65 protein-coding genes and 1 tRNA gene are annotated in these 53,592 nt (G+C 63.3%); 21 read left to right on the top strand and 45 right to left on the bottom strand.

Going from position 1 to position 53,592, the window contains the following annotated elements:
• Positions 1 to 269: 269 nt before the first annotated feature.
• Positions 270 to 800 carry a lipocalin family protein gene (locus RT460_RS14030; RefSeq protein ID WP_313319537.1) on the top strand — a complete coding sequence of 177 codons (531 nt, stop codon included), beginning with the start codon at positions 270 to 272 and terminating at the stop codon, positions 798 to 800.
• A 208-nt stretch (positions 801 to 1,008) separates the two neighbouring features.
• Here the strand turns inward: RT460_RS14030 and RT460_RS14025 are convergent, their stop codons facing one another.
• Complete coding sequence (locus tag RT460_RS14025; RefSeq protein ID WP_313319536.1) at positions 1,009 to 1,275, bottom strand: DUF333 domain-containing protein; 267 nt, start codon at positions 1,273 to 1,275, stop codon at positions 1,009 to 1,011.
• 285 nt (positions 1,276 to 1,560) lie between these two features.
• On the opposite strand from RT460_RS14025, the gene RT460_RS14020 reads away from it, so the two are divergent.
• From RT460_RS14020 to RT460_RS14010, 3 genes are all read left to right on the top strand, one after another.
• A complete protein-coding gene (locus RT460_RS14020; protein WP_313319535.1) occupies positions 1,561 to 1,869 on the top strand; it encodes a hypothetical protein in 309 nt (102 codons plus the stop codon).
• A gap of 245 nt (positions 1,870 to 2,114) precedes the next feature.
• Entirely contained in the window at positions 2,115 to 2,345 is a 231-nt protein-coding gene (locus RT460_RS14015; protein ID WP_313319534.1) for a DUF1653 domain-containing protein, read from the top strand.
• A gap of 432 nt (positions 2,346 to 2,777) precedes the next feature.
• Positions 2,778 to 3,572 (top strand): undecaprenyl-diphosphate phosphatase, encoded by a 795-nt coding sequence (locus RT460_RS14010; RefSeq protein WP_313319533.1) that lies wholly within the window; start codon positions 2,778 to 2,780, stop codon positions 3,570 to 3,572.
• Positions 3,573 to 4,684: 1,112 nt separating this feature from the next.
• Here the strand turns inward: RT460_RS14010 and RT460_RS14005 are convergent.
• Positions 4,685 to 5,041 carry a YkgJ family cysteine cluster protein gene (locus RT460_RS14005; protein WP_313319532.1) on the bottom strand — a complete coding sequence of 119 codons (357 nt, stop codon included), beginning with the start codon at positions 5,039 to 5,041 and terminating at the stop codon, positions 4,685 to 4,687.
• 237 nt (positions 5,042 to 5,278) lie between these two features.
• Between RT460_RS14005 and RT460_RS14000 the strand changes: the two genes are divergently transcribed.
• On the top strand, positions 5,279 to 5,569 hold the full coding sequence (locus RT460_RS14000) for a hypothetical protein (protein WP_313319531.1): 291 nt from the start codon (positions 5,279 to 5,281) through the stop codon (positions 5,567 to 5,569).
• Between the two features lie 116 nt (positions 5,570 to 5,685).
• On the opposite strand, the gene RT460_RS13995 is transcribed toward RT460_RS14000, so the two are convergent.
• The 33 genes from RT460_RS13995 to RT460_RS13835 all read right to left on the bottom strand — a co-directional run bounded on the left by RT460_RS13995 (position 5,686) and on the right by RT460_RS13835 (position 34,508).
• Positions 5,686 to 5,898, bottom strand: coding sequence for a hypothetical protein (locus tag RT460_RS13995; protein ID WP_313319530.1), 213 nt, complete (start codon positions 5,896 to 5,898; stop codon positions 5,686 to 5,688).
• Between the two features lie 42 nt (positions 5,899 to 5,940).
• Positions 5,941 to 7,446, bottom strand: a complete 1,506-nt coding sequence (locus tag RT460_RS13990) for a tail fiber domain-containing protein (RefSeq protein WP_313319529.1) — start codon at positions 7,444 to 7,446, stop codon at positions 5,941 to 5,943.
• Positions 7,446 to 8,012: a hypothetical protein gene (locus tag RT460_RS13985; protein ID WP_313319528.1), complete on the bottom strand. Its 567-nt coding sequence runs from the start codon at positions 8,010 to 8,012 to the stop codon at positions 7,446 to 7,448. The genes RT460_RS13990 and RT460_RS13985 overlap by 1 nt, the downstream gene beginning before the upstream one ends.
• Positions 8,009 to 8,338 carry a hypothetical protein gene (locus tag RT460_RS13980; RefSeq protein ID WP_313319527.1) on the bottom strand — a complete coding sequence of 110 codons (330 nt, stop codon included), beginning with the start codon at positions 8,336 to 8,338 and terminating at the stop codon, positions 8,009 to 8,011. Before RT460_RS13980 ends, RT460_RS13985 begins: the two co-directional genes overlap by 4 nt.
• A gap of 2 nt (positions 8,339 to 8,340) precedes the next feature.
• On the bottom strand, positions 8,341 to 8,826 hold the full coding sequence (locus RT460_RS13975) for a glycoside hydrolase family 104 protein (RefSeq protein ID WP_313319526.1): 486 nt from the start codon (positions 8,824 to 8,826) through the stop codon (positions 8,341 to 8,343).
• A 105-nt stretch (positions 8,827 to 8,931) separates the two neighbouring features.
• The gene (locus RT460_RS13970; protein WP_313319525.1) at positions 8,932 to 9,375 is read right to left on the bottom strand and encodes a hypothetical protein; all 444 of its coding nucleotides are present in this window, start codon (positions 9,373 to 9,375) and stop codon (positions 8,932 to 8,934) included.
• A 6-nt stretch (positions 9,376 to 9,381) separates the two neighbouring features.
• Positions 9,382 to 10,137, bottom strand: a complete 756-nt coding sequence (locus tag RT460_RS13965; protein ID WP_313319524.1) for a hypothetical protein — start codon at positions 10,135 to 10,137, stop codon at positions 9,382 to 9,384.
• Between the two features lie 745 nt (positions 10,138 to 10,882).
• Positions 10,883 to 13,717, bottom strand: coding sequence for a hypothetical protein (locus RT460_RS13960; RefSeq protein ID WP_313319523.1), 2,835 nt, complete (start codon positions 13,715 to 13,717; stop codon positions 10,883 to 10,885).
• 3 nt (positions 13,718 to 13,720) lie between these two features.
• Positions 13,721 to 14,854, bottom strand: coding sequence for a hypothetical protein (locus RT460_RS13955; RefSeq protein ID WP_313319522.1), 1,134 nt, complete (start codon positions 14,852 to 14,854; stop codon positions 13,721 to 13,723).
• Positions 14,854 to 15,534, bottom strand: a complete 681-nt coding sequence (locus RT460_RS13950) for a hypothetical protein (protein ID WP_313319521.1) — start codon at positions 15,532 to 15,534, stop codon at positions 14,854 to 14,856. Before RT460_RS13950 ends, RT460_RS13955 begins: the two co-directional genes overlap by 1 nt.
• Entirely contained in the window at positions 15,534 to 16,145 is a 612-nt protein-coding gene (locus RT460_RS13945) for a hypothetical protein (RefSeq protein WP_313319520.1), read from the bottom strand. The genes RT460_RS13950 and RT460_RS13945 overlap by 1 nt, the downstream gene beginning before the upstream one ends.
• Complete coding sequence (locus tag RT460_RS13940) at positions 16,145 to 16,600, bottom strand: hypothetical protein (protein ID WP_313319519.1); 456 nt, start codon at positions 16,598 to 16,600, stop codon at positions 16,145 to 16,147. The genes RT460_RS13945 and RT460_RS13940 overlap by 1 nt, the downstream gene beginning before the upstream one ends.
• A 95-nt stretch (positions 16,601 to 16,695) precedes the next feature.
• A complete protein-coding gene (locus tag RT460_RS13935; protein WP_313319518.1) occupies positions 16,696 to 18,534 on the bottom strand; it encodes a hypothetical protein in 1,839 nt (612 codons plus the stop codon).
• Positions 18,534 to 19,307 (bottom strand): hypothetical protein, encoded by a 774-nt coding sequence (locus RT460_RS13930; RefSeq protein WP_313319517.1) that lies wholly within the window; start codon positions 19,305 to 19,307, stop codon positions 18,534 to 18,536. The genes RT460_RS13935 and RT460_RS13930 overlap by 1 nt, the downstream gene beginning before the upstream one ends.
• Before the next feature lie 2 nt (positions 19,308 to 19,309).
• Complete coding sequence (locus RT460_RS13925; RefSeq protein WP_313319516.1) at positions 19,310 to 20,467, bottom strand: hypothetical protein; 1,158 nt, start codon at positions 20,465 to 20,467, stop codon at positions 19,310 to 19,312.
• Positions 20,467 to 21,087 (bottom strand): glycosyltransferase, encoded by a 621-nt coding sequence (locus RT460_RS13920; RefSeq protein ID WP_313319515.1) that lies wholly within the window; start codon positions 21,085 to 21,087, stop codon positions 20,467 to 20,469. Before RT460_RS13920 ends, RT460_RS13925 begins: the two co-directional genes overlap by 1 nt.
• Before the next feature lie 75 nt (positions 21,088 to 21,162).
• Complete coding sequence (locus RT460_RS13915; RefSeq protein WP_313319514.1) at positions 21,163 to 21,738, bottom strand: hypothetical protein; 576 nt, start codon at positions 21,736 to 21,738, stop codon at positions 21,163 to 21,165.
• The gene (locus RT460_RS13910; protein ID WP_313319513.1) at positions 21,738 to 22,046 is read right to left on the bottom strand and encodes a hypothetical protein; all 309 of its coding nucleotides are present in this window, start codon (positions 22,044 to 22,046) and stop codon (positions 21,738 to 21,740) included. Before RT460_RS13910 ends, RT460_RS13915 begins: the two co-directional genes overlap by 1 nt.
• 49 nt (positions 22,047 to 22,095) lie before the next feature.
• Positions 22,096 to 23,157, bottom strand: a complete 1,062-nt coding sequence (locus RT460_RS13905) for a phage major capsid protein (protein ID WP_313319512.1) — start codon at positions 23,155 to 23,157, stop codon at positions 22,096 to 22,098.
• 171 nt (positions 23,158 to 23,328) lie between these two features.
• On the bottom strand, positions 23,329 to 23,460 hold the full coding sequence (locus RT460_RS13900; RefSeq protein ID WP_313319511.1) for a hypothetical protein: 132 nt from the start codon (positions 23,458 to 23,460) through the stop codon (positions 23,329 to 23,331).
• Positions 23,461 to 23,518: 58 nt separating this feature from the next.
• Positions 23,519 to 23,734 carry a hypothetical protein gene (locus RT460_RS13895; RefSeq protein WP_313319510.1) on the bottom strand — a complete coding sequence of 72 codons (216 nt, stop codon included), beginning with the start codon at positions 23,732 to 23,734 and terminating at the stop codon, positions 23,519 to 23,521.
• Complete coding sequence (locus tag RT460_RS13890; RefSeq protein WP_313319509.1) at positions 23,731 to 24,660, bottom strand: hypothetical protein; 930 nt, start codon at positions 24,658 to 24,660, stop codon at positions 23,731 to 23,733. Before RT460_RS13890 ends, RT460_RS13895 begins: the two co-directional genes overlap by 4 nt.
• Positions 24,661 to 24,689: 29 nt before the next feature.
• Entirely contained in the window at positions 24,690 to 26,711 is a 2,022-nt protein-coding gene (locus tag RT460_RS13885) for a hypothetical protein (RefSeq protein ID WP_313319508.1), read from the bottom strand.
• A complete protein-coding gene (locus RT460_RS13880; protein WP_313319507.1) occupies positions 26,708 to 28,063 on the bottom strand; it encodes a terminase family protein in 1,356 nt (451 codons plus the stop codon). Before RT460_RS13880 ends, RT460_RS13885 begins: the two co-directional genes overlap by 4 nt.
• Positions 28,047 to 28,562 carry a hypothetical protein gene (locus RT460_RS13875; protein ID WP_313319506.1) on the bottom strand — a complete coding sequence of 172 codons (516 nt, stop codon included), beginning with the start codon at positions 28,560 to 28,562 and terminating at the stop codon, positions 28,047 to 28,049. Before RT460_RS13875 ends, RT460_RS13880 begins: the two co-directional genes overlap by 17 nt.
• A 219-nt stretch (positions 28,563 to 28,781) precedes the next feature.
• On the bottom strand, positions 28,782 to 29,237 hold the full coding sequence (locus RT460_RS13870; protein WP_313319505.1) for a hypothetical protein: 456 nt from the start codon (positions 29,235 to 29,237) through the stop codon (positions 28,782 to 28,784).
• Positions 29,238 to 29,450: 213 nt separating this feature from the next.
• Complete coding sequence (locus RT460_RS13865) at positions 29,451 to 29,918, bottom strand: RusA family crossover junction endodeoxyribonuclease (protein WP_313319504.1); 468 nt, start codon at positions 29,916 to 29,918, stop codon at positions 29,451 to 29,453.
• On the bottom strand, positions 29,915 to 30,196 hold the full coding sequence (locus RT460_RS13860) for a hypothetical protein (RefSeq protein WP_313319503.1): 282 nt from the start codon (positions 30,194 to 30,196) through the stop codon (positions 29,915 to 29,917). The genes RT460_RS13865 and RT460_RS13860 overlap by 4 nt, the downstream gene beginning before the upstream one ends.
• 490 nt (positions 30,197 to 30,686) lie before the next feature.
• Positions 30,687 to 31,226, bottom strand: coding sequence for a hypothetical protein (locus tag RT460_RS13855; protein WP_313319502.1), 540 nt, complete (start codon positions 31,224 to 31,226; stop codon positions 30,687 to 30,689).
• Complete coding sequence (gene dnaB, locus RT460_RS13850; RefSeq protein ID WP_313319501.1) at positions 31,223 to 32,695, bottom strand: replicative DNA helicase; 1,473 nt, start codon at positions 32,693 to 32,695, stop codon at positions 31,223 to 31,225. Before dnaB ends, RT460_RS13855 begins: the two co-directional genes overlap by 4 nt.
• Positions 32,692 to 33,531: a hypothetical protein gene (locus tag RT460_RS13845; protein ID WP_313319500.1), complete on the bottom strand. Its 840-nt coding sequence runs from the start codon at positions 33,529 to 33,531 to the stop codon at positions 32,692 to 32,694. Before RT460_RS13845 ends, dnaB begins: the two co-directional genes overlap by 4 nt.
• Positions 33,532 to 33,628: 97 nt before the next feature.
• Entirely contained in the window at positions 33,629 to 33,994 is a 366-nt protein-coding gene (locus tag RT460_RS13840; protein ID WP_132862899.1) for a hypothetical protein, read from the bottom strand.
• Positions 33,995 to 34,280: 286 nt separating this feature from the next.
• Positions 34,281 to 34,508 carry a transcriptional regulator gene (locus tag RT460_RS13835; protein WP_313319499.1) on the bottom strand — a complete coding sequence of 76 codons (228 nt, stop codon included), beginning with the start codon at positions 34,506 to 34,508 and terminating at the stop codon, positions 34,281 to 34,283.
• A 116-nt stretch (positions 34,509 to 34,624) separates the two neighbouring features.
• Between RT460_RS13835 and RT460_RS13830 the strand changes: the two genes are divergently transcribed.
• The 12 genes from RT460_RS13830 (at position 34,625) to RT460_RS13775 (ending at position 41,606) form a co-directional block, all read left to right on the top strand.
• Entirely contained in the window at positions 34,625 to 35,086 is a 462-nt protein-coding gene (locus tag RT460_RS13830; RefSeq protein ID WP_313319498.1) for a hypothetical protein, read from the top strand.
• Between the two features lie 88 nt (positions 35,087 to 35,174).
• On the top strand, positions 35,175 to 35,408 hold the full coding sequence (locus RT460_RS13825) for a hypothetical protein (RefSeq protein ID WP_313319497.1): 234 nt from the start codon (positions 35,175 to 35,177) through the stop codon (positions 35,406 to 35,408).
• 155 nt (positions 35,409 to 35,563) lie between these two features.
• The gene (locus tag RT460_RS13820; RefSeq protein ID WP_313319496.1) at positions 35,564 to 35,950 is read left to right on the top strand and encodes a hypothetical protein; all 387 of its coding nucleotides are present in this window, start codon (positions 35,564 to 35,566) and stop codon (positions 35,948 to 35,950) included.
• A complete protein-coding gene (locus tag RT460_RS13815; RefSeq protein ID WP_313319495.1) occupies positions 35,947 to 36,162 on the top strand; it encodes a hypothetical protein in 216 nt (71 codons plus the stop codon). The genes RT460_RS13820 and RT460_RS13815 overlap by 4 nt, the downstream gene beginning before the upstream one ends.
• Before the next feature lie 100 nt (positions 36,163 to 36,262).
• Positions 36,263 to 36,496 (top strand): hypothetical protein, encoded by a 234-nt coding sequence (locus tag RT460_RS13810; RefSeq protein ID WP_313319494.1) that lies wholly within the window; start codon positions 36,263 to 36,265, stop codon positions 36,494 to 36,496.
• Between the two features lie 43 nt (positions 36,497 to 36,539).
• Positions 36,540 to 36,953 carry a hypothetical protein gene (locus RT460_RS13805; RefSeq protein ID WP_313319493.1) on the top strand — a complete coding sequence of 138 codons (414 nt, stop codon included), beginning with the start codon at positions 36,540 to 36,542 and terminating at the stop codon, positions 36,951 to 36,953.
• Positions 36,954 to 37,003: 50 nt separating this feature from the next.
• Positions 37,004 to 37,528 (top strand): hypothetical protein, encoded by a 525-nt coding sequence (locus RT460_RS13800; protein ID WP_313319492.1) that lies wholly within the window; start codon positions 37,004 to 37,006, stop codon positions 37,526 to 37,528.
• Between the two features lie 129 nt (positions 37,529 to 37,657).
• Complete coding sequence (locus RT460_RS13795; RefSeq protein ID WP_313319491.1) at positions 37,658 to 38,365, top strand: hypothetical protein; 708 nt, start codon at positions 37,658 to 37,660, stop codon at positions 38,363 to 38,365.
• Positions 38,362 to 39,213: a recombinase RecT gene (locus RT460_RS13790; RefSeq protein ID WP_313319490.1), complete on the top strand. Its 852-nt coding sequence runs from the start codon at positions 38,362 to 38,364 to the stop codon at positions 39,211 to 39,213. Before RT460_RS13795 ends, RT460_RS13790 begins: the two co-directional genes overlap by 4 nt.
• The gene (locus RT460_RS13785) at positions 39,210 to 41,015 is read left to right on the top strand and encodes a YqaJ viral recombinase family protein (RefSeq protein ID WP_313319489.1); all 1,806 of its coding nucleotides are present in this window, start codon (positions 39,210 to 39,212) and stop codon (positions 41,013 to 41,015) included. The genes RT460_RS13790 and RT460_RS13785 overlap by 4 nt, the downstream gene beginning before the upstream one ends.
• Positions 41,016 to 41,017: 2 nt before the next feature.
• Positions 41,018 to 41,350 carry a hypothetical protein gene (locus RT460_RS13780; protein ID WP_313319488.1) on the top strand — a complete coding sequence of 111 codons (333 nt, stop codon included), beginning with the start codon at positions 41,018 to 41,020 and terminating at the stop codon, positions 41,348 to 41,350.
• Positions 41,343 to 41,606 (top strand): hypothetical protein, encoded by a 264-nt coding sequence (locus RT460_RS13775; protein ID WP_313319487.1) that lies wholly within the window; start codon positions 41,343 to 41,345, stop codon positions 41,604 to 41,606. The genes RT460_RS13780 and RT460_RS13775 overlap by 8 nt, the downstream gene beginning before the upstream one ends.
• A gap of 5 nt (positions 41,607 to 41,611) precedes the next feature.
• On the opposite strand, the gene RT460_RS13770 is transcribed toward RT460_RS13775, so the two are convergent.
• A complete protein-coding gene (locus tag RT460_RS13770; protein ID WP_313319486.1) occupies positions 41,612 to 42,217 on the bottom strand; it encodes a hypothetical protein in 606 nt (201 codons plus the stop codon).
• A 277-nt stretch (positions 42,218 to 42,494) separates the two neighbouring features.
• Between RT460_RS13770 and RT460_RS13765 the strand changes: the two genes are divergently transcribed.
• From RT460_RS13765 to RT460_RS13750, 4 genes are all read left to right on the top strand, one after another.
• Positions 42,495 to 43,409, top strand: a complete 915-nt coding sequence (locus tag RT460_RS13765; RefSeq protein WP_313319485.1) for a DNA cytosine methyltransferase — start codon at positions 42,495 to 42,497, stop codon at positions 43,407 to 43,409.
• On the top strand, positions 43,406 to 43,606 hold the full coding sequence (locus RT460_RS13760; RefSeq protein WP_313319484.1) for a hypothetical protein: 201 nt from the start codon (positions 43,406 to 43,408) through the stop codon (positions 43,604 to 43,606). Before RT460_RS13765 ends, RT460_RS13760 begins: the two co-directional genes overlap by 4 nt.
• A 382-nt stretch (positions 43,607 to 43,988) precedes the next feature.
• Entirely contained in the window at positions 43,989 to 44,186 is a 198-nt protein-coding gene (locus RT460_RS13755; RefSeq protein WP_313319483.1) for a hypothetical protein, read from the top strand.
• A 6-nt stretch (positions 44,187 to 44,192) separates the two neighbouring features.
• Positions 44,193 to 45,290: a tyrosine-type recombinase/integrase gene (locus RT460_RS13750; RefSeq protein ID WP_313319482.1), complete on the top strand. Its 1,098-nt coding sequence runs from the start codon at positions 44,193 to 44,195 to the stop codon at positions 45,288 to 45,290.
• A gap of 83 nt (positions 45,291 to 45,373) precedes the next feature.
• Here RT460_RS13750 and RT460_RS13745 read toward each other — a convergent pair.
• From RT460_RS13745 to thrS, 9 genes are all read right to left on the bottom strand, one after another.
• Positions 45,374 to 45,450 (bottom strand) — tRNA-Pro (locus RT460_RS13745).
• A 61-nt stretch (positions 45,451 to 45,511) separates the two neighbouring features.
• Positions 45,512 to 45,868, bottom strand: coding sequence for a MerR family transcriptional regulator (locus tag RT460_RS13740; RefSeq protein WP_057629341.1), 357 nt, complete (start codon positions 45,866 to 45,868; stop codon positions 45,512 to 45,514).
• Complete coding sequence (locus RT460_RS13735) at positions 45,849 to 46,148, bottom strand: integration host factor subunit alpha (RefSeq protein WP_054657702.1); 300 nt, start codon at positions 46,146 to 46,148, stop codon at positions 45,849 to 45,851. The genes RT460_RS13740 and RT460_RS13735 overlap by 20 nt, the downstream gene beginning before the upstream one ends.
• Positions 46,149 to 46,169: 21 nt before the next feature.
• Positions 46,170 to 48,551 (bottom strand): phenylalanine--tRNA ligase subunit beta, encoded by a 2,382-nt coding sequence (gene pheT / locus RT460_RS13730; RefSeq protein WP_313319481.1) that lies wholly within the window; start codon positions 48,549 to 48,551, stop codon positions 46,170 to 46,172.
• Positions 48,552 to 48,672: 121 nt separating this feature from the next.
• Entirely contained in the window at positions 48,673 to 49,668 is a 996-nt protein-coding gene (gene pheS / locus RT460_RS13725) for a phenylalanine--tRNA ligase subunit alpha (RefSeq protein ID WP_313319480.1), read from the bottom strand.
• A gap of 200 nt (positions 49,669 to 49,868) precedes the next feature.
• On the bottom strand, positions 49,869 to 50,228 hold the full coding sequence (gene rplT, locus RT460_RS13720) for a 50S ribosomal protein L20 (RefSeq protein ID WP_054657697.1): 360 nt from the start codon (positions 50,226 to 50,228) through the stop codon (positions 49,869 to 49,871).
• 10 nt (positions 50,229 to 50,238) lie between these two features.
• Entirely contained in the window at positions 50,239 to 50,436 is a 198-nt protein-coding gene (gene rpmI, locus RT460_RS13715; protein ID WP_002811096.1) for a 50S ribosomal protein L35, read from the bottom strand.
• A gap of 281 nt (positions 50,437 to 50,717) precedes the next feature.
• Complete coding sequence (infC, locus tag RT460_RS13710; protein WP_313319538.1) at positions 50,718 to 51,242, bottom strand: translation initiation factor IF-3; 525 nt, start codon at positions 51,240 to 51,242, stop codon at positions 50,718 to 50,720.
• Positions 51,243 to 51,310: 68 nt separating this feature from the next.
• Entirely contained in the window at positions 51,311 to 53,215 is a 1,905-nt protein-coding gene (gene thrS, locus RT460_RS13705; RefSeq protein WP_313319479.1) for a threonine--tRNA ligase, read from the bottom strand.
• Between the last annotated feature and the right edge of the window lie 377 nt (positions 53,216 to 53,592).

Genomic DNA, 53,592 nt, shown 5'->3' with positions numbered 1-53,592 from the left:
GGTGTCTCCTTTGGGAAAACTAACACCTGAGCAGGTTTTCAGTGGGTCATTACAAAAGTGCAAATGTCTTATGCCCGGCATTTCCTGCCGAAGATGGCTCGGCACTGCGCTGTGCTCCACCACCCGCAAGCGAGTGAACACCACCTACAAGCAGTCACAATGCTGCGCGTCCGTCGCGGAGACGTCTCTACGCGCGCTCGACAAATCGTCACATGCGCCGGGCAGCAAACGGTGCATCCTGTGCGTGTTTCATCGACCAGGCGACCCAAATGCTGAAAAAATTCTTGTTAGTCGCACTATTGCTAATGTCTCCACTGATCGCCTACGGCGCCGAAGTGAAGTCTGTCGAAAACATCGACCTGCAACGCTATGCCGGCACCTGGTATGAGCAGGCCAACTTCCCGATGTACTTCCAACGCAAATGCGTTCGAAACACCACCGCAAACTACCGCCTGCTTGCCGATGGAAACATCGAGGTCATCAACCGCTGCGAAAAAGCTGACGGCAGCACGCTACAGGCAGAAGGCCTTGCCAAGCCCTCAGGCAATGGCCCTGCCGAACTGAAGGTGCGCTTTGCTCCCGCCTTCCTGTCGTTCCTGCCATTCGTATGGGCCGACTACTGGGTCATTGCGCTGGATCCCAACTATCAATGGGCGATTGTTGGCACACCCGACAAGGAATACCTGTGGATATTGAGCAGAGAAAAAGAGATTTCCGACAGCCTGCTCAAAGAACTCAGCGAAAAAGCAGAAACCCAGGGTTTCGATGTGTCGAAACTGCGCCTGACCGAGCAGCGCTAGAGCGCGCCCAGCTTCGATCATCAGCTGCAGTACCGGCTGATGGCGAAGCCAACGTTGACGCTCGACTTCGTTGGCCAAGCGAATCGGCGACTGCCGCTTCCCCTAACGCAATGAACCACGCGGCTGAATGGATCGTGCCCACTGCACGCTGAAGGACGGCGGGCAAAGGCAGCAACGGGCCCATCCAGCCCCAACGCCCCATCGCGCCCTAGTTGGAACTGGCCGCATTATCGCGCCGGAACAGCTCCCACTCTTCGATCTGGGTGCCATCCGCAAGATTGCAGATGCCGTACTCGCCACCCTCGCTGTTCTTCTTGATCTCGATCTTGCCGCCCTTCTTCACGCAATACTCGGAGGCGGGATTGGCAATGCCGACGCTCGGGGCAGCTTCGGCCTTCGCCTCGTTCTTCGGGGCACAGGCCGTCACTGCACCCAGCAAGGGAAGGACCGCAATACAATGAACAAGGAACTTCATGGGTGCACTCCGGGGCCATGGCCCATCGCTGTTTTCAGGCGCAGACTAGCAAAGGATTGTTACCCTCGCCCAACGCGTCAGATCGGTGAATTCGAAGGATTGCGTAGACGCTTTTCGCACGCGGGCCTCCCCGTCGTGAGGCAGCCAAGTTTCGCCCTCTGGTTATCACTGCACCCTCGGCCTGTCCGCAGCATCACCACTGCCGCGCCGGCCCCACTACCAATGCATAACAGCAGCGCCGATCTGAATACCAGTACGGCTCGCGCTTCGAACCAGGAAAGAGATATGCCAAAAGACGAGCTACTTCACGACATGTTGACCACCTTGGACAGGCTCATCAGCGTCTTCTCTTCCGCCACTCCGGATGAAAAAGCCTGGCGCGAGGCGATCACCGAGATGCGCGAGATCCGCGCCTCATTGCCCGCATCTGCAGTGTTGGAGAGATTCGTTGGCAAACGCATCAGGCAGTCTCTGGACATCCGCGGCCTGAGCCTTACCAACGGCCCCGCCACGCGAGCGTTGCTCGGCCCCACCATCGTGACCAACCTGACGCTTGCCCGACAAGTCCTGGAAGGCTACCTGGGCAAGCGCTGAGGATGGCATCGCGTCGCCACTCCCTGTCGGCGACCCCTGATCTGGGCAAGAAACAGGGACAGGATTGCATCACCCTCCGAAGGCGACACTTTCACTGTTCTTCGCGGTTCCATCTGGGCCAGCGAGCTTGAACCGATATTCGCCCATCGTCCTGGATGGACGCCGACCTCGCTTCCGATCCGCAGCGCAGCGCCTATTTTTCAGTTGCTACCTTCACTCGCCGTACCCGACAGAGAAAATCATCAATGTCCGATCTACCGCCCCTTCCCACTCTCGCGCTTGGACGCTATCGCCATTTCAAGGGCGGTGAGTACGAAGTCATCGGCCTCGCCCGCAGCAGCGAAACCTTGGAAGCACTGGTGCTCTACAAGCCCCTGTATGGCGACCTGGGCGTGTGGGCCAGACCCTATGCCATGTTCATGGAACAGGTGATTGTCGAAGGCCTGCCTCAGCCAAGGTTTGCCTTCGAAGGCTGACGCTTGCTGGCGCCGCCATACCAATGGGGCGTCGTGCAAGAACCGGAAAGCATGCACAACGAAAAAGGGCTCACGACGTAAGCCGCAAGCCCTTGTTCTTAAAGCAGTAATTGGTCGGGACGGCCGGATTTGAACCGACGACCCTCTGCCCCCCAGGCATCGGCACTGAGCCCAACAAGTTGTTGGAATCGTTAGGAAAGATTGGACAACTACCCGGGGCCGAAAGCCTCCACCACGGCCTTTGAGCATCAACGAGTTACGCGGCAATAGGGTGCACGCTACACCACCTCTTCCGGCTGCGAGCGGGCCGCCATTGCCTAGAACTTGGGGCCCTACCGCCGCAGCCTGTCGGCGGCGGCCTGACGCCCGCTTGCTCTGCCTGGGCAGCAGAGCTTTCCGCTATTCTCCCCCATTCCCCACATGCCACTCGCCATGACCGACCTGCTCGCCGCACTACTGCTCGGCATTCTTGAAGGCCTTACCGAATTTCTTCCCATCTCTAGTACAGGCCACTTGTTGATCGCCCAACAGTGGCTGGGGAACCGCTCGGATTTCTTCAACATTGTCATCCAAGCCGGCGCGATCCTCGCGACGACATTGGTGTTCCGCAAACGCGTCTGGGAACTCGCCACTGGCTGGGGCGATCCTGATACCCGCGACTACTCGCTCAAGCTGGCTGTGGCATTCCTGACCACCGCGCTGGCCGGATTGCCCGTCCGTATGTCCGGCTGGGAGCTTCCAGAGACCGTCGGCCCGATAGCATTGGCGCTGATCATCGGCGGTGCGTGGATGCTGATCGCCGAGCACTTCGCCGAGAAGCGCGGCGACGTTGCCACGATCACATGGAAGGTGGCGATCTTGGTAGGCCTCGCGCAAGTGGTGGCCGGCGTGTTTCCCGGCACCTCCCGTTCGGCGGCAGCGATCTTCGTAGCCATGCTAGCGGGCACCAGCCGGCGCTCATCGGCGACGGAATTCGTATTCCTGCTTGGTATTCCTACGATGTTTGCCGCCAGCGGCTACGCGTTCTTGGAGGTGCTGAGGGACGACGGGCTGTGCAACGAGCCTTGGGGTGAAATAGCGCTGGCGTTCGCTGCAGCGACCGTCACCGGCTTCATCGTAGTGAAATGGCTGCTCGGTTTCATCAAGGCCCACCGTTTCACCGGATTCGCGATCTATCGCATCTTGCTAGGTGGGCTACTACTGCTCCTAATGCCGGGAGGTAGATAATCCACCGCCGCCCAACGCCTCCCCTACTCTTGCTCTGCTCAACCCTGCGCAAAGCCTGACCCAGCGGCAGGACAAAGGCGCCCCCTTTACCGCCAGAAATGGCGTTTGCACCGTGGTGCTGGACATCTCAGGCCAGCGGTCAAACGTAGATGTACCCAGGGGTTTCGGCCTGACACGGCCCGAGATTGGCCCGGTAGATGGCCAGGCGGCTGCTGGTGCTGAAATGCGGGATTTTTCCGTAATTGGGGGCGCCAGGGGTTTTCACCCAAAAGGGTGAAAACCGGTCGCAGGCCAAACGCAACAGGCTTGATGTTGATTTTCACCGCCTACACCGGAGGCGCTAAAAATCAACAGTGGGTCATGGTCAGATGCCGAGCCAAGCTCTGCACTTGCCAGTCTCAGGCGATGAGCCAGCTCGGCTGGACCATTCGCACCATGACGCACCTGCCGCTTCCCTCTCAATTCGCCTGGCAAGACCACGTTGGCGGCCACGCCCTCACCCTGCGCGGGCAGATCATCGCGTTGACCGCTGACCTGCCGAACGGCCGCGCCAGCACGGTGCGGCGCTTACAAACGCGGAGCATGGCCCGGCAGTTTCACGACAACCCTCAAAGCGCAGCCCTGTTCTTAGCCAGGTGGGCAACTCGGTGGGAGCACCAGATTGTAGAGCTGTATGCAAGCTTGCCAATCTCGACGTACCAAGCCGCAACCACGGGTCCGATAGGTGCGGTAGCGCGCCTAGACCTTCCGCGTTGCAGGCCGCGGCGCAGAAGCCGCTGACTAAGTGCCGGATCACGACGAGTCTTGCGAGCGTCTCGCGCACAGAGGGGGTCCGTGCGGCCGGCGCGCTGGAGTTTGGGCTCGCAGCGCATTTCCCCTCTCGGTGAAGAGGGGGTCAGCCCAGCAACCACTGACGGCAAGAGAATATCCGTTCCCCCCTAAGAATTGCTACGCACTCAGGACACACACAGTGTTCGTAGGCAGAGGATTGCGTTTCGACCAGCGTGCCGCCCGGAGCCTTGATTAGCCCAGCCGCAACAAATTTCAGGTATATAGCGCACCCCAGTGCTTGCCTTGCAGCGACAACGCCTCAGCCGCGATTGCCCTGGTTCTTACAATAGAACTTGTCGCGTGCTGCCCAGGAACCTGTGAACCGCTTGCTCTGTTGTGTCATCGACCATATAAACCGGCCGCATGCCGTTAGGACAAGGGAGCCTGGGACTTGTACCGAACAGTCGGCATATTAAAGGTCGCTCCGCATATACCTCGCAGCCACTACTACCCAGATACGGGCAAGTGAGATCTGTCAGCGCACGCTCGTGTTCTTCATCGGACTTGACCGGTAACCTGGCGACCTCCTCCGACGACGCCGTGACGGGACCACAACAATCATGGCATCCCACAATGCATCGAAAGGTAGGGATCTTTTCGCGTAGCGACTCGAGGAGATCGGCATTGGTGTAGGGCATCGCCCGAATTGTAACGAGTTTGCCTCCCTCCTCCCAGACACACCGCCTTTTACGCAATCAGCCGCACGCCCCTTTTGCTGCCTTCTAGCAGCAATCTGCCCATAGAACGGGGGCGGCTCAGCGGAGCCGGAATATGGCCCTGCTCCACCGGATCTACGACGACGCGTGTCTTCACGTGGACCGCACCCCCAGCGGACATAATCCCGCGAAACACGATTGCGGTGGACGGGGGCCGTGATGCTGTATTCAAAATTACGCGTCAAACTTGAAGGTGCAGCCTGTGAACTGATGACCCACGCCTACGGACTCTCCCATGCCGAAAGGACGCTCAGGATGCATGAAATTGCGTTACTCGCTGGCCAGACCCTAGCGGCTGCCGAAGATCTGCAAAACCACTCCGAGATTGCGGCATCGATCGACGCGCTCATGCATCGAGTGCAAAGTCACATAGGCCTAGTGGAGCAGGGCGAAAAAATTCGTTTGATGGACCCGCCATGCCACAGTCCATTCGGCGGCGCAGACCGCTAATAAAAAGCCCGGCGTCCCGGGCCCCTACTCCCCAGTAGGGGCGGAATCATGCCAATTAAGCCTAATCGAGTCAACCGAGGTTGATTGAACGCATCGCGCCTTGGCAGCATCTGGAATTAGCCGCCCGCAGCAGCCAGCCCAATGAAGACTGCAACGGCGGTGATTTGCAGAGCGATGACTAGCCAATACAGCAGCGGCTGCTGTGCTCGACTGATCCCAATAAATGCTGGCATGCTCAAGACGTGACCTGATCGAATCGCCGAGATGGTGGCGATGCCCAGCAGCAGAGCTGCAATCAAGAAAACGAACGTCATGGTGGTCGTATTCACGGCTTCCCCAAGTCAAGGTGCTTAGGCCCTGATCGTACCTGATCACCCCAGCAGGTGTACGGCCAGCCTCTGCTCCATGGCATCCAGCCTATGGGCCAGTCCGCGAGCAATGAACGCCAGCAACTCGTCCATGCGGAACGAGTAGCGGTCGCCGGCAGGGCGATGCTCTTGCACGATCTCAAACCCGGCTTCCAGTGCTTCTTGGACCACGTTCCCGAAGTCGTCGACCACCTGCGGCAAGGCCTCCCACTCGTCGCGGATCTCTGGCAATTCATCCCACTGGTCATAGCAGATGAAGCCGTAGGCGAACGGGTCGAGTCCATGTGATTCAAGAACAGCAATCGCCCCTTGCACGGTCATGCCGATGTGCTGCCGGGCTGCATCGCCCTTCTCAGCAATCATCGCCAACCACTGGTAAACCCCGATCTCCCTGCCCAGCTCTGCGGCTGCAGCTAGCTCGGCAGCAGTGAACGGACGAACTGAGGTTTTCTCGCGGGCGTCCGATATGCTGATCGTGCCAGTCCCCGCCCATACAACACTGTGACGCAGACTTGCCGTTCCGGACGAGAACGTGTTGTCGGTGCTTGGGGCGTAGTCGCCCGCGACCACCAGCTTCGCACCAACAGCAGCGGCTGTGCCGACGCCGAAGTTCCCGTTGTTTGCGCATACATATGAATTGGCGCCTTTTCCTGCGATCACTGCGTTGTTCGACGCCGAGCCGTCGCCGAGATACACCGTGAAGCGCGCGGAGCCTGTCGTATTCGTATTGCGGAAGAATCGGAACTGCGAGGTTGCACTGTTAGTGCCCGGCTGAGGGTCGATGTCGATCAGCGTGTCTGTAGACTGAGTGTTGGTGAGCGTCATGCGGCCATTGGCGGCTGCGCCGACGGTAGCGGACCCCGAAGTGAAACCGACAATGGTCAGGCCCGACCCGACCACGGCGTCGCTCGTAGTCGTGACGGAAATGGGTCCAGTCAGCGCATTTGATACCGAGCCGTTGCCACGAACCAGCTGTGCGGTAGTGCCGCTCGGCTTCGGAAAATATTGAGAGTGCGGGTCGGCCGCGGCGACGTGAGCAGCGATAGCCACTGCAGCTCGCGCATCGGCCCTTGCGTTCGTGTAGTAAAGGTTGCCGCCCTCGGCGAGATCCGACGTGGTCGCTTCACTGGTGCCAGCCAGGCGCCCGTAGTCGTCGCGCAGGGTCTTCTGCAACGTGCCGCCGCCGGAATCGGTCAGCTCGGCCAAGCCAACGCTCGGGTTTCCAGCGACTCCATCGCCATCGGCAACATCGATGCCCTCGCCCGCTTCGATCTGCCGCTGGAACCATTCGCCGTCCGGGCCGCGCGTCGGGAAGCCGGTACCGACCAGCTTGGCCAGCTTCTGGATGTTCGCCGGGATCTCGCGGATCAGCTTCCAGACAGTCGCAGTAGGCCGTGGCGTCTCCGGCTGCGTTACCGGTGGAGTCACAGGCGCAGCCGGTGGCGTGGCCACGGGCACGCTGATGACCCGCCCCAGCTGGTCCTTCAGCTTGATCTTGCGACCTGCCATCAGCGCGTTGCCTCGACGGCACACCCTGCGACAATCACCGCATCGCGGTCGGCCCTCCAGCTATCCCACAGCCAGGTGATCAGCGCTGCGTCTGCGTCGGCTGCTGCAACAATTCTTGCCGCACTGTTGAAGCGCCCTGCGGCACCGGCTTGGAGGGCATCGGCGGCAGAACCACTGGCGCCGGTTCCGGTCGCAGGACAGGACCACTGCGGCTGCAGCTGCACATCACCGCGGCGCAGAGCAGTAGCAAGATCACGTTCGGCACGCTTCGCATCGTTCAGGGCCTTTTGATAGTTGGCGTCGGATTCGGCACGGCTCTTGGCCAGAGCGGTGGATGCGGCCTTGGCTTTGGCCGCCACCAGGGCAGAGGCATCAGCCAGGCGCTGCAGGGTCGCGACATGGGCTGCGTTGTCGGCTGCCCGCGCAGCTACCTCGGCCGTGTACTCGCCCTTCCAGTGGCCAGAGCCCCAGCGGTAGCCCAGCACCAGCAGCAGGAGGGCCAGCAGGGCGATCAGGGCCCAACGGATCAGGTGGGCGTATGGCCGCAGCGGATCGAGGTTGATCATGGCGTTGGCTCCAATGGGATCACCGCGCCGACCGAGCGCATGGCGCTCTCCAGCGTCAGCACCCGCAGCCGCAGCCGGTGCGCCTCTTCCTGTGCAGCCTGGCGCAGCTTGATTTCTTCATCCAGCTGAGCAGTGACGCGCGCCTGGGACTGCTCAAGCCGCTCGATGCGCTCGGTCAGGCCGCCCACCAGCGTGACGTTGGCGTCGGTCTCCGTTCGGTCCTTCTTCCGGCTGTTGATCACACCCCAAATTTCGCGGACCGCCCACAGCGCAAATGCGCCGCCGGCAGCCCACCACGGGGCAGTCGCGCTCGGGTCAGAATCCATCATCAGGCCACCTCCCCGCCGGCCTGCCGGTACACGTCCAGCAGGCGGTCCAGTTTCTGCTCATGCTGGCCATACCCGGCGCCCGGCAGGCTCGCCCAGATGTTCCGCACCTTGGCGATGGCCTCGGCGATCTTGCCGGTCTGGATCAACCGCAATGCCCCGCGCTCGCGGATCTGCTGCAGCGCGATCAGGTCCTGGCTCAGCGGCGAGAAGTCATGCAGGTTGAGCGTCTTGCGGTACGCGTCGAAGTACCGGCGCAGCAGCTGGTAGCGGCCGGCGGCCGTGGACTGGATCCGCAGCTTGGGTAGGTCGACCAGCACGCGCGGGTGATCGGCGTAGTCGCGGAACAGCTGGCCACCGACGATCACATCATAGCCTCGATCGCGCGTGGGCTGCCGGCCGTTATCGGTGCCCTCGGACCAGGCGAGCATGTCCAGGAATGCTCGGACGTTGCGCCCGCCTGCTTGGGTCTCTGAAATCTCGGCCATTTGTCTGCATGCCCCTGTTGGATTGGGGACATGCTGAGCTTGCGCTCATGTGGTTCAACGGGCAAAGAAAAGTCCCACCGGAGCGGGGCTGACTACAGCTCGAAACTATCTCTGAACGGAGGCAGCGGGCCGCTGGATCTCGCCTTCAATCTGCAAGATCATTCGCAGAATCTTGCTCGTTCTCTCAACTTGCGCACGTGCATCTGCTTTCACAAGATCGATATCGATATCGTAGTCCGCTTGAACGCGAGCTGCACGTGCAGCCTTCATGGCGGTTGCGAGAGTTCTTGCGGTAACTTTCAATTTCGCAAGACGGGGGTCAATCCTGCCCACATCCCAAGCACGCAGACGCTCACCCATTTCATGATGAGAGATTCGAGCGGCGTCGCCGATCTTTGAGCACTCAGGCAGTTTTCCCACAAGCGGAAGAGCTGCATGAAACGCCGCGTAATAGCTTCGACTGATTGATGAGCGAATATGGGTCTCGTCACAGTCGGTTTCGGCGATCCCTGCTGCGTAGTTTCTCAAGTCCTTGTGCGTAACGCTCATGCAGAATCATGGCCCCCCAGCCACAACAGAAAACGATAGTGCACCACTGACTTCTGCCTCAAACTCCTTCTCCGCCAGAGCCTCAAACATAGCCCATTCCAGATCTGCTGCGCCCTCAGAGTTCGTTTCGACTTGGAACCTGTAATGAAGGCCAGCATTGCCGTCTTCATACTGAACAATTGAGGATGTGATCGAATTTGGAAATCCGCCACGCGCGCGCAGGAAACCGTGCACGAATGAAACAACTTGAGCTACGGCATCCTCTTTAATGCCATTGCCATTGCCATCTGTCGAGTCGTCGACGATATCGACTGACAGGGAACAGATATCAGAATCGCGCTCCTCGTCTTTGAGGCGCAGCAATTCCCCCGAGAACTGCTTTGAGGATGCGACATAGCCAGCTCCTACAAGCAGTGACGCTACGTGCCTTATAGCCGTAGGGTCATTGCGCAACAGTGGTGCGAAGCGTTCAAACTGCTCCTTCAGCCGCTCATTCCGACCCAGGCCGCCACACAGAATCAAGTACCGCATGACTGTGCCGGACTTTTCATCGGAATGCCTCAGTGCATTCTCAAAGCACTGGTCACACTCAATATAGTTGCCACGCAATGCAGCAACCGCCGAGCGGATGTCAAACCATCCAGAGTAATCAGCGCCCTTGAGGGCCTCAGCCTTCTTTTCGATGCGTCGCAATTCCATTTCAGGAATCGGACGATGCATGCCCTCAACCACCTTCTCAAGCAGGTCGTTGAAAATCGTCATTGGTGCGAGGTGAGTTGTCACAGTTCCGTCTATCCCCAGTATCAGCGTGCTGGTTGAGTGGCATTAGAAGTCATATGCCATGAAGCCAACATGACGCCCCCGTTCCCGCGGGTGGCGCGATTGTTAACCGCACGTGTACCGATCTTCAATAGCCAGTCTCATTCGGCGTTGATTTAGGCTGATATTTCCCGACGAACGGCCGTATGTGTCAGGGCTGCCCCGACAGCACCGTCGACCCGACAGGCGCCCCGCCCCATCCGGTGCTACGATCCGGCCAAAGGGGTGCTGGCTGGATCAGATCCAATTGGGGGGGTAAATGAATTCAGTGTTCGTGTCGACGACACTCGGGGGCTACGCGCTTGCCGCTGCCGGGATTTGGTTGGGCATCTGCGTCCTGACGATGCTCGTATCCAAGACTCCGCGCACGGCCCTAGTGGCGCTACTGAAGGCCCTCCCCCTTAGCATTCTGTCGAAGGTGTAGAAGCTGCCCCATCCACAGGCACCTCCTCCGAAGCCCTGTTATCCTCCGCCCAACGGTACGGATAGCAGGGCTTTGACGTGAAGGACTGGACGAAAACCGAGTACGGGACCCCGAAGTCTTGGGACGAGATCCAGCGGGAGAAGCGGGAGGCTGCCTATGACCGCGACATCCAACACGGCCCAGGCGAGCCGGTCATGCCGCTTATGTGGAAGTGGGCGATCACGGCAGGAGTCACCGTAACCGCCCTCGGCACCCTTCTTTACCTCATTTTTCAGTAATTTCAGCCCGCAGTTCCTCGGCTAGTTCAGCGGCCTCCGGATCGTCATTGTTCTGGCCGATCCTCCGCAGGGTGTTCAGCTGAGCGGCAATGTCACCAGACGGCTGCTTTGTTGTGTTCGCCAGCCACTTCACCACCCTTGGGTTTGTGAACGCCCTCGCGGTGAGGTTCGACAGCACCGCATTCCCCCCCGATACAAGCAATGCCAGCAGCGCCATATCCGGCCTGCCCGCCATTGTGGCGGTGCCGATCGCGCTACCAGTCGTCGCAATCTGCCCAATCAGCGCTCCCTGCCGCGCCGTGCCCGACGGGTTGGCGAACACCTGCGACCCCTCCCGGATCTTCGATGTGGCCTTGGCGATGGTCTCCATGTTCTCGGCGAACTCGGGGCCGTAGCTCTTGAACAGCACCTGTTTGGCCTGCGGGCTCAGGTTGGCGTAGTTGGTCAGGAAGGTGTTCATCGAGAACAGGCTGGCCTGGTCATCCTGTTGGCTGCCGACCGCTCGACCCATGCGGCGGATGAACGCCGACGAGACCATCTTCTGGTCTTCCACCGGCAGGGAGCGCATGACCTCCCGCAGCATCGTGGCGCCCTCCTTCAGGCCCCGGGTGGCTGCGTTGTAGATGTCCTCACCGCCGTTACGGTTGAGCACGGTCTCAATGCGCTCTAGGCGCTGGATGTAGTCAGCGTGGTGCTTGTTGGCTGCTTCGAAGGTCTCCACGGCCTTCGGGTTGCCCGTCGCCTTTACGGCCTGCTCCATGTCGGCGGACAGCGCGCCGTACAGGCTGCGCCATTTGCTGCGCGGCACGTCGCTGACCAGGCTTGAGTTGTCGATCTCCCGGCCCACCAAAGTCCGCAGCTTCTGCAGCGCTTCGTATGGCAGCTTCCCATCGACCTGTTGCTGCAGGAACTGCTGCACCTGCCGTTCCACGTAGTCCTGCCCGAAGTTTGCATCGGTGATGGATGCATCCGGCGTCAGCTGCTGGTTGATCTGCTGAGGCGAGGTCACCTTGGCATCGATATCAGCCGTTGAAAGTAGCTGGGCCTCAATGTCGGCTTGCGTTGGCAGCTGTGCGTCGATCTGGGCGCGAGTCGGGATGCGCGAAGCAATGTCGGCGTCCGACAGCTCTGGCTCCAGATTGTTCATGCCCAACAGCTGCCGCCGCTGGTTCTCCTGCTGGATGCGGAATTGCTCGGCGTAGAGCCCGCGCGCCTGCTCCTCAGCCTGCTGCACCAACTCTGCCCGGCGCGTTTCGATCATCGAGGAAAGCTTGTCCCGCAATGCTTCCTGCTCGGCGACCAGTGCGTCGCGCTCTTGGCCAGAGGCAGCCAGCATTTCCTGCCGCTGCTGGTTGGTTTCCTGGGCCAGCTCACCGCGTCGCACGGCCGCCTGACCTTGCAGGTCTGTGCGCAAATCTGCCACCTGATCGCGCATACCCGGACGACTCAGGACGCCTTCAATGCCCTGGGTGTCCTGCGCCAACGCCCCTTCAATACCCTGCAGCCGACCGTTCTGGAAGAATCGCGAGGTGCTTGGCGCTCCGGGAATGGCGGCATTCAAATCAGCCAGCGCAGCTTGGGCATTGCTCACGTCAACGCGGGCATCCCCGGGGATCAGGTCATCAAGCTGGCGGTACAAAGCGTTGCTCTCTGCACGAGAAGCCTCTTTGAAGCCACCGGCGCCGGTAATCCCCCGCTGGATCGCCAGGCCGGCGGTCTCCGGGTCGACCACTTGGCCGGCAGGGGCCAATGCACTGGCGATCTCATCAATGCGGTCTCCGAACTGCGCCGCCTGCCCCTGCGCGAACTTGTCGATCCGCCCTGCCGAGCCGGGCACGCTGCCCAGCATGGTCTCTGCCGCCTGCAGGAACCGATTGCCTGTGGCCTGGCCAACACTGGGCTGGACGCCGGCGTTCTGGAAGGCGTCCAGCGTCTGCTGGATCACCGATGGGTCACTGCCGCGGGCAACCCGACGCACTGCAGCGCTGGCAGCCGCAGGAACGATGCCGCTCGCCGCCTTGGGAACCACTGCCGTTGCAGCGCCGGGAACCAAGCCGCCGGCCAGGGCCGCTACCAGCTGCGCTCCAGTGCCGCCGCCGGCCTCACGGGTAGCGCCCGCTGCACCGGAGCCAGTCGCCGTGGCCACCGTCTGCAGAACCGGCTGCGCGGTCAGGAAGTCACCTACCCGGCTGGCAACCGTCGGCGAAGCTGCGGCAGATCGGCCAGCATTGATCAGCCCGCCTGCACCAAGGGTCAGCGCAGTGCCGGTCAGGGCCTCGTTGATGTCGTTGTAGACCCGTTCGGTGGAGGTCTGCGGCTTGGGCAGGCCCAGCTTGTCGGCGAGCCAGGCGCCGGTGTCACGGTAGGACGCCGTCGGCACAAAGCCATCGCGACCGGCCACCACATCCGCCACGTCGGTCGAATGCATCAGCTTCCTGATGGGATCGGTCACCGCGTAGTTGAACGCATCACCGCCAAAGGCACCCAGCAGTGAACCGGCACCCTGAATGACAGATCGCCCGCCCATGGCCACGTCGCGCAGGAATCCCGGTTGCCACCCGTCACCCATCACCTGGGCTGCCGTGGAGTCAGCCGAACCGGTTACATCAGAGAAGTCAGGCGGCGCGGCATTCACCGGGGCGAGATCGGTGATCTTCGTCTCCGCGTCAAACTGACGACGGGCAGCCGCGATTTGCGCCGAGTCGCCAATCTGTGGCGCAACCACTTGATCGAAATACTGGGTGCGCGCCGCTTCCTTTTGTTCCGGCGGGAGAGCCAGGAACGCGTCGGACTGGGAAACTTCGGACCACTTCTTGGCCATGGGTCACTTCCAAAGGTTGCTGAAATCAGAGCCAGCAGGCGCAGCAACCGGCGCAGCCTGACCGCCGAAGAACGCGTCGCCGGCCGAACTCGGGCTTGTCGCCCGACCGTAGTTGTCGTTGATCAGGCCCGCCTTGCGCTGCTGCAGCTCAACGGCGCGAGTGTTGAGCTCGGCCAGGCGCCGCAGGGCACGAGATGCGGTGGCCCCATCGTTCGCCCCCATCAACTCCGCGATAGCACGCTGGGCATCACCTTCGGTCTGCACGCCCTTGTTCAAGCGCAACGATTCATTGACCAGCTTCGTCTTGTCGGCTTCCCACTCATTGAGCGCCACGTCGCCGCCGGTGGCTTGGCCGACCTTTGTGCGCCCCCAAGCCAACGCTGCGTTCAGAGGGCTGATCTGCAGGGATCCGTCGTTTAGGCGCCCGGTGTGTTTTTGGATGATGTCGCTCATCACCTGGGTGGAGCCCAGCGCATCCTCGACGCCCAGCAGCTCCTTCAGTGCGCCGACGGGCAAGGGCTTCTGTCCGCCACCACCAGCAGAACTGGCGCCGCCGGGATTCCACTGGCCCGCACGCTTCATACCGAACTCTGCCGCGTCGATGCCGGTCGCCTGGCGGGTCCGACTGGCGCTTGCGTAGCTGTTCGCCGCGCTGGCATCGGATGCTCGGGCGCGCGCCGCATCAGCGGCCATGCCAGCTCGCCCCTGCTCCGTGGTGCTGATACCGCCGCCGCCCTCCAGGAACACGTTCTCGAGGAGGTTCTGGCCCTCGATCTTGGCCAACTGCTGCGGACCATTGGCAATGCCCATCAGTGCCGCGTTGGCACCGCCCCAATCGCCAGCCAAGGCGCGGGACGCGGCATCACCGCGGAAACCCTGCTCCTGCACGTCGCCGGTGTAGCCAGACAACTGGCGAGGATCAATGCCCGCGGCAAACAACGTGGCCAGGTCCGCCGGGGCATCCAGCTTGGTCAAAGCGCCCGGCAGGTTCGCCCGCGCATCGGCTTCGGATTTCTTGATTCGAGCCTGGGCAATCAAACCCTCCAGCTGCGCCGCCCTGGTCTGCCCGCGTTGATATGCAGCCTCAGTATTCAAGCCACCGCCGAGCACCTGCCCGAGTTCATCCCAGCCAGCCATTACGCGCTCCTCCACAAGGACGGATCACTGAACCAGCTGCCCGCGTTGTTGCCGAAGTTCTGGGTGCTGCCGGCAGCAGCGCCGGAAGCACCCGCCGAAGCGCCTGCCCGGCCAGCCATACCCTGTGCCGCGCCGCCCATCAACTGGGCCGCCACACCCGCCCACGGATTGGCACGAACGTTGCGCAGGCGCAGCTGCGCCAAGTAGTCATCGCCGGCTGCTTTCCGCCCGATCAAGCCCAGCTCGGAACGGAGCTGGTCGCTCGATTGCGCCTCTTGCTGCCGCTGCCGGGCCGGGGCATCGATCCGGGCCATGAGATTGGCCGTCTGCGCGGCATAGTCACCAACGCCCAACGCCGCGTCATTAGCTGCCTGCTGATACGCGCCGCTGACGGCACCCACCTGCCCCAGACCGCGCGTGGCGCCAGCCTGCGCCGCGCGCACCTGGTCCAAATACTGCGCGGCGGCGCTGCCCCTGCTGTCGTCGCTGGTGGATGCGGCTGCGTTGCGCAGCGTGTCGGACACTGCCCGGTCCGCCTCGGCTTGGCGGGCAGAGTTCTGCTGAATCTGCCCGGCCAGAATGTTGTCTTGGCGTTTTGCTACTTTCCGCTGCTCGGTGTAGTTGATGCCTGCGCCGAGCGCCGACATCGCCAGTGGAATCCAGATTGCTTCGGCACCCATTACCGACCCCCTTGGCCAAAACCCGGCGTGTACAGCAGGTTGTAGATGTCGCGATTACCGCGACGCTCGGCAGCGCTGTTTCTGCTGCTCTCATAGATCTTCGACAGCCCACCGAATACGTCGCCCAGCGCGTCCGTAGTCAAGCTGGCATTGGCGCCAGCAAGATTGGCGCGCAGGCTCTCTGCGGCGCGCGACCCGCCGGTGGTGGTGTCCGCTCCCGACTGGGCCAGGCTGATCAGATTCATCCGGCTTTGCTCGTCCGCGCTGCGCAGATCATTCGCTGCGCCCTGGGCAAGTCGATCGGCAGACAGGACGCCGCGCTGGAAGTCCTCACCCAACTGGCGATTGGCATCGATCGATGCCGACCCGCCCGACAACCCGTTGCGCGCCATGGCGAACTTCAGGCTGCGGTCGGCCGTCGCCTTCTGCCGGTCCAGATTCTGCCGGTAGAAGCTGCGACTGGCGCTGAGGAAGTCGTTGATGTCGGCTTCACGCTGCGGGCTGCCGTAGATCTGGTTGATCTGCTGCACCGAGCGGTTGATGTTGGACTGACGCAGGCCTTCAGCCTGGTTCGCCTTGTTGGTTGCCTCGCTGGATCCGCCGCCGCCCATCATTCACCTCGCAAACGGGAAAAGAGGGCGACGTCTTCGCCCCTGATGCCGTAATGGCGCCACACGCCCTCCGGCTTGAACCCCAGCGATCGCTCGAACCACTCGATCGCGAGTTCGCGACTGGTAATAGCAGTGGTTTGCACTCGATGGACCCCGGATTCGAAGATGCGTTCGATCAGCCAGCACGTGGCCTTGGTCAATGAACGCCATTGCCCGGCCCAGCCCTCCGTCGTGCCCACCATCCACGCCTGGTAGACGCCCACCCCGGCCGGCTGGAAACCACCCGCTGCGGCCGGCGTGTTGTCGTCGTTGAGGACGGTCACCGCATACAGGCCGCTCTGGTGTGCGGCATCGATGAACCAGCGCACCGCGGCGTCTTCGTCAAAGGCCTCCAGCCCGCTAAGCGCAATGAACTGCGCGCGTTCGTCCTCGCGCATGCGCTGCACCAGATACATCAGGTGTTGGGGCCTGCAGGGGATCACATTCGAGGGAAGGCGAGCTGTTTTCATGCCGATATGCTCGGCCAGCCCGCTTTCGGTTCAACGGAGCATCAGGCCATCGGCCGGCTGTCCTGGAGGTAGAGCTGGATCGCATTCCACTGCCAGCGCTCGGAACCGTCATAGCGCAGCTCGACGGCCAGCGATGGAGCAGCCAAGGGCATCGGGATAACCATGCCAGGCACCGTATCCGCCGGCACCAGGAACCCAGGCGTGAACAGGCCGCCATTGGCCTGGTCGATGCCGAAGGATACTGAGACCGCGCCAGTGCCGACGATGTCGAAGCCATACAGCAGCTTCGTCACGCCCGGCTGCCCGAAGTCCAGCCAAGGCCACCGGATCAGGCCTGGGAAGGGCACGACGCTGCGCACCGGCAACTCGCCGCCCATGTCGACCAGGGTTTCGTCACCCATCACAGAATCGTCAACGCGATGGATGAAGTCACCGGAACGCAGAAATAGCGAATCTCCGGCGATTGCCCAGTCCTGAACCTCGAACGGGAACACATAGCGCGACCATGCGCCCACTTGGCCGATGCGGGTCATTGAGTAGACGAACGCTTCCGTTTTGCCGTCGGCTGGGAACATCAGCCAGTACTGGCCTGCGGCCGGGAAGTAGAGGCCCACCGGCGTTGTGTCCCGGAGCATCGCCGCTTGCACGAGGGGATCAATGGGCATGCCGACGTCGCCAGCTTGGAAATTCGTGCTACTGGCGGCAATGCCGACAGTGCGCACGCCCTGAGATGCCAGGAAGAACAGGTCATTGGACACCGGCACCATCGCGTGGTGCTGCGTGCTGCCCATGGGGAGCGCGTCGAGCAACGCCATGCTCGCCGGGTCCTCGTCCAATTGCCATAGCTGGAAGGCCTCGGCGTTGAATGGGATGAGATTGGCGCGGTACAGCCCCATTGCGGCAACCGGGTTCGAGCCGTAGTTCTGCAGCCCCGTCGGCAGGTAGCCGGCATCGTCGGCGCTGCTCCAGTCCAGTGGGTTGACCGTGGCGCTGTAGCGAACAATGTCGTCGTCCGCACAGAACACTTTGGACGATGCGATCGCTACGATCTTCGTATTCGGGCAGTTTTCGTCCTCCACTCGCCGGGAAATGGCGCGCAGGGTGGCGGTGCCGTCCTTTACCAGGCCGCCGACATCGTCGACCCACTCCGGCTCTACGTCACCGGCCACATAGAGCGGCTCCGCCTTCCATTCGACGCGGGTTGCGGAGATTGCCTCCCAGGTGACCTCGTTATCGACCACGGTCTGGCCCAGCAGCGGGGGCCACGCCGGCTCGTCCGAATCAGAGAAGCCGGACTCCGGCTGCACCGCCTTATAGGCCAGATCTGCTGGAAGCCCAGAAAATGCTCCCTCGACCCAGAGATTGCCGCCCCATATTGCGTGGTTGTGATCGGCCACCGACCACAGCGCTACGCCGGTGAGGCAGTAACTCGCACCTTCCGGCGCGACCGAAACGCAGGTCGACCGATGGACGGCGCCGCCGCTTCCTTCATCGATCGCATTGCCCTTGTCGATTCGCAGCAAGGTGTCCCCGGCTCCAAACCAATGGACCTCCACCCAGCCGCGTGTCGCGCCCACGATTGACGCGCCCTGCTCGATCAAGCACGCGGCGGTGATCTTCTTGCCGGGCGGCACAACCAACTGCGTCTGGTTCAGCGCCAAACCTTCCGGAACGTTCCCGGGAAGCTCGACGCAAGTGGGCCAGTTGCCCTTGGACACGTGCCCCGAATAAAAGGCGCCGCCGGAAAAAACCCAGCCGTTTGCGCCATCGGTAAATTCGCCATTGACCACGACAGCCGAGGTCGGCGCAGGCATGGTGATCGGCACCACTACGTCGCCGGGCTGGTAAAGCGCACCGGGTTGCCAGGTTGGGTAAGCCATTACCGCGCCTCCGTGCTGTTGGAGTTGCCCTTCCCGTATCGATCCGAGACCGAGGGCGGAACGGAGCTATTGGAGCCCCCACTGCCGTCAGCAACCTCGTATTGGCCCTGCCCTGTTACGTCCTCGATCACGGTTTCGCCAGGATTGGTGGGCCACGCCGGCTCGCTTGTGCCTGAGCGCGGGCTGCTGCCTACTACCCCTGACACAACGTAGCGGTAGCCATTGTCCGTGGTTGGCACCACAACATCGCCCTCTGCCCGGGCCACATTCGGGGCCCATGGCACATAGCCTGCACGGTCCGACTCGACCCGGTAGACGATGCCGATATCCACTGTGGGGCGCACCAACGTCCCAGGAAGGTAGATGCGTCCGGCCACCCACGGCTCACCTTTTTCGAGCCAGTAATGCCGGACCAAGCCGTCCTCGAACTCTGCGACCACGTAGAGGTAACCAAGGAACGGCATGGCGAAATGAATATCCTGCAGCGGTGTCTCCGGCGCCGTCGGATGCCGAATCACCTCGATCTCAACCTCGGGGTCGACCGAGGCGGTGACCACATGTGAGAAAGCGACCCAGTGACTGTGAAACCAAACCAGACCCTTCGTCGCGGGAGGCAACTCGACGTCAATACGCGTGCCGGGCCGGCAAGCGATCGTTCGCGCCGCGGTCACGTAGCCGTTGAGCAGATCGTAGACAGAATCCGGAGATGCCCCGCCCTTATCCCGCAGGCGGGTGATGCCGGCCTTTACCGCCGTGAGTGCTTGCATGCGCATGCTCAATCCTCCTTCAGCAGCGGAGGCACGGCAGGCGGCTGCACGCAGCTACCGGGAATGTACCGGCGCGTCTGATGCGAGCCGGCAACACGGCTGCGCACGTAGGCCGTGGCCTGGCTGGCGTAGTTGGCGGCATCGGCCTGGCCGTAATGCGCCTTGGCGTTGGCCAGCGCCTGCAGGAACACGGCTTCGGGGTCGGCCGTGAGCACGTCGTCATCTGCCTCCAGCGTGGTCGCGCCGAAATCCCCCTTGATGCGCAGCTGCCAGGTGTCGTCCGCGGGTGCCGGCCAGACTTCGATGCACTGCCGAATCTCGTAGTGCGAAGGAATGCCCGTTGCCGCCGAGCCATACAGGACCGGGTTGATACCGCAGATCAGCGGACGCCAGCTGGAATCGCCCTGGGAGATCCCAACCCATTCGAGCTTGTCGGGGTTGAGGATGCGCGGGCAGTCATCGCGGTTGCCATCGATATCGTAGAACTGCTGTCCAGCCACCATGTCCCAGGTAAACATGCGGCGCAGGCGCATCACCGAGTAGCGGTGGTACATCAGCTCATGCGCACTGCGGATGAAATCGTCCAGCAGCTCCGGCATGCCCGGAGGCAACGCCCCCATGCTGACCTGCACCGAGAACCCAAGCCGGCGTGCGAGCCGGTTGCGCATCTGCTGCAGCGTGACCGTCGGCTGGCCATCGTCACACTCGCAGTTGTAGCGCGTGCCCGGGGTCGGGGGATCTGCCGTAGGCGTAATGGAGAGCTCGCCAATGGAGATGTACTGGCCAGTGACGTTGTATGCGGGGTCGCTGTTGGCGTCCGTGCCGGCGCCAATGGACACGTAGGCACCACCATCCGTCGACACGCTGAAGTCGAAGCTCCCTGACTTGGGCAATGGATCTCCCGGGGAATAGATGAGCTGGCTGAATCCTGGCTTGCCACTCACGTAAACCACGCAGTACAGGTAGTCCAGCGGGGAGTCGTAGTCGGTTACCTCATAGGCGACGGTGCCCGCAACCAGGTTCCCGGCTCCGGGAGAGTAGCTGGTGGTGAGGTTGCCATTGGGCCGCTCAGAGTGGGCGCCATCGATATTGAGATGCCAGGCTCCCCCCGAATAGTCGGCGCCGGTCACGACCCAGAGGTCCGGGTTATTCAGGAGATTGGCCATCAGCGGCTCCTCACTTCTCGGTCGATCGCAGCTGCAAGCTCAGCCGCGGAAGCTGTTTCGAGTACGGCGAGATCCGGACGACGAATCGCAGCAAGCTCTCGGCGTGCGGCGCCTGCATGGGCCCTACGCTGCCTGCGGCTTCCGCTGTTGGCCTCGATGCGGTGGTTGTAAAGGCAGGCCGGCACATGGACCGGCTCGCACATGCTCAACAGGTACTGGTCCGGATAGAACCGGAAGCTGGCGTAGCCAAGACCTTCCACAAACTGGCGGCGGAAGACGGCCAGGTGATGCCGCGAATCTGGCGCCGGCACTGTGCCAGCGGCGTGCACGTGGTTCTCACCGGTGGTGACGGCCTCCACGCCATTGGCCAGGAAGTCGGCAAGAGCTGCGAATGCTCCAGGCTCAACCCAGTCGTCGTCATCCACGTGCGTCACGTAGGGATGCGAGCCCATGGCGTAGCCGTTCGCGCGGGCGCGTCCAAGATGCCCAACAACGCCAGGCAGGAAGTGCACGGCCACTGGGTAGCCAGCCTGCGCGGCTGCCGCCTCGATAGAAGCCCGGCACTGAGCAACGATCTCGGCCGGGGTGTAGTCCATCACCAGCACGTGGACATCAAGCATCTGGAATTCCTCCAAAGAAAAGGCCGGCCGGAGTCACCCCCGACCGGCCGCCGTCACCGCCGCCAGCGGGTCGGGTTACTGCTTGCGGGACTCGCTCTCGTCATCGATCGCGGCCAGCAGATCTTCGCGGGCCTGCCCTTCGGTCTCTGCCGCTTCGATGGCAACCAGGTCCGCATCGGTCAGGTCCTTCAGCTTCTCGGTGATCGAGGCCACATCACCGGCCAGCAGCTCGGCGAAGTCGGTCGCCGCCGGTGCGTCCTTGCCGGCCTTGGCCGCAGCCTCGGCAGCCTTCTTCTCGGCCTTCTTCTCGGCCGCTGTCTTGGCCGGTGCAGCCGCCGGTGCGTCCTTGCCGGCCTTCGGCTGGCGGTTGCCGATGAACTTCTCCAAGTCACGCTCGCGGTTGAAGTAGCGGGCGCGTGCCGCATCGGAATCCGCATTGCCGCCGTACTTCTTGACCAGGCCGGCGAAGGCAATGCCGACATCGAAGTCGTCCACCTGCACTTCTTCGGTCGACAGCTCGGTCACCAGCTCCTCACCGTAGATCTCTTCGAGGATGGACTGCTCGTATTCCGGCACGGTGGTCGGCAACTTGGTGCTGGCGTCACGGTCGATCAACAGCGTGACCAGCGTCAGGGTGATGGTCTTGGCCATTACTGCACGCCCTCCAGGGTGATGGGGCCGGTTGCAGCCGCGCCCAGCTTGACGAACTTCGGCAGATCAGCGATCTCGACTACCGGGCCCTGCGTGGCGGTGGCGCTCAGCAGCGTCACCCAGCCGGCGTCACCGGTGGCCGGGGTTGCGCCACTGGCCAGGCCGGGATGGCCCTGCAGCAGTACGCCGGTGGTGACCGCTGCGTTTTCGCCGAGATGGGCCAAGCCTTCGCGCCCTTCGCCGCCCAGCAGTGGCGTCTTGTTGAGGGCGACGATGTTCGTGCCCTGTACGGTGATGGTGTTCGGCATTTCTTTCTCCTGGCCGGCGAGGCGTAACCCCGCCGGCACGTTGGGGTGATCAGGCGATGCTGAAAACCGCGTTCGAGTTGCGCTTACGGCAGGTCAGGCCGTAATCGGCGGTCAGGCCGAAGTAGTACGTGTAGCGGTCGTACACGCGCGGCGGGGTGCGGCGGATCATCCAGCGGCCCTTCACCGGGCGCAGGCGCAGGGCCTTGCTGTTGAGGAAGTAGCCGCGCTTCTTCCACGGGTAGGTGATCGCACCCAACTCCTCGTCCAGCGCGTCGAAGGTCGGATCCCACACCACCGGCACGCCCTTGAAGGCCAGCGCCTTGGTGCTCGGGTCCAACGTCACGCCACCGGTGGACGACTGGCCCAGGTTGATCTGCCTGCCCATGACCTTCAGGGCGTCAGCCTGGATTGCGTCGTACATCGCCGAGCCCACCACGATGAAGTCGGGATTGCCCAACTTGCCGTAGGTGATGGTCTGGCGCCACAGCGTTTCCAGCGTCGAGATCAGGTTGCCGGCGGTCGCGGTGCTGATGCCCATCGAGGCCCAGTTGCGCCACCACGGCGCGTTGGCAGCGTCCAAGCCGCCGATCACGCCCACTGCGGGGGTGGTGCTGACCAGCGCGTCCAGGCCCGGCACTGCCTTGGGGTTGGCCGAGCCGTCCAAGTGGATCTCGCGGTCCCAGTTCTCCTGGAAGCCATCCTTCAGCGTGGTCCAGCCTTCCTGCAGCTTGTCCACGATCTGGATCTTCTCGGCGTCGGTCATCTGCGCCGACTTGTCGTCGGTCAGGATGATGCCGTTGTTGGCCAGCTCGGTTTCGTTGAGGCTGAAGCCGTCGTGCGCCTCGTAATGCTGGTATGGGGCCAGACGCACCGTGTCCTTTCGGTTGTACGACACCTGGTCATCGCCGGAGAAGTTCTGGTAGTTGCTGTCGTTGGTGAAGCGCACCTTCTCGTTGAAGATGCCGTTGCCGAAGACCGTCTCGGTCTTCTTGGCGATCAGCCACTGGGCGAGCGGACGCTCGCTGGTGAACTGGTCGATGGGGTCATCAGTCGCATAGGACTGCATCTGGTAGTTGGCGCCGCTGGCCAACTGGGCGGGAGTCAAAGGCATATCGCACCTCGGAGGGAAAGAGGAAGCCCGAATGGGCGTGGTCTCTCGCGTTCCGAGGGCGCGACTCTCGTTTCAGCGCTACCGGCGGCGAACCCGGCTTACGTCACTCGCGATGCCGGCGTTGGCCGGCTGGATCGCAATATGCGCCAGCCGGCATGCCAGTCAACGGGGTTATGCGGCGTTCGTGTTGAGGCCGGGATTGTCGGGGCGCTCGGTGCCGTCGGCATCCGCAGCTGCATCTGCGCCGGTCAGCGCGGGAAGATCCATGCTTACGCCTTCCTGTTCGATGATCTGTTCGTTCACGGCTTGCTCCAGTTGTTGAGCACCCGCCAGATGGCGAGCGCGAGGGGATGGCGGCGCATCAGCGGCCCTGCGCCTTGGCAGCAGCGACACCGAAGTCGAACGCGTTGTCCTTCGTCGGCGCCTTACTCAGGTCCACGCCGGTGGCGCGCGCGGGGTTGTTCGGCGCTGCTGCAGGCTGGCGCTGCACAGGTGCAGCCACCGGTGCAGGTGCGGCCTGATAGGCCTTGTGGATAGCGGCGGCCCACTGCTGCGGCGGCAGTGTTTCTTGGATCACCGCAACCATCGGCTGGATGGCCTGAACTTGGCCTCGAACTGCGGATCTGCAGCGCGCAGCTGCTGGCCGAGTGCGCCGACCTGCTGCAGCGCGTCCTGATGGACCTGCTGCGCCATGCCTTGGTGCTCAGCCTGCTGCCGCTGGCGCTGCTGGCTGTCCAGCTGCAGGGCAGTGGCGCGGCGGGTGCGGATCAATTCCTCCGCAGCGGCGCGCGTCATGTCGCCGTCGGCAACCTGCTTGGCCAGCTCGGCATGCTCGGCCAGCGGGTCGTAGCCCGGCGCCGGTCGGCCCAGCTGCTTGGCCAGCCACGCCATTTCCTGCTGCATGAAGTCGTAGGCCTGCCCCATTGCCGCCGGGTCGCCGGAGTTGATCGCCGCCAGGTAGTTCAGGGCATTGCCCATCTGCTGCGGGTCGGCACCGGTGGACTTGATCGTTTCCTCCCACTGCCGACCGCGCTCGGCGTCGGGCCGCAGGGTTTCGACCTCGGCGGCGCGCTCGCTCAGTTCGCGGAAGCGCTTCTGTGTGCGCTCGTTGGCAATGCCCAGGTCCTTGATCTCGGCATCGATGGCGTCGGGCTGGCTGGAGGCAGCTGCAGCTGCAGCGGGGGCCGCTGCGTCAGGGTCACCGCCCTGCTCGCCTTCCGCACCAGCAGCAGGCGCAGCTGCATCAGCACCTTCGCTGCCAGCGGCATCAGATTCAGCACCACCAGCGGGCTGGCCTTCAGTGGCAGCAGCAGGTGCACCGCCCTCCTCCCTCACTTCCTGCTCGCGGGCCACTTCCACGCCCTGGCTGAAGGCATCGAGTGCGTCGGTGTCGGTGGCGCCGTCATTGCTGGCGACGGTGGCCGCTGCCTGTGCAGCAGCTGCGGCAGAGCCGTCATCCTCGACGGCAGTGGTGGTGTCCGGTTCGTTCTGGTCAATACGCACGTGTGTCTCCTCGCTGGCGGCGTGTCGGGTCAAACAGGGGTAATTGCCGGCGGCGTGATTGCAGCCGGGTCAGGCATGGCATTGGGATCAATGGGCAGCTGGCCATCTGCGCCCATCAGCGCAGGCTCGGCAGCAGGATCCATGGGCAGCCCAGGCATCTGCGGGGGCGCCTGCGGGATGAAGCTGTAGGGGTCGATGCTGGTATCCCCGGCGCGCTTCACGGTCTCGACGGCCAGCTGCTCGATGCAGTTGGCGATGTCCAGCGGCGAGGCACCACGCATCTGGCCGATCTGGATCGCCGCCTGCTGCAGCTGGGGCAGCAGGATCGACCACTGCTGCTGGCGCAGCGCCGTCGCGGGTTTGCCGGAGGAACCGGCACGGATATCCACGTGGACCATGCTATCCAGCAGCTCGGGCTCGGGCATGTTCACCCAGAAGGCGTCATCGCCGGCCATGCCGGCGGCGTCCTCGAAACTCAGCCCGTTGGGGGAGGTGGCCAGCTCTGCGGTGTAGCGCGCGAAGTCGGACAGCATCTCGTCCAGACTGTCGCGGGCGTAGCCGATGCGCGACTCGGTGCCTTGCTGCTGAATGTCCGCCTCGGTTGCGGTCTTGGCCACTTGGATGCTGGACGACAGGGCTTCCTGCACGCCCCAGATCATCTCCAGCTCGGCGCGGATCACCTGCGTGTCGTATAGCGCCGGGTCGATCTGGTTATAGCTGATCGGAAACAGCACCTGGTCAGGCCGCTGCCCTTGCAGGTCCAGGCCGACCATCTCGTTCGATGAGGCATCTTCCAGCCTCTTGGCATCCAGAGGATCCATCGTCCCGCGGTCAAATCCCGTCTTCGGGATGGCGCGGCTGCGATGGGTGCGGAAGTTGGTGCGCGTGCGGTTGTACTCATCCAGCAATGAGCGGGACCGGTCGACCAGCGACTGCGGGTGGCGCTCGCCATCGTTCCAAATCACCGCCCAGCTGAAGAACGGATAGAACCGGGTTGTGCGCTGCTCAGGCTTGAAGGGCTGGCGCAGGTAGCGCGGGCAACCCTCGGCCAGGGTCAGCACATGGCCGGTTTCCTTGTTCCACAGCTCCCAGACGCACACGCAGGCCTTGCTGCTGTCGATGGCACCGGCCGGGCCCTTGGTGAACGCATCAGCCTGCTCCGCGCCCGCAGCACCGCCGAAGCCCGCGCCATCCACCGTCTTGCCTGGCACGCGGAAGTAGGCCGTCGCAGATCCAAGCAGCTCTGCCGCGTCTGGGTACGTGGCCTTGGCTTTCTCCACCGGCATGAACAGTCGCTGCGCGATCCACGGGCTGTCCACGTAGTTCTGCAGGCAGGCGCACTCGGGCGCCACCTGGATGTCGTCGGCCCGTACAAAGTCGATGCACAAGGCGTTGAAGATGATGCGCTGCGCCTCATCCTCGGCCTGCTGCAGACGCTGCTCGAGCTCAGCACGCTGCGCCGACTCGTCACCCACGATGCCCTCGGCAAGGTCGGCCTGCAGCTGGCTGATGGCGGCCAGGCTGGACTGCAACCCGGCGATCTCCTGCTGCAGCGCCGGGTTGTTGCCGGTCTCGCGGTGCCATGCGCCCTTCATCCAGCCGATACCCACGCTCAGGCCCGAGCGCACCAGCGGATCGGCAGCAGCCTTGAGCTTGCCCTTCTTCCACAGGCGACCGATGACGATCTCCAGCGTAGTGGCGAACGCCTTGGCATCCTCCTTCACGCGTGCCGAGACGGCCTCGGCCAGGTCAACGCTGGTCTCCGGGTCACGTGCGTAGAGGAAGGTGGTCAGGATGCCGACATAGGTGCCTGCGATAGGCACACGCACGTCGTAGACGTCGGCGTTGGCTCGCTCCTGGCAGTACGTGCGGTCCTTGGCGTAGCCCTTGCGCGCGTCCTTGTCGAACTCGCGGGCTTCCTCGATGCGCTTGAGCCAGGACTTGACCGCGCCCTCCTCCTCCAGCGTGGCAGCTGCGCGGCGCTCGGCTTCCGCCTGCTCCAATTCGTCCGCTTCGATTGCCTCCACCAGCTGGTCGCCGGGACCGGTCATAGCATTTCCCTCTTTCGTTGCATCGCGTCGGCTGCGGCGTCGCTGTATTCGAGCCATTGGCGGCTATGAGGCGTGATCACCCGAGGCCGTTCAACGGAGCTTGGCGGGCGCGCACTGGCCACGGCAGGGAATCTGCTGTGGATGAAGTAGCCCAGGGCATCGGGCTGGTGGTCAAAGCCGGTGGTCTTGTCTGGCATGCCGTTGGCGTCGAAGGCCTGCTTCTCCAGCGCCTCGGTGAGCTTCGGGCAGCCAATCGGATTCACCCGTAGGCGCCTGGTGCCCTTGGCGTTGCACAGCATCGCGTTGACGCTGACCACGCGGGCGCGGATGCGGGGATTGGATGGCGGCACGCGCACGACGAACCCAGCCGCACGCAGCAGGCCCAGGTCCGACACGCTGGCGTTGTTGGTGTGCGTGCTCTCGCCGCTGGCATCGGGGTATACGGCAATCTGGCGTTCCCCGAAGCGCTCCCGCAGCGCCTGGATCATTGCCGGGGTGTCGCGTACCCCGGTGAACTCTTCCAGGGCGAATGGCTGGCCCGCCCGGATCACGCAGGCGATGGCCGTCATGTTCATCACGTTGAAGTCCATGCCCACGTGGAGGCGGTCTTCGTCGCTGATGGTTGCCAAGGTGCCGTTGAGCTTCCGGTCGTACGCCGGGTACACCGAGCCGCTGGTCAGGTTGACGAACATGCCGTTGATGTAGGCCTTCACCAGCTGCGCCGGGTACGTCTCGAACAGGGACTCGATGTAGTCGTCCGGCAGGTTCGCCTCGTTGTCGTAGGTGCTGGCGTGCACCTTGCCGTACAGCTCGGCCTTCTTCGGGTCCTGCCCGGGGATCTGCTCAAACTGCTCGTAGACGAAGTTGAAGCCCTCGGGCGTGGTCGTCACGTCGATGCCGTTCTGCAGGCCGTCGGCCTTCACGCGCAGGCGGGCAATGATCTTGCGCCAGGCTTCGTGGGCCTTCTGCTTCTTCAGCGTGTCAATCTCATCGACCAGGGCCTTGCCGACCTTGAAGCCCACGATGCTGGCCGGCTTGTCCATCGAGCGGCAGATCGCCGTGCCGCGGTACTGCCTACCGGCGTAGAGGTGCACTTCCTTGTTCGACTGGTTGATCTGTGCGCGCAGCCCCCAATCGAAGGCCACCTCCTCGATCGTCGGATAGAAGATGTCGCGGATCTGCGGGTAGCTCGGGGCGAAGTAGCCTGACGGGATCCGCGGGAACTCCCACGCGTGCTGGCACAGAGAGCCGCAGCCCACCCAGGTCTTGCCCGAGCCAAAGCCGCCGACGAACGCCCGGAACTTGTGCGGCAACTGCAGGTAAGCCGCCTGCGGCTCATTGAGGGTTGGCACGCTTCCGCCCGCTGACCACAGTCACAGTGACGGCAGCCGGTGGCGGCGCGTCGTCGTTGAATCCCTCTGGCTTGTCGCGCCAATGCTCGGGCTTGCGGTTCTTCAGCCAGAAGATCATCGCCGTGGAGTCAGGCGGGTAATGCTTCATCACCGGCGTGAGCGTGACCTCGCCCAGGTAGCTGCTGACGTGGGTGTCGGCGTGGCTGTAGCCGGTGGCACGTTCGAACAGCGCACGCTCCACCCGTCCGTCGGCCTCGGCCTTGCCCAGCCTTAGGGCTTCCGAAAACTCCGGGTGCTTGAGCTTCCACAGGGAGACGGTGGACAGAGCCACCTCGAAGAACGCGGCCACCTCAGGGTCAGTGCAGCCCTTGTCCGCGAGGAACTTGGCCTGCTTGGCGAACTCGGCCTTGTACTTGGTGGGCCTGCCGCCTGCGCCCTTCTTGGCCTGCGGCTTCTCCGCCACCTTCTTTGCGGCGGACTTGTTTGCCTTCGGCGGCATGATCAACCCCCTACAGCAGAGAAACGCCGATTCCCGGAAGGCATGGCGTCATCGAGGGTCATGGCCCCCGACCGGCCGCACGCGGCCCCCTCCGTGTCGGCTGCGGGCTGTTGCCGACACCTGCCCGCTGGTCGTGCCGGAATTACCCATAGCGCCCCGGCCGGCGCTCCTGTGATCGGTTCGATGGTGTTGGGCGTCTGGCGGTCGCTCATGCCGCCATTACGCGGCAATGGCCATCTCATGCAACGGAGGGAATACCAGCTCCAACTGCACCGGCTTTGGCTCGCCAGCTGCAGGAGGCTCATCGACCAGCGCCCCGGCTGGCAGGTGGAACCGGATGTCCTCGGCCAGCACTTCCAGGTCAGGGACCGTGGCATTGCCCCCGCCCATCGGCAGCTCGGCGTAGATGCCCATCACGATCCCGTAGTGCTCGGCGTAGAACTTGTCCGTCCGGGCCTCGCCAGCCATCAGCAGAAACACCTCGCCCTCGGCATTGATGGCCACCATCGTCCCTGCACCACGGGCATACAGCGTCTGCCGGATCCGCTTCTGCAGCTTCCCGGCTAGCACCTGCAGCGTGGCGCACTCAGCCAGGCAGAACGCCGGCTTGATGCGGCGCTCCACCTGCCGGCGCGGCGTTGGATCTCGGTTGCTGTCGTGGTTCGGCGTGGCCATATCTCCTCCTGCCCTACCCGTCTCGCAGCTCGTCCAGGACTTCGGTGTCCAGACGGAACGCCGGCAGCCGACCGTCTGAGTCGCAGCTGCCCTGCCGATCTTGGTTTCGTGCGCAATGGAACGTCCCGTCCGTCAGCTCCCGGAACTGACACACCGAGCACCGGCCCAGGCGGCGAACCCTGGCCTTGTAGCGCTTCCACATGCGGTCAGTGCTCAAGCGGCAACCCTGTCCAGCAACGACGGTGCAGCCGCGAGAAACTCGATCTCGACTTCAACTCGCGCGCCCTTCTCGTCCGGCTCGCAGCGCTCCAGCACGATCCGGCGCAGCTGCTTATCGTCCGCCCATGCGATGCCGTTCAGTGCATCGGACAGCACCTTCTCGCAGTTGCCGAGGTCAATGCAGCGCACGGTGTCGTCCCATGTGTCCGGTTCACGGCGGGCGCGTCGCGCCCAATCCTGTGGGCGCTCGGGGAATAGCCGGATCAGAAGCGCTACCCGGCCTGCTGCTGGTGCGCGCAAGCCAGCGGCCAGTGCCAGCATGGCCACGTCTCGCTTGTACCGCTCGGCCTCCGGTGTCACGTAGGTCATGGCCGACGAGAACTTCGCCCCCTTGCGCTTGATGACGCGGGTCGCCCAATAGCGGTTGGCGCTGATCGGATACGGAAGGATCAGGGTGATCATGCTGCTTTCCTTTGATTGAGCCGGCGAAGGGTCACGTTCAGCGCGGCGAGTTCATCCATCTTCATGACCGTCCACATGCGTTTCTGGCCGTGCCAGCCATTGAAGCTGCCCTGGTGGCAGTCCTTGCACAGGGCCACGGTCGTGAAGTGCTGGCCCTGATTGATGTGGTGGGCATCGCTGGGCGGCGGCGCATCGCAGACGCTGCAGGGGAGCCACTTCACGGCCTCCAGGTGAGCGGACTCCGCCGGGGTGATTGGCTTGGCGTTCTTGGTGCGCATCAGGCGGCAACCTCGATCTGGGCCGGGAGCTCCCAAACCCAAATCCATTTCCGCCGCCCTTTCCTGCCGGTGCGGCTGTCGGTGCCGCTGGAGCTATAGCCGGCCCGGGTCCATCCGTCGAAGCGGTAAGTGTTCCCGCTGTGCATGCAGGCATCTTGGTATGAGACAGCGAACTTGGCGCCGGTACCGGGGAACACGCACTCACGCCAGAGACGCAGGGCCACACGGCAAGCCCACGGCTCAGCTGCGCACAGGCGCGACAGCTCCACGGTGTTACCGCGCGTCATGTGGCCCAGACCGCCGCCAACACATTCACGGATCAGGGACGACGTGCAGGCCACGGCAACTGGATATCCATGGACCACCAGCGCGTGGCAATGCTGGGCCTGGCTATTGCCTCGCAATAGCGGACCCATCCGATGGCCCCACCGTGTCAGTAGATCGTTTGCCGTCGCCAAAGGGACTTGATCAAAGCTGGCCACCGGGAACATCACGCAGCCCTCCGGTTCGTCCCAGCCATCTCCCAGAACTCGGCGCGCACTGCGTCGAGCATCACATGGCTGTAGCGCTTGCCGATGTGCTCGGTGATGCCATCGAACAGGATCTGAAAACGGTCCTGCTCCATCTCGTCGAATGACAGGCTCTCTGCCTGCATGACCATCAACCGGCCCAGCCCGGGAATGTCCATCTCCATTTCCTCGCAGCAGGTACCGGACTCGCGCTGCAGGCGCTTGACCGCATCGTGACTGCCGAGCTGCTCCCAGCCTTCGACGTTGTCGACCATCAGCTGCCCGATCTTGTGGATCAGGCGGTGCTGCCATTCCTCGCGCGGCTGCTTCAGCTCGGCGCGCACCTCGCGGCCGGTGTGGAACTTGCGCTCCCGCAGCAAGCGGGCATCGACCTCGTTCGCCGGCACCAGGCAGCCGACCAGTTCACCGGTGGCAGGGTCCACGAGCTTGCGCACCATCAGGTACACCGGTCGCCGGGCGCGCTTGGCGCGGATCTTCTTTGCTGCTGGGGTGAGGGTCATTGGTCCTCTCCACGGTAGAGTGCTGCGGCGAGCCCTCGGCGAGGCTTCGGCGAGCCGTTGCCGACAGATGCCGTAGCGCTCGACTGCTTGGGCTCCCACCACTCGGGCAGGTTCGAGAAGCGGAAGTACTCGGGGGCGTAGGCCACGCGGGCCGTGCCTGGCGCGCCGTCGCGCTGGATGGCGACGATCAATTCGGCAGTGCCTTCCCACCGGCTGTCCTTGTGATAGATCTCGTCGCGGTAGATGAAGATCACCGCATCGGCGTCCTGCTCGATGGAGCCCGAGTCGCGCAGGTCGGCGACGATTGGGCGCTTGTCGCCGTTACGCTTCTCCACGTCGCGGTTGAGCTGGCTCAGCAGCAGCACAGCGATATCCAGCTCGCTGGCCAGCAGCTTCAGGGCGCGGGTGATATCGCCGATGCCTGCGGCGCGGTTGTCGCCGGACACGTGCATCAGCTGCAGGTAGTCGATCACCACCAGCGACAGCGCTGGGTCCTGCGCCTTCATCCGACGCACCTGGGCGCAGACGTGGTGCACCTTGGCGATGCGCGGCCGGCTGATCCGAAGGTTGGCCTCGCCGATCTTGCGGGTCCACTGCGTGACGTTCTGCCAGTCGGTGTTGTCGAGCTTGCCGGAGCGCAGCTTCCCGCCACTGACACCGGCGAGATTGCCCAACATGCGCATCCCCAACTCTTCCGGCTTCATCTCGAAGCTGAAGAACGCCACCGAGCGACCTGCACGCAACGCCACCTGCTCGGCAATGTTCTGGGCCAGCGTGGTCTTGCCCATCTTCGGCCTGGCCGCCAGCACGTAGAGCCGCCCGCCCAGCAGGCCGTCCAGCAGCTCGTCCAGCTCGCCCAGGCTGGTAGACAGTCCGGAAATGCCCTCGCTGTTGCCTGCCGCATTCGACAGCTTCTCGAACACGCGCGCCATCACCGGTGCCACCGGCTCCAGGTCGCAGGGCTCGTTGTCCAGCAAGCCCCCGATGCGGGACTGGGCCTGCCCAACGAGATCCAGTGCGCTCCTGCCCTCGGGGCTGTAGGCGGCGTCGATCAGGTCGTGACCGACATCGATCAGGGCGCGCATCTTGGCCTTCTCGGCCACGATCTCGGCATAGGCCCGCACGTTGGCGGCGGACGGGGTGTTGTTGGCCAGCTCGACGATGTAAGCGCCATCGCCAACCAGATCCAGCTGCCCCTGCGCCTCAAACCACTCGCCGATGGTCACCGCATCGAACGGCTGCCGCTTCTCGGCCAAGTGTTTGATGCAGCGCCACAGCAGCTGGTGGTCGCGGCGGTAGAAGTCGCCCTCCTGCAGCAGGTCCTCCACCTCCGACAGGGCGCGATTGATCAGCATCACCCCGCCGATCACGGACTGCTCGGCCTCGATATTCTGCGGCGGCAGGCGCAACTGCTGCTGGTCGCCGTACAGCGCAGACAGGCGACTCACTTCGTCACGGGCGGCGCTCATGCGACCACCTCGGACAGCGCCCGGTCGGCGAGCTTGGCGATCACCGCCTCGCGCAGCAGGTATTCGAAATCTGGCTGCCAGTTCTCGTGGCCAGGGCCGCCCGGCTGCCGGCCAGAGTGGAAGTCGTCGTCAGCGGCGGTTTCGAAGTACAGCGCCCAGAACTGCGGCGTCACGCGCTCACTGCGGAACAGGCGCTGGCAGAGCTGCCGCACGGTTGGCAACGCCTTCTCCACGGCCTTGAGCCGAGGTTTGTTCAGCACCGTGCAGGCCGGCAGCAGCCCATGCGGCTTGGCCAGCGTTGCGTTGTAGGCGCCTCGGGCATCCTCGGCGATCTGGCGAATGCGGTCGGTCTTGCGGGTTTTCAGGTCGGGCCTCTCGCCCTGCCCTGCTCCATCGCCAAGCAGGTCCACGCCGCCGGCGTCGGACGAATCCGAACGAAGTGAGGATAGCTTTTCTTCCTCTCCATTCCCTTCCCTTCCATTCCCTTCCGGGGGTGAGGACTCGTCGAGCCCTCGCCGAGCATCATCCGAATACGGCGGATGTTTGTACGTTGGCTTGTCGATTTTTTGGTGTTTCTTCCAGCCAGTAACGTGCAGGTAGTCCTTGGAATCGTTGGTATAGAAGGCGATCAAGGAATTCGACGACAGCTCGTCGAGCATTCGCTGAACATCCGCCGAGGAAATATCGTCCCCCGGGAAGATTTCCGCCTTGATGGTCTTGGCACTGGCCACGTGATTGCCGGCGTCGTCGCAAAAATTCCACAAGCCAATGAACATCAGACGAGCCATCGGCGAGCATTCCATCACCTGCTCGCTGGACCAGAACTCAGGCTTCACGGTACGAATCCTGGCCATCACGCACCCCGCAGCAGCTGCAGGCAGCCGGCGATGTGCCAGAGCTGGCAGACGAGGATCATGGCGCGCTCGGTGGCGTTCATGGCCAGCGCACCCCCAGCTTTGCCAGCGTCCCACTAAGACCAGCCAACTGCTGCTGAAGCTCAGCCAGCGCCTCGGCCGTGGCCGCTTCGGGGCTGATCAAGAACCGCTCGATCAGGTAATGGATCGGGGACACATCGCGGGTCTCGGTGATGTACTTCTCCAGGTCATCGATCGACAGGCCGCGCGGCTTCCCGCTGCTGTCGCTGCCGGCCAGCTTCTCGCTGAGTTTCGACGGGGCCATGTCCAACCGACCGGCCACTGCGGTGACGCCGGCGCCGGCGTACACCTGGGCTGCGATGTGCTCGCGCAGCGATCGGTTGCGCGTGAGGCCGTCTTCGTAGGTAATTTGCAGGCTTTTCATGCACTTGCCTCGTTGAGGGGAATCCTTGGGAACACGTTTTCCCCTGCGTTCCCCTGGATGGTTCTGAAAATGGCCGCACCCCTCCATGGAGCGCAGCCAGTGCGGAAATCAGTTCAAGCGGCCGGAGCGAACGTCGTAACGCTTCAGCGGATGTGCGGCCGGATCTACGTGATCAGCCGCCGCGGTGATCGGGTGAAAGCGCGCGTGGTCGAGCCGCGCAAACGGGAGCGCCCCACCCTGCCCGGCGTCGTTGTACCGTTCCCGGGAGGGCGTTGAAGTGGGCATGTCAGGCAGCGCGTCCGAAGGCTGCCGGCAGCAACTCAGTGCGGCTTACTCGCCCTCGGGTCGCTTCATGGATCTTGTTGGCCAGCCGATAGCTCGGCTTCCGCTTATTGAGGGCGATTTGGTACAGCGTGCCGACGTGGCACCCTGCCTTTTCCGCGACGGTCGCCAGAACCGGACACTTCAGCGTCCCGGTTCCACCCTTGGAAATTGCGTAGTCGGTCAGGTTCATGCCCGGCAAGTTACCGTTTCGGTTACTTGCGGTCAATACCGTTTCGGTCATTTCATGCCGCGGCCGTGCTTGTGACCATTACCGGTATGGACGCAAGCACAGCTCGAACCGAAAACATGCGCCGCCTGGTCGCCGAGGCCGGCGGTCAATCAGAGTGGACGCGCCTGTACGGCGGCACCCGCTGGCAGCCGTCGCAGGTCAGCCAATGGATCTCCGAGACCAAACCGAAAGGCATCGGCGGAAATTTGGCGCGCGACCTTGAAGCCGCGATGGGCTTGGCAAAAGGTGAATTAGATCGCCCGCCATCCCCTGAGTCTCACGCTGTGGGAATCGACATCCCTACTCTGCGTTCCGCCCACCGACTCATGCAGATGGTGGCGGAAATACGTGGGGATGAGCCCGTTCCAGATATCAACGTGGCGTATTTGGCGATGGCGTACGAGACGGTAGCCGCTGAAGCCGCGTCCCTGGACGACAGCAATATCCTCGACTTCATGAGGGCCTTTGCGGCCCGGCTGGATAAGGCAAAAGGGGAAGAGGATGGCTCTAAGCGAGGAAAGGCTGCAGGAACTGGCTAAGCGGATGGCGGCGGCGATGGGCCCCGCATCTTCAACACCAAGGCGCCCCCAGCTTCAGTTGGTAAAGGACATACCCCTCAGTTCTCGCATGGATGACATCACCCGCGAATCGCACTGCAGGATGATCAGGCACATCCGCCGTCGCTGGGGTCACTACATGCAACGGATTATTGACCACGCGTGCTTTGGCCTTACCGGCATCGATCAGCTCGATGACGATTCACTGGTACAGCTGCACATGGACTTGGAGCGCGCCGAGCAATGCATGCTTGAAGGCATCAGTCTCGAAGACGCCGGACTACTCCGCACCCGTTATGCCTGAACCATCAAAGCCCCGCTGGACGGGGCTTTTTTGTGTCTGCTGCTGCTCCGCACAATCGAAAGTCCAAATAATTACCGTTTTGGTATTGACGATAGATAACCGTTTCGGTAACTTGCGCTCGTCGGCCCACCCGGGCCATCCACGGGGCAAGAGACATGGCTACGGCCTACGACGACTGGAAGACCACCGACGACCGTATCAGCGCCCGTGAGCAAGCCCGGGCTGAGTTCGTCGCCAAGCGCACTGCAGAACTGACCGAGCAGCGCCTGAAAGATGAGGACCTGGTCGCCGACGCCCTGAGCGAGCACATCGGCTACGAGGAAGGCGGCGAAGCCCTGCTGAAGTCGCTGGCCCGCTTCCGTTCTGCCTACCACCTCGCGCAGACCGACTGCGGCATTGCCGAGGCAGCCCGCCTGCTCGCTCTGGATCTGGACGAGGCGGCCAAGGGTCCCATCGCCCGGGACGCGAGCAGCGACGCTGAGCACGAAGCGTTCAAGGCCGAGCAGGCCGGGCAGGAAGCGCGCTATGGGGTGGCTGCGTGAGCGCCGTCATCCTCTCCCTGCGCCCGTTCCAGACGGCCCGCGAAGCAGCCCGCAAGGTCGGCTGGGACGACACCCTGGTTATCCGCAGCATTGCCCAAGAACAAGCTGAAGGCCGAGACGGCACCGACATCGCCGGCGCACTGCGCCGCAAGGCGTGGGAAGTCCGCAACGGCTATCAGTCGGCTCCTGCCGGCCCGGAAGGTGCTGCATGAGCGGTCGTCGCGAAGCTGCAGGCCTGTCGGTGTTCGCCGCAGCTGCCTGCCTGATCCTGGGCGCGCTGATCGCAGTACTGGTGAGCGCCGGAGGTGCAGCGTGATCCGCCTCGCCGTCTACGGCCTCCTGCTGGCCTTCTTCGCCGACATGCTCCGCAAGGCCGTGATGGTACGCGCCGATTCGTTCGTGCTCCCCATCCTCGCCCTCTGCATCTGGCTGGCCGTGCTGATCGTCCGCCGCTGGCGGCATCTGCACCGGCGGCTGACCCGCAGGCGCACCGGCTTCATCCGTCCGCGCAGCTTCCCTGCTCAGCGCAAGCGCGACACCCGCTGACCCACTCGCCGGATTCACCGGCACCGCCCTTCAAGGAATGACCATGAATCAGCCAACCCTTTCCATTCCCAAAGACATCATCGAGCCGATCGTGCAGGCAAACATCACTGCCGCTATTGCTGGGGCGATGGGGCCTTCCGGCGAGGTGATGCGAGCCGCAATTGCCTCAATTCTCTCCACCAAGGTCGATTCCGACGGCAAGCCGTCGAACTATTCCCATAGCAGTCACAAGACGTGGATTGATTGGGCTATCGGCAACGCCATCAAGGATGCCGCGCGACTGGCCATTGAGGAACAGACGGAGTCGCTGAAGGAGTCGATCAAACAGTACATCGCCAGCGAGCTCAAGAAGAAAAACTCGCCGATCGTGAAGCAGATCGCTGACGGGATGCTGGGCGCTGTGTTCGACCCGAGCAACCTCCGCTACCGGCTGACGGTACAGGCCGAAAGCAACTGACGCGCCCAAATCCCCGCTGGCCAGGCCGGCATACCAACGAGGCAATACCCATGTTTGGACTCGAACAACACGTGGTGAAGATCACTCATGCGTCGCTGACCGCTGAGAACCACGGCAAGGACAACCACGCCACCGGCATGACGCTGAAGTTCAAGACCAGCGTTAGCCAGGACGTGTTGGACGTCTTCAGCAAGAAGCTGCGCACCACGCTGTTCCGCAAGCAGCAGCGCGGCGACCAGTTGGATCTCGACCGCGAGAACGATGGCCTTGTGATGGTGCAGTACCCGAAGTTGAAGCCGTTTGTTTGGGACGAGAAGTTCACCGGCTATGACGCGCAGATCAGCGCCCCGAGCATCGGCCTGGCCGAGCCCATCGAAATCGTCGACGCGACCCTCAGCGGGATCAGCTTCCGCGCACTGGAAGGTGGCTCGGTTGAACTGTGCGGCTCGCTCTACTTCCTGCCCGACGAGGAAGAGTTCGGTCCGCTGGCCAAGCTCATGAAGGAAGACGCAGAACTGACCCTGACGCCACCGATCGCGCAGGTTCAAGAGCAGCAGACCGATCTGGCTGCCTGATCCCCCTGCCCTGCGCACTCCCCAGCGCAGGGCGAAACGCGGCAACTGGCCTCCCCTCCACGCGCCGCTGACAGCCCGGAAAGACGGGCACCTATTCCCACAACGCCGGCCGCGCCGGCTGGAGCCGACATGAGCATCATCCGAGGCATCACCGAGCTGCATCCCAATGATCTGCAGTTCGTAGTAACCCGCATACCCAAGGACATCCGGTCGCTGCTGAAGGACGCCAACGTCTGCATCGGCGGCGGCTTCATCCGCGAGACCATCGCTGGCCAGAAGCCCAACGACGTGGATCTCTTCGGTGGCAGTGTCGAAACCCTGAAGCTGGCGGCAAAGCTGCTCAATGAGAAGCGGGAAGGCCGCCTCATTGAAACCGACAACGCCTTGACCCTGGTCACGGCCAACCGCATGCCTGTCCAGTTCATCACGCGCTGGCTGTTCGTTGATCCGCGCGAGGTCATCGCGTCGTTCGACTTCACCGTGTGCCAGGCCGTCGTGTGGTTCGACCAGCTCACCGAAAAGTGGATGTCTGCCATCGGTGACAACTTCTACCGCGATCTGGCAGCTCGGCGCCTGCAGTACACCCATCCGCAACGCAATGAGGATGCCGGCGGCTCCCTGCTGCGCGTCCGCAAATTCCTGGCACGCGGCTACTCGATTCAGGCGCAGAGCTTTGCCGGCGTCGTAGCGCGCCTGGCGCTTGCGGTCGAATGGGACAGGGTCCACGGCGATGAAGCTCAGGCTACCCGCGTAATGACGGGCCTCCTGCGCGAAGTGGATCCTCTGTTGGTTGTCGATGGAGTGGATGTGGTGGACGAGCATGAGGTGCTGGAATGAGCGCCCTCCCTACTGTTCCCAACCCGCCGCGCCAGCAGTTCGACCTCAGCCCGCAGACTTTCGAGCAGGCGCTGACCTTCTGCGACTACCTCGCCGGCAGCGACATGGTCCCAAAGGACTTCAAGGGGAAGCCGGGCAACTGCCTCATCGCCATCCAATGGGGTTCCGAGCTGGGCCTCAAGCCGTTGCAGGCGGTCCAGAACATCGCCGTCATCAACGGCCGCGCGGCGCTGTGGGGTGACGCCGTCATCGCCCTGGTCCGCAGCTCGCCGCTGTGCGAGTCCATCACCGAATCCGACGACGGCAAGACGGCCACCTGCAAGGTGAAGCGCCGCGGCGAGGAGGAGGAAGTCCGCACCTTCAGCATGGACGACGCGAAGGCTGCCGGTTTGGCGGGCAAGCAAGGACCGTGGACGCAGTATCCGAAGCGCATGCGGCAGATGCGCGCCCGTGCGTTCGCCCTGCGCGACGTGTTCCCCGACGTTCTGCGCGGTATGCCGATCGCCGAGGAAATCATGGATATCCCGGCAACGGAGCCGCACCGCACGACGGCCACTGTCGTCTCCGCCGAGCCGAGCGTGTATTCGGCTGAAGAGTTCACCAAGAATCTGCCGAATTGGAAAGCCGTGATCGAGTCTGGCCGCAAGAGCGCCGACGACCTGATCGCCATGGTCGAAGCGAAGGCTAAGGCCCGCATGACCGACGAGCAGCGCAAGCAGCTGCGCCAGTGCGAAGCGGTCGACGTGGCCGAAGAAGTGGCCGAACAGGAACCCGCAGCCGCTGAGCCGACCAATACGGAAACCGACACCGGCCCCATCGATTGGGACAACGAGGAAGACCGCGCATGAAGATCGTCAACTTGATCCAGGGCACCGCCGAATGGCATGCCCACCGAGCCCAGCACCAGAATGCCAGCGACGCGCCGGCGATGATGGGCTGCAGCCCGTACAAGACACGCGCGCAGCTGATCCGCGAAGTGGCCACCGGCATTTCCCAGGAAGTGGATGCCGCCACGCAGCGCCGCTTTGACGACGGCCACCGCTTCGAGGAACTGGCCAGGCCGCTGGCCGAGCAGATCATCGGCGAGGAGCTGTTCCCGGTCACCGGTACCAACGGCAAGCTGTCGGCGAGCTTCGACGGCCTGACACTGCTGGAGGACGTGGCGTTCGAGCACAAGAGCCTCAATGACCAGCTGCGCGCGGCGATGGTAGACGGCTGCACTGGTGCCGACCTGCCGCTGCTGTACCAGGTGCAGATGGAGCAGCAGCTGGCAGTGAGCGATGCGTCGCGTGTCCTTTTCATGGCGTCGAAGTGGAACGGCGACGAGCTGGTCGAGGAACGTCACTGCTGGTACGTCAGCAACGACGAGCTGCGCGCAAAGATCGTCGCCGGCTGGGCGCAATTTGAGGCCAACGTGGCCGCCTACGAGCCTGAGCCAGCCAAGGCCGAGCCGGTAGCCGCCCCCATCGCCGGCTTCGGCGCGCTGACGATTCGTGTCGAGGGCCGCGTGCTGGCTTCGAACATGGACGCGTTCAAGGCCAACGCCGAGGCTTTCCTGGCCCAGTTGCCCTGCGCCGACCAGTTGCAGACCGATCAGGACTTCGTGGACGCCGAGGCTGCGGCGAAGGCATGCAGCGAGGCCGAGGCCCGCATCAAGGCCGCGACGGAATCCACCTTGGGCGAGATGGTCGACATCGACGCCCTACTCCGCACCGCCAGCTCGGTCAGCGAAGCGATTCGGCAGGCGCGGCTGGCGCTGGAAAAGGCGGTCAAGGTCGAGAAGGAGAACCGTCGCGCGCAGATCGTCGCCGATGGCGCCAAGGCGGTGCGGGCCCACTACGACAGCATCAACGCGTCCCTGGGCGAGCACCGCATCCAGCCGTCGCAGTCGCTGCAGCTGGACTTGGCCGCCGCCATCAAGGGCAAGAAGTCGCTCAGCAGCATGCAGGATGCCGTCGCTGGCGCGGTGGCCACCTGCAAGATCGAGGCGAGCCAGCTGGCCGAGCGCGTGCGCGCGAACGTCGCGATCCTGTCCGAGCACCAGGAGCACGCCGCCCTGTTCGCCGACCGCGTCGCGCTGTGCGCCCACAAGGCGCCGGACGACATGCGCAACCTGGTGGCAGCGCGGATCGCCCAGCACCAGCAGGCCGAGCAGAAGCGTCTGGACGATGAGCGCGCGAAGATCCGCGAGGAAGAAGAGGCCCGCGCCCGTCAGCTCGCAGAGGACGAGGCTCGCGCGAAGGCTCAGGCCGAGGAAGCCGCGAAGGCAGAGGCGGCAAAAGCCGAGTTGGCTGCTGCTAAGGCGTCCAGCGGTGCAGGGCTGTCTCCGGCAGCTCAGGCGCTACATGAGCAGGAAGGTGCCGCACGGTTTGAGCAGCATCACCGCGTGTCGAATCTGGCACCGGCACCGCAGACCGCAGCACCTGCAGCCGCAGCGCCGCGCGAGGTCGTCAAGATCAAGCTGGGCGACATCAACGCGCGCATCGCCCCGCTGTCGATCAGTGCCGACGGCCTGGCCCAGCTGGGGTTCAAGCCGGTCAACGCCACAGGCGCAGCCAAGCTGTATGACCAGGCGCAGTTTCCGGCCATCTGCCAGGCCCTGGTCAATGGTCTGCGCGATGCATCCGAACAGTACCCGCTGGCGGCCTGACCATGGACCGCGCCACCTACCGCACCGCCGGCATGCTCGCCAAGCTGCGCCGACCGCAACCCGCGCGCATAACCGCACGGGACATGCTGCGCCGGCATCTACACGATGCCGGCCGCAATTTGGACTCGCTGGCCACTGCATGGAACTGCAGGCGCTTCAGCGTGTGGCGCATCTTCCAGCGCACCGACCGGCCTCTGCAGCCGCATCACGTCGAGGGCGCGATCGCCGCCCTCTCCCTGGACGAGTTCGACGCCAACGAACTGCGGTTGCGCGCCGCGCGTGAGGCCGGCTGGGCGATCGATACGCAATTTCTGATGGAGCAGAGCAATGGCTGACCGCGACCGATTCGCCCGCCGCCAGCCGGGCAAGGGCCATGGCCTGACCTGGGCGCGCTTCCCAACTGTCGATGGATCCGCCGTGATCTACCGCCTGTGGCGCCGCGACAACAACCGCAAGCCGCACCAGGTGGAGAAGGCCTTCTTCACCGACGCCGAGCCCGCACACATCGCCCGCGTACTGCGCCAGGCCAAGCGAAAGCTGCGCGACCGCGTGGACGAGATCGACCTGGAAGCTATGGAGGAAGCAGCATGAGCCAGCTAAGCCGGCCAACGCGCACTCCGGGAGGCTTCCAGGACCACCGCGAGATCGTCATATACGGACTGAACGTGCCCCAGCGTGGCTGTGACGAACAATTTCCCGTCTTCGTCATCCGGTGCGACCACCAATCGTGGCACTGCAAGCCGAACAAGCGCGATGGTACCCAATGCCCGCGCAAGCGAACTGCCAACCTCTTCATCAAGAACGTGGAGACGATCGAATCGCTCTTGCGAAAGAGGAAGATCGATGTTGTTAAGCAGGCCGAATACGTTCTGTTTCGTCACGATGTCGAAAGCGAGCAGGCGGAACGGATCCCCTGCTTCCACGGTAGAGAGCCAGCCTCCAGCTGCATTCTGTGCATTGAGTATTTCGGCATACAGATAGGCCGCTATAAACCGCGCTTCGCATTTTCGGGTGTTCTCGCTCTCTTCGTGAATGGATTTCGCGAGCCGATTAGCATTTCTGCTCATTGCATACACAGCGAGCGACGCTATCGCAGTGACCACTACCGCTGCGAGGGAAAAGATGGAGCTCCACGCCTCCCACCAAACATGGCAGTCCTTCGCCAACGGCCAACACTGGCTTACGCCATCCAACATGCTCATTCCCTGATCCCCCTGTGGATTGGGGGGCATTTTGCCATGGGCGCACAGAGGGCCGCAGCATGAAGGCCTGCAACGCGTGCCAACGCCCGCTGCCGCCCGAGGCATTCCCGAAGGCCGGCAGCCGAGGCCGCGAAGGAACGTGCACCGTCTGCGTCAATGACCGGCGGCGGTACCGCGTCCCCCTGCCCGACCTGGTGCGCGACCGCGAGCAGGTCCGAATCAACAACGCCGCTGCCCTGTGGTTCGGGCCTGTGCGGCCGATGCCGAGGTATGCGGTATGAAGGCAATCGATCTGTTCGCTGGCGGTGGTGGTTTCACTGAAGGGGCCGAACAAGCTGGCTGCGACGTCGTTTGGGCTGCGAACCATTGGCCTGCTGCCGTGGAAACTCACGCTGCGAACCACCCTGGTACCCAGCACGTCTGCCAGGATCTGCAACAGGCGGACTGGACCCTGTTGCCAGACTTCGACCTGCTGCTGGCGTCACCTGCATGCCAGGGCCATACGCCGGCCCGAGGAAGGGAACGGCCGCACCATGACGCCACGCGCTCCACCGCCTGGGCTGTGGTGTCCGCGCTGGAGGCCAAGTCACCGATTGCCGCGGTGATCGAGAACGTCCCCGCTTTCATGAAGTGGAAGTTGTTCCCTGCTTGGTGCGCCGCTGTGCATGCCCTTGGCTACGCAATCAGCCCGCACCTGCTGGACGCTGCTGACTTCGGCGTGCCGCAGCACCGCGTCCGCATCTTCATCGTGCTGACCAAGAGCAAGCATCCGCTGGAGCTGCATCTGCCGAAGATGGCGCACGTGCCGGCTAGCACCTTTATCGACTTCGACGCAGGAACCTGGTCGTCAGTGGAGCGTCCTGGCCGCGCAGCAGCAACGATTGCCCGCGTGCGCGCCGGCCGAGCGGCATTCGGGGATCGCTTCGTGGCGCCCTACTTCGGGACCGGCTCTGGTCTGACCGGTCGATCGCTGGAGCGTCCCATCGGCACGATCACCACCCGCGACCGCTGGGCAATCATCGACGGTGATCGCATGCGCATGGTGTCCGTGGATGAAGCCAAGATCGCCATGGGCTTTCCCAGGCATTACCTGCTGCCGAAGAACAAGAAAGACGGCATGCAGCTGATGGGCAACGCCGTATGCCCGCCAAAGGCCTGCGCTGTTATTGCGGCACTGAGGATGGCGGCATGACCATATTCCCTGAAACCCTCGACCACATCGCCATCGGCCACGACCTCGCCCGCAAGACCGGTGTGAACCTGGACAAGGCCCGGCCGAAGACCCGAAGGATGTGGGAGGCGCGCGGCCTGGCAGTGATCGCCCTCGCCCGCGGCGATCTGGAAGAGGCCGCCAAGATCATGGCGCCGTTTGCGAGGAAGCGCCGATGACCGCTCCGCAGCTGTTCCCAGTCGTTTATAGCTACCGCACCTCGCCGATATTTATGCGCTCCTGCAGTTCGTTCAGGACCTGCCTGCCAACTGCCGTCAACGCTACAGGCGTTCCCGTCGCATATCCCCACATAACAAGGTCACCTAGCAACGGCGGTGTGTCCGGCTTATCCCCGTCATCAACGGCGCACAACGATGACATTAATGCTCTTTCACCAGGTCGCAATTCCATTCACTCCTTTGCTAAATCTCCTGATCTGACCATCGCCGTTCTTCGGCATGGCCGCAATGGGACCAAGTGTCTAGAACGCCGGACCTGCATCACAGAACCCCGAAACAACCGAATCAAGAGTGCCCGCGCGGCGCTGGAAGGAGACGCAGCATGAAACTGATGCTGGCCCACAAATGGGCAGAAAAATACTTCGCTGAAGACAGTCGGCCCGATGCCCAGCTGCTGGGCCGGTGGTGCCGTAATGGGAAGATTCCCGCAACCAAGGTCGTCGGCCAGTGGTACGTCGATGAGCATGCATGGCTGGCCGGTGGCGATGACCTGGTCGCCAGCGTCTTGGCAGCGGCGTAACTTGCCATGATGGGACGTGCACGCAAACCAAGCCGCCGCGACTGGCCGGCCAACCTCTACGCACACCGTGACGGGTTCAAATACCGCCATCCGATAACTCGGAAAGAGCACGCAATGGGCAAGGACAAGGCCAAGGCCTTCGCTGCAGCCAAGAAGCTCAATGCGCTGCTGATGCCGGGGAACGATTTGGTGGCTGCCGTGCTGACGCCGGGCGAGACCGTGGCCGACGCCATCAAGGTGTTCCGGACCGATGACATTCCTGGCAGGAAGTGGGCGCCCAAAACCGCCGAGGTGTACGAAAGCGTTATCCGTCGAATCGAGGCCGGCCTGGGCTCAACGCCGGTTTCCGACGTGACCGTAAAGGCCTGCGCCACCTTCATTCGGGAAGTGACCGAATCGGAGCGTGCGCGGCAGCAGTTCCGCCTGGTACTCGGCTGGATTCTGGCCTGCGCGGTGGAAGAAGGCTGGATCGACACCAACCCAGCCTTGGCCACCCGCAAGTTCTCGCACAGCCGCAAGCGCGAGCGCCTATCGATTGACGTCTACCGCGCAATCTGGGATGTCGCGCCGCAGTGGGTGCGCAACGCTATGGACCTGTCACTGCTGACGCTGCTGCGCCGCGAAGATGTGGTTTCCGCCCGCTTCGCCGACCTGCGCGATGGCGCGTTGTGGGTGGTGCCGTCGAAGACCGAGGGCTCCACGAACGTCCGCCTGCAGATCGCCGCGACCGGTCCGCTGGGCGACCTGCTGGCCCGCTGCCGCGATGCTGTCGTATCGCCCTACCTGATCCACCGGCTGCCAGAGAAAGCGCGGCCCAGCAACATGCGAGCCAAGGACCGAGACCATCACACCCAGGTGCTGCCGGAACAACTGTCGCGTGCCTTCGCCACTGCACGCGATGCAGCCGGCGTCGACATGGACAACCCGCCCACGTTCCATGAAATCCGCAGCCTGGGCGGCGCCCTGTTGAAGGAGGCCGGCTGGACGAACGAGCAGATCCAGGCGCTGATGGGCCACAGCAACGTGGCAATGACCGAGCACTATCTGGGCGGCCACGAAGCGCCGTGGCAAGCCGTCAGCGCCGGCATTTCCTTGCCGCGATAGTGGACGAATAGTGGACACTTAGTGACCACAACGAAAAAGGGCTCACGACGAATGCCGTAAGCCCTTGATCTAAAGCTAGTAATTGGTCGGGACGGCCGGATTTGAACCGACGACCCTCTGCCCCCCAGGCAGATGCGCTACCAGGCTGCGCTACGCCCCGATCGTTACTGCTTTCGCCTTGCGGCGAGCCGGTGATTATACCGGCTTTCACACAAAAAAACTCAGCGTCGGAGCAGTTGCAGTACTTCTTCCAGCTCCATGCGCACCTGCTTGATGATCTGGTTGCTCAGCGCCGACTCTTCGCGGGCGCCCTCGCCTTCCAGTCGCAGGCGGGCGCCACCAATGGTGTAGCCCTGTTCGTATAGCAAGCCGCGGATCTGCCGGACCATCAGCACGTCATGGCGCTGATAGTAGCGGCGGTTGCCACGGCGCTTGGCCGGCTCAAGGCTGGGGAACTCGGTTTCCCAGTAGCGCAGCACGTGCGGCTTTACATCGCACAGCTCGCTGACTTCACCAATGGTGAAGTAGCGCTTGGCCGGAATCGGCGGAAGTTCGCGGTTACTGCCCGGATCCAGCATATGCCTCCACCCGCTCCTTGAGCTTCTGGCCCGGACGGAAGGTGACTACCGTACGGGCAGAAATCGGAATTTCCTCGCCGGTCTTGGGGTTGCGACCCGGGCGCTGGTTCTTGCGCCGCAGATCGAAATTGCCGAAGCCCGACAGCTTCACTTGACGTCCCTGCTCCAATGCATCGCGCAACACATCGAAAAACGCGTCGACAAACTCCTTGGCCTCGCGCTTGTTCAGACCAACTTCGTCGAACAAACGATCCGCCATCTCCGCCTTGGTCAATGCCATGCCTGCTCCCTGTATCCCGCCTCAGCCACGGATCTTTGCGCCGTGCCCGTGATCAATCGCCGCCACCACATCGGTGACTACGGCTTCCACGTCACGGTCCGTCAGGGTGCGCGACTTGTCCTGCAAAATCAAGCCCATAGCCAAACTCTTGAAGCCTGGCTCGACACCCTGGCCGACATAGCGGTCGAACAGCGCGACATCGCGCAGCAGCTCGCCGCCGGCGCCACGGATGGTGGCGGACAAGTCGGCCCAGCTGACCGATTCAGCTACAACCACGGCCAGGTCGCGGCGTACTGCCGGGAAACGCGACAGTTCGCTGGAACGCGGCAGCGAACGCGCGGCCAGCGGCGCCAGGTCCAGCTCGAAGCCGTACACATCCACGTCCACTTCCATGGCCTTGGCCAGGCGCGGATGCAGCTGGCCGATCCAGCCGATGCACTGGCCGTCGCGCCAGATATCAGCCGAACGTGCCGGGTGGGCATACGGACGGCGCGAGGCGCGGAATTCCAGCACGGCGCCGGAAGCGGCAGCCAGTGATTCCAGGTCTCCCTTCAAATCGTGGAAATCAACCTTGCGCGCCTTTTCGCCCCACTGCAGCGCAGCGGCATCGCCACACACGGCAGCGGCGACACGCACGGTTTCCTTGGGCGCGGGCTTGCCCTCGCCAGCCTGCGCTTCGAACACGCGGCCGATTTCAAACAGGCGCACGCGGCCGGCCTGGCGGGCCACATTGCGGCCCAGCGTGGCAACCAGACCCGGCAGCAGCAGCGGGCGCATCACCGCCAGCTCGGCCGACAGCGGGTTGGCCAGCGCGACCAGGCCTTCATTCTGCTGCCACTGCTTCAGCAGTTCGGCATCGACGAAGGCGTAGTTGATGGTTTCCAGCATTTCGCGGGCGACCAGCTGACGGCGCACACTGAGGTCATCCAGACGGGTTTCGCTGGGCATGGCGATGCGTGCAGCGCCGCCCGGCAAGGTGGTCGGGATGGACTCGTAGCCGTGGATACGGGCCAGTTCTTCGATCAGGTCTTCTTCGATTGCGATATCGAAGCGACGGCTCGGGCCGGTCACGTTCCAGCCATCGGCGGCAGCTTCAACCTGCATGCCGAGGGCGCGCAGGATGCGCTCGACTTCAGCATCTTCGATCTGGATGCCGAGCACGCGCAGGATGCGGGCGCGGCGCAGGTGGATCCTGGCAGCAACCGGCAGATCGGCTTCGCGCACGGCTTCGGTGACCGGCGACGGCGTGCCGCCAGCCAAGTCCAGCACCAACTTGGTGGCGTATTCGATGGCGATGCGCGGCAGCTGCGGGTCAACGCCGCGCTCGAAGCGGTGGCCGGCATCGGTGTGCAGGCCGAGCTTGCGGCCGCGGCCCATGATCGCAGCCGGGGCAAAGTGCGCCGCCTCCAGGAACACCTTGCTGGTGGCATCGGTGACGCGGGTGTCGAAGCCGCCCATCAGGCCGGCCAGGCCCACCGGACGGTCGGCGTCGGTCACCACCAGGAAGCTGTCGTCCAGCGCGGCATCGCGGCCGTCGAGCAGCTTGAGGGTTTCTCCGGCGCGCGAGCGGCGCACGGCAATCTGGCCCTTCAGGCTATCCAGATCGTAGGCGTGCATCGGCTGGCCGAGCTCCAGCATCACGTACTGGGTGATGTCGACCAGCAGCGACACCGGGCGCACGCCACTGCGGCGCAGGCGCTCGGCCATCCACAGCGGGGTGCTGGCGGCGGCGTTGACGCCTTCGATGACGCGGCCCAGGTAACGCGGCGCTTCTGCACCGGCATCAAGCTGGATGGCGAGCTCACGCGTCGCCTGTGCCGGCACGGCATCGGCGGCAAACGGCTTCACTTCGCTGCGGGTAGCGGCGGCCACGTCGAAAGCGATGCCACGCACGCTGAAACAGTCGGCACGATTCGGGGTCAGCTTGATCTCGATGCTGGAATCCGGCAGGCCCAGGTAGTCCATCAGCGCGGTGCCAACCGGCGCGTCATCGGGCAGTTCCAGCAGACCGGAGGCGTCGTTGTCCAGACCAAGCTCCTTGGCCGAGCACAGCATGCCGTTGGATTCCACGCCACGCAGCTTGGCCGGCTTGATCTTCAGCTCGCCGATCTGCGCGCCGACCATGGCCAGCGGTGCAACCAGGCCCGGACGCGCGTTCGGCGCGCCGCAGACGATCTGCAGCAGCTCGGCCTGCCCGGCGTCGACCTTGCAGATCTGCAGGCGGTCGGCTTCCGGGTGGCGAGCGGCTTCAACGATGCGCGCCACCACCACGTTGTCCAGACCCGCGCCCAGTGCGGTGACTTCTTCGACTTCCAGACCGATGGCGGTCAGCACGGCGCTGAGTTCGTCGCGCGATGCGCTGGTCGGTACGTGGCTGCGCAGCCAGCTTTCAGAGAATTTCATGTCTTTACCTTGATGGGAGGCGCGCCTCCCGTTGCGGTGTTTTGTTGATACCCAGCGCGTTGCGCCTGGGGTTGGTCAACGTTCAAGAGCTGCCGAGCATGGCTCGGCACTACAGCTGCGGTTAGGCGAACTGCTTGAGGAAGCGGACGTCGTTTTCGAAAAAGGCGCGCAGGTCGTTGACGCCGTAACGCAGCATCGCAAAACGCTCCACACCCAAGCCGAAGGCAAAGCCGGTGTAGCGCTCCGGGTCGATGCCGACCGACTTCAGTACGTTCGGGTGGACCATGCCGCAACCCAGCACTTCCAGCCAGCGGGTACTGCCATCGGGCTGCTGCCAGGCGATATCCACTTCCGCACCCGGCTCCACGAACGGGAAGTAGCTCGGGCGGAAACGCATTTCAAAATCACGCTCGAAGAAAGCACGCACGAACTCGGACAAGGTGCCCTTGAGGTCGGCGAAGGTGGAGTGTTCGTCCACCAGCAGACCTTCAACCTGATGGAACATCGGCGAGTGGGTCTGGTCGCTGTCACTGCGGTACACCTTGCCGGCGGCGATCATGCGCAGCGGCGGCTTGTGGTCACCCATGTAGCGCACCTGCACACCGGAGGTATGCGTGCGCAGCAGGCGGCCGTCGCCGAAATAAAAGGTGTCGTGCATGGCACGCGCCGGGTGGTGCGGCGGGAAGTTCAGCGCTTCGAAGTTGTGCCAGTCGTCTTCGATTTCCGGGCCTTCGGACAGCTCGTAACCAAGGCGGCCGAAGATTTCGGTGATGCGCTCCAGGGTGCGCGTGACCGGGTGCAGGCCACCGCGTTCGCCGTGACGGCCCGGCAGGGTGACATCGATGCTTTCCGCAGCCAGACGCGCATCCAATGCCGCGTTTTCCAGCAGCGCCTTGCGCTCACCCAGGGCCGAGGACACTGCATCGCGCGCGATATTGATCGCCTCGCCCGCCGCCTTGCGCTCATCGGCCGGCAAGCCACCGAGCTGCTTGAGCTGGGCGGTGATGCTGCCACTCTTGCCCAACAGGGAAACACGCAGGCTTTCCAGTGCGTCCGGGCTCTGCGCCGCGGCCACATCGGCCAGCGCCTGCGCGGTCAAGGATTGGATGTCACTCATGGGATCGACGAAACCTCTGGCCGGCATGCCTACGCGGTATGCGCCGGGCCGACCCCCGTCGCCACCAGTGCCTGATCGCCGCGCAACCATCGGCAGCGGCAACCAACACAAAAAAGAATGGGGAAGGACTTGCGCCCTTCCCCATGCATTGTCTCACCACAGCCGTTGCGCGTGAACGCTACAACCGCTGCAGGAAGAACTTATGCCGCCAGTGCGCCCTTGGCCTTTTCTGCCAGAGCGGCAAAACCGGCTGCGTCGTGCACGGCGATATCGGCCAGAACCTTACGGTCCAGGGTGATACCAGCCTTCAGCAGGCCGTTCATGAAACGGCTGTAGCTCAGGCCGTTGATGCGGGCAGCCGCATTGATGCGGGTGATCCACAGCGAACGGAAATTGCGCTTCTTCTGCTTACGGCCAATGTAGGCGTACTGCTGTGCCTTGATGACTGCCTGCTTGGCAACGCGGAAGACCTTGCGACGGGCGTTGTAATAGCCCTTGGCCAGATCCAATACTTTCTTGTGGCGGCGGCGCGCCTGCACACCACGCTTTACTCGTGCCATGGTTCAGTCCTCAGAGGTAGGGAAGCATACGGTCCAGACGGCCTGCGTCTTCTGCGCGGACGTGATTCGTCTGACGCAGGTTACGCTTCCGCTTGGTCGCTTTCTTCGTGAGGATGTGGCTACGGTTGGCGTGACCGCACTTGTACTTGCCGGAGGCGGTCTTGCGGAAACGCTTGGCCGCCGCCCGGTTGGTCTTGATCTTGGGCATTGCTATGTCCTTGATGGTCTCTTTTCACTGACTGGGCGGTGGTTTTACCCACACTTTCCATCCCTGCCCTTGTCTGTTTAAAGCCCACACTCCCACTGGAGGCAGGCAGGTCCTGGGTGAAGCAAACAACAAACCCGGCGAACCGGGCCGCCCATTATGCCTTGCGCGCCAGTCACTTGTAAACCGCAGGTATTCCGGCGCCCAGATAGCTGAACGAGCACGCAAACAGGGAGGGCAAAGGCCCTCCCCGCTCAGCAAAGCACAGGCCCGAAGGCCACTGCTTACTTCTTCTTCGGCGCGATCATCATGACCATCTGCCGGCCTTCCAGGCGCGGACGGGACTCGATCACGATGTCCTCACCCAGATCGGCTTCGATCCGGTTGGCCATTTCGCGACCCAGTTCCTGATGGCTCATTTCGCGGCCACGGAAGCGGATGTTGACCTTGATCTTGTCGCCCTCTTCGAGGAAACCGCGCATCTTGCGCAGCTTGATCTGGTAGTCGCCCTCGTCCGTAACCGGACGGAACTTCACTTCCTTGATCTCGACCTGCTTGGTCTTCTTCTTGGCCTCGTTGGCCTTCTTCTGCGCTTCGAACTTGAACTTGCCGAAATCCATGATCTTGCAGACCGGCGGATCGGCCTGCGGCTGGATTTCGACCAGATCCAGGCCTTCGTCTTCGGCCATGGACAGCGCTTCGTCGCGCGACAACACGCCAATCATTTCACCGTCACTGCCGATCACGCGTACGCGCGGCACCCGGATTTCCTGATTACGGCGGTTCTGTTTGTTGTCAGGGATACTGATATTGCAATCTCCAAGTGGATTAGTACCGGCCCCGCGGAGTTTCCGCCGGGGCCGGGGCCCTACTTACTTCAATGCTTCAATTCTGCCTGCAGCCGCCCGACGAAGGCTTCCACCGACATCGAACCAAGGTCTTCACCGGACCGCGTGCGCACTGCCACGGCCCCGTTTTCCTTCTCGCGGTCACCCACGACCAGCAGATACGGTACGCGCTGCAGCGTATGCTCGCGAATCTTATAGCCGATCTTCTCGTTGCGCAAATCGGCGTCCACCCGGAAGCCTTGATTTGCAAGGGTTTTGCGAACCTGCTCGACGTACTCGGCCTGGGCGTCGGTGATATTGGCCACCATCACCTGTACCGGGGCCAGCCAGGTCGGGAAGGAACCGGCGTGGTGCTCGATCAGGATACCCAGGAAGCGCTCCATCGAACCCACGATGGCCCGGTGCAGCATGACCGGGTGGCGCTTCTGGCTGTTCTCGTCAACGTATTCAGCCCCCAGACGGCCCGGCATCATGAAGTCGACCTGCATGGTGCCCAGCTGCCAGGTACGGCCGATGGCGTCCTTCAGGTGGTACTCGATCTTCGGGCCGTAGAACGCACCCTCGCCCGGCAGCTCCTGCCATTCGACACCGCAATGCGACAGCGCCGTGCGCAGCGCGCCTTCAGCCTTGTCCCAGGTGGCGTCGTCGCCCAGACGCGATTCAGGACGCAGCGCGATCTTGATCTGGATGTCCTGGAAACCAAAGGCCTCATACACCGCCAACGCCTGCTGATGGAACGCGGTGACCTCGGCTTCGATCTGGTTCTCGGTGCAGAAGATGTGGCCGTCATCCTGGGTGAAACCGCGCACGCGCAAGATGCCGTGCAGCGCGCCCGACGGCTCGTTGCGGTGGCAGGAGCCGAACTCGCCGTAACGGATCGGCAGGTCACGGTAGCTGTGCAGGCCCTGGTTGAAGACCTGCACGTGGCCCGGGCAGTTCATCGGCTTCACCGCGTAGGTACGCTTTTCCGACTCGGTGAAAAACATGTTTTCCTGGTAGTTGTCCCAGTGGCCGGACTTCTTCCACAGGCTGACGTCCAGGATCTGCGGGCAACGCACTTCGCCGTAGCCACTCTGGCGGTACACATTGCGCATGTACTGCTCGACGACCTGCCAGATCGACCAGCCCTTCGGGTGCCAGAACACCAGGCCCGGCGCTTCTTCCTGCAGATGGAACAGGTCCTGCTGCTTGCCGATGCGGCGGTGGTCGCGCATTTCGGCTTCTTCGATGCGCTTGATATAGGCCTCAAGCTGCTTCTTGTCGGCCCATGCGGTGCCGTAGATGCGCTGCAGCTGCTCGTTCTTGGCATCGCCACGCCAGTACGCACCGGAGATGCGCATCAGCTTGAACGACTTCAGGAAGCGCGTGTTCGGCACGTGCGGGCCGCGACACATGTCCACGTATTCCTGGTGGTAGTACATGCCCATCGCGGTGACGTCTTCGGGCATGTCTTCGATCAGGCGCAGCTTGTAGTCCTCGCCGCGCGCCTTGAAGATCTCGACCACTTCCGCGCGTGGCGTCATCTTCTTGATGACGTCGTAGTCCTGCGCGATCAGCTCGGCCATGCGCTTTTCGATCGCCGCCATGTCTTCCGGGGTGAACGGGCGCTCGTTGTAGATGTCGTAGTAGAAACCCTCGGCAATAACCGGGCCGATCACCATCTTGGCATCCGGGTACAGCTGCTTCACTGCATGGCCCACCAGATGGGCGCAGGAGTGACGGATGATCTCAACGCCCTCCTCGTCCTTGGCGGTGATGATGCGCAACGCTGCGTCGTGGTCGATCACGTCGCTGGCATCGACCTGCACGCCATCCACGGCGCCGGCGATCGTGGCCTTGGCCAGACCGGCACCAATGGACTGGGCAACGTCCATGACGCTGACCGGGTTTTCGAACTGACGGACGCTGCCGTCTGGGAGAGTGATGTTGATCATGGGGTTCACCAAAGGTCACGGCCCGCCGGGCGGGCTGGAAAGCGCACCCGAGGGCGCGGTTTCACGGGATTTCGCGGGAATCAGGGCAATAAAAAAGCGCCACAACGGCGCCTGGCATCAGGGCAGTGGCGGGAGATCAGCAGTGGGCGATGGTAGTGCTCATGTCACACGCTCGGCCGGCGTTTAGCGCGGGCCACCTTGGTTGCCGATGGGTTACTGCGGTGATCTTAAACCAATCCGCGCCCAGTTGCCGCAGCCGCCACAAAACCAGGGGGCGGAAACGGAAAAACCCGGCCAATGCCGGGTTCTCGATGCCACTTCGCCAGGAAGTGGTGGGCGGTACAGGGTTCGAACCTGTGACCCCTACCATGTCAAGG

Source organism: Stenotrophomonas sp., from assembly GCF_032061965.1.
Lineage (GTDB): Bacteria > Pseudomonadota > Gammaproteobacteria > Xanthomonadales > Xanthomonadaceae > Stenotrophomonas.
This window is presented reverse-complemented; position numbering and strand designations above follow the sequence as displayed.

Excerpts from the sequence above, each read along its gene's own strand:
- RT460_RS13975 (WP_313319526.1), bottom strand. The coding sequence starts at position 8,826 with ATGGCCGAGATTTCAGAGACCCAAGCAGGCGGGCGCAACGTCCGAGCA.
- RT460_RS13980 (WP_313319527.1), bottom strand. The coding sequence starts at position 8,338 with ATGGATTCTGACCCGAGCGCGACTGCCCCGTGGTGGGCTGCCGGCGGC.
- RT460_RS13750 (WP_313319482.1), top strand. The coding sequence starts at position 44,193 with ATGATGGGACGTGCACGCAAACCAAGCCGCCGCGACTGGCCGGCCAAC.
- RT460_RS14015 (WP_313319534.1), top strand. The coding sequence starts at position 2,115 with ATGTCCGATCTACCGCCCCTTCCCACTCTCGCGCTTGGACGCTATCGC.
- RT460_RS14025 (WP_313319536.1), bottom strand. The coding sequence starts at position 1,275 with ATGAAGTTCCTTGTTCATTGTATTGCGGTCCTTCCCTTGCTGGGTGCA.
- RT460_RS13800 (WP_313319492.1), top strand. The coding sequence starts at position 37,004 with ATGTTTGGACTCGAACAACACGTGGTGAAGATCACTCATGCGTCGCTG.
- RT460_RS14005 (WP_313319532.1), bottom strand. The coding sequence starts at position 5,041 with ATGCCCTACACCAATGCCGATCTCCTCGAGTCGCTACGCGAAAAGATC.
- RT460_RS13795 (WP_313319491.1), top strand. The coding sequence starts at position 37,658 with ATGAGCATCATCCGAGGCATCACCGAGCTGCATCCCAATGATCTGCAG.
- RT460_RS13930 (WP_313319517.1), bottom strand. The coding sequence starts at position 19,307 with ATGCGCATGCAAGCACTCACGGCGGTAAAGGCCGGCATCACCCGCCTG.
- RT460_RS13820 (WP_313319496.1), top strand. The coding sequence starts at position 35,564 with ATGGCTACGGCCTACGACGACTGGAAGACCACCGACGACCGTATCAGC.
- pheT (WP_313319481.1), bottom strand. The coding sequence starts at position 48,551 with ATGAAATTCTCTGAAAGCTGGCTGCGCAGCCACGTACCGACCAGCGCA.
- RT460_RS13985 (WP_313319528.1), bottom strand. The coding sequence starts at position 8,012 with ATGATCAACCTCGATCCGCTGCGGCCATACGCCCACCTGATCCGTTGG.
- RT460_RS13870 (WP_313319505.1), bottom strand. The coding sequence starts at position 29,237 with ATGGCCACGCCGAACCACGACAGCAACCGAGATCCAACGCCGCGCCGG.
- RT460_RS13865 (WP_313319504.1), bottom strand. The coding sequence starts at position 29,918 with ATGATCACCCTGATCCTTCCGTATCCGATCAGCGCCAACCGCTATTGG.
- RT460_RS13860 (WP_313319503.1), bottom strand. The coding sequence starts at position 30,196 with ATGCGCACCAAGAACGCCAAGCCAATCACCCCGGCGGAGTCCGCTCAC.
- RT460_RS13760 (WP_313319484.1), top strand. The coding sequence starts at position 43,406 with ATGACCATATTCCCTGAAACCCTCGACCACATCGCCATCGGCCACGAC.
- RT460_RS13955 (WP_313319522.1), bottom strand. The coding sequence starts at position 14,854 with ATGGCTGGCTGGGATGAACTCGGGCAGGTGCTCGGCGGTGGCTTGAAT.
- RT460_RS13755 (WP_313319483.1), top strand. The coding sequence starts at position 43,989 with ATGAAACTGATGCTGGCCCACAAATGGGCAGAAAAATACTTCGCTGAA.
- rpmI (WP_002811096.1), bottom strand. The coding sequence starts at position 50,436 with ATGCCCAAGATCAAGACCAACCGGGCGGCGGCCAAGCGTTTCCGCAAG.
- RT460_RS13915 (WP_313319514.1), bottom strand. The coding sequence starts at position 21,738 with ATGGCCAAGACCATCACCCTGACGCTGGTCACGCTGTTGATCGACCGT.
- RT460_RS13905 (WP_313319512.1), bottom strand. The coding sequence starts at position 23,157 with ATGCCTTTGACTCCCGCCCAGTTGGCCAGCGGCGCCAACTACCAGATG.
- RT460_RS13970 (WP_313319525.1), bottom strand. The coding sequence starts at position 9,375 with ATGAGCGTTACGCACAAGGACTTGAGAAACTACGCAGCAGGGATCGCC.
- RT460_RS13925 (WP_313319516.1), bottom strand. The coding sequence starts at position 20,467 with ATGGCCAATCTCCTGAATAACCCGGACCTCTGGGTCGTGACCGGCGCC.
- pheS (WP_313319480.1), bottom strand. The coding sequence starts at position 49,668 with ATGAGTGACATCCAATCCTTGACCGCGCAGGCGCTGGCCGATGTGGCC.
- dnaB (WP_313319501.1), bottom strand. The coding sequence starts at position 32,695 with ATGAGCGCCGCCCGTGACGAAGTGAGTCGCCTGTCTGCGCTGTACGGC.
- RT460_RS13835 (WP_313319499.1), bottom strand. The coding sequence starts at position 34,508 with ATGAACCTGACCGACTACGCAATTTCCAAGGGTGGAACCGGGACGCTG.
- RT460_RS13825 (WP_313319497.1), top strand. The coding sequence starts at position 35,175 with ATGGATGACATCACCCGCGAATCGCACTGCAGGATGATCAGGCACATC.
- RT460_RS14020 (WP_313319535.1), top strand. The coding sequence starts at position 1,561 with ATGCCAAAAGACGAGCTACTTCACGACATGTTGACCACCTTGGACAGG.
- RT460_RS14030 (WP_313319537.1), top strand. The coding sequence starts at position 270 with ATGCTGAAAAAATTCTTGTTAGTCGCACTATTGCTAATGTCTCCACTG.
- RT460_RS13885 (WP_313319508.1), bottom strand. The coding sequence starts at position 26,711 with ATGACCGGTCCCGGCGACCAGCTGGTGGAGGCAATCGAAGCGGACGAA.
- RT460_RS13940 (WP_313319519.1), bottom strand. The coding sequence starts at position 16,600 with ATGTATCTGGTGCAGCGCATGCGCGAGGACGAACGCGCGCAGTTCATT.
- RT460_RS13950 (WP_313319521.1), bottom strand. The coding sequence starts at position 15,534 with ATGGGTGCCGAAGCAATCTGGATTCCACTGGCGATGTCGGCGCTCGGC.
- RT460_RS13990 (WP_313319529.1), bottom strand. The coding sequence starts at position 7,446 with ATGGCAGGTCGCAAGATCAAGCTGAAGGACCAGCTGGGGCGGGTCATC.
- RT460_RS14010 (WP_313319533.1), top strand. The coding sequence starts at position 2,778 with ATGACCGACCTGCTCGCCGCACTACTGCTCGGCATTCTTGAAGGCCTT.
- RT460_RS13790 (WP_313319490.1), top strand. The coding sequence starts at position 38,362 with ATGAGCGCCCTCCCTACTGTTCCCAACCCGCCGCGCCAGCAGTTCGAC.
- RT460_RS13935 (WP_313319518.1), bottom strand. The coding sequence starts at position 18,534 with ATGGCTTACCCAACCTGGCAACCCGGTGCGCTTTACCAGCCCGGCGAC.
- RT460_RS13830 (WP_313319498.1), top strand. The coding sequence starts at position 34,625 with ATGCGCCGCCTGGTCGCCGAGGCCGGCGGTCAATCAGAGTGGACGCGC.
- RT460_RS13780 (WP_313319488.1), top strand. The coding sequence starts at position 41,018 with ATGGACCGCGCCACCTACCGCACCGCCGGCATGCTCGCCAAGCTGCGC.
- RT460_RS13945 (WP_313319520.1), bottom strand. The coding sequence starts at position 16,145 with ATGGGCGGCGGCGGATCCAGCGAGGCAACCAACAAGGCGAACCAGGCT.
- RT460_RS14000 (WP_313319531.1), top strand. The coding sequence starts at position 5,279 with ATGCTGTATTCAAAATTACGCGTCAAACTTGAAGGTGCAGCCTGTGAA.
- RT460_RS13875 (WP_313319506.1), bottom strand. The coding sequence starts at position 28,562 with ATGCCGCCGAAGGCAAACAAGTCCGCCGCAAAGAAGGTGGCGGAGAAG.
- RT460_RS13740 (WP_057629341.1), bottom strand. The coding sequence starts at position 45,868 with ATGCTGGATCCGGGCAGTAACCGCGAACTTCCGCCGATTCCGGCCAAG.
- RT460_RS13785 (WP_313319489.1), top strand. The coding sequence starts at position 39,210 with ATGAAGATCGTCAACTTGATCCAGGGCACCGCCGAATGGCATGCCCAC.
- RT460_RS13770 (WP_313319486.1), bottom strand. The coding sequence starts at position 42,217 with ATGAGCATGTTGGATGGCGTAAGCCAGTGTTGGCCGTTGGCGAAGGAC.
- RT460_RS13910 (WP_313319513.1), bottom strand. The coding sequence starts at position 22,046 with ATGCCGAACACCATCACCGTACAGGGCACGAACATCGTCGCCCTCAAC.
- RT460_RS13920 (WP_313319515.1), bottom strand. The coding sequence starts at position 21,087 with ATGCTTGATGTCCACGTGCTGGTGATGGACTACACCCCGGCCGAGATC.
- thrS (WP_313319479.1), bottom strand. The coding sequence starts at position 53,215 with ATGATCAACATCACTCTCCCAGACGGCAGCGTCCGTCAGTTCGAAAAC.
- RT460_RS13840 (WP_132862899.1), bottom strand. The coding sequence starts at position 33,994 with ATGAAAAGCCTGCAAATTACCTACGAAGACGGCCTCACGCGCAACCGA.
- RT460_RS13805 (WP_313319493.1), top strand. The coding sequence starts at position 36,540 with ATGAATCAGCCAACCCTTTCCATTCCCAAAGACATCATCGAGCCGATC.
- RT460_RS13960 (WP_313319523.1), bottom strand. The coding sequence starts at position 13,717 with ATGGCCAAGAAGTGGTCCGAAGTTTCCCAGTCCGACGCGTTCCTGGCT.
- RT460_RS13765 (WP_313319485.1), top strand. The coding sequence starts at position 42,495 with ATGAAGGCAATCGATCTGTTCGCTGGCGGTGGTGGTTTCACTGAAGGG.
- RT460_RS13965 (WP_313319524.1), bottom strand. The coding sequence starts at position 10,137 with ATGACGATTTTCAACGACCTGCTTGAGAAGGTGGTTGAGGGCATGCAT.
- rplT (WP_054657697.1), bottom strand. The coding sequence starts at position 50,228 with ATGGCACGAGTAAAGCGTGGTGTGCAGGCGCGCCGCCGCCACAAGAAA.
- RT460_RS13855 (WP_313319502.1), bottom strand. The coding sequence starts at position 31,226 with ATGACCCTCACCCCAGCAGCAAAGAAGATCCGCGCCAAGCGCGCCCGG.
- RT460_RS13735 (WP_054657702.1), bottom strand. The coding sequence starts at position 46,148 with ATGGCATTGACCAAGGCGGAGATGGCGGATCGTTTGTTCGACGAAGTT.
- RT460_RS13775 (WP_313319487.1), top strand. The coding sequence starts at position 41,343 with ATGGCTGACCGCGACCGATTCGCCCGCCGCCAGCCGGGCAAGGGCCAT.